The organism is Pseudomonas sp. 05N432 (assembly GCF_056396945.1).
Genome location: NZ_JBFTMM010000001.1, coordinates 281,481 through 338,064 on the forward strand (window position 1 = coordinate 281,481; position 56,584 = coordinate 338,064).

At 60.1% G+C, this 56,584-nt stretch carries 52 protein-coding genes and 1 riboswitch (2 of these 53 only partly in view); of the genes, 26 read left to right on the plus strand and 26 right to left on the minus strand.

What is annotated here, in order from left to right:
* On the minus strand, window positions 1–298 hold the 5' end (the start) of the coding sequence (locus AC1DHT_RS01355) for a YggS family pyridoxal phosphate-dependent enzyme (protein ID WP_427543885.1). The gene continues 401 nt to the left of window position 1, outside the view; 298 of the gene's 699 nt are visible here — the first part of the coding sequence; its start codon is at window positions 296–298; its stop codon lies beyond the left edge, outside the window.
* Between the two features lie 56 nt (window positions 299–354).
* Here AC1DHT_RS01355 and AC1DHT_RS01360 point away from each other — a divergent pair, with 56 nt between their 5' ends.
* On the plus strand, window positions 355–1,389 hold the full coding sequence (locus AC1DHT_RS01360; RefSeq protein ID WP_427543882.1) for a type IV pilus twitching motility protein PilT: 1,035 nt from the start codon (window positions 355–357) through the stop codon (window positions 1,387–1,389).
* A gap of 131 nt (window positions 1,390–1,520) precedes the next feature.
* Here AC1DHT_RS01360 and AC1DHT_RS01365 read toward each other — a convergent pair whose 3' ends face one another.
* A complete protein-coding gene (locus tag AC1DHT_RS01365) occupies window positions 1,521–2,144 on the minus strand; it encodes a C40 family peptidase (RefSeq protein ID WP_054594458.1) in 624 nt (207 codons plus the stop codon).
* A 251-nt stretch (window positions 2,145–2,395) separates the two neighbouring features.
* Here AC1DHT_RS01365 and AC1DHT_RS01370 point away from each other — a divergent pair, with 251 nt between their 5' ends.
* Window positions 2,396–2,827 (plus strand): NINE protein, encoded by a 432-nt coding sequence (locus AC1DHT_RS01370; protein ID WP_427543879.1) that lies wholly within the window; start codon window positions 2,396–2,398, stop codon window positions 2,825–2,827.
* An 82-nt stretch (window positions 2,828–2,909) separates the two neighbouring features.
* Here the strand turns inward: AC1DHT_RS01370 and AC1DHT_RS01375 are convergent, their stop codons facing one another.
* The 7 genes from AC1DHT_RS01375 to gshB all read right to left on the minus strand — a co-directional run bounded on the left by AC1DHT_RS01375 (window position 2,910) and on the right by gshB (window position 8,927).
* Window positions 2,910–4,181: a dihydroorotase gene (locus tag AC1DHT_RS01375; RefSeq protein ID WP_427543876.1), complete on the minus strand. Its 1,272-nt coding sequence runs from the start codon at window positions 4,179–4,181 to the stop codon at window positions 2,910–2,912.
* Window positions 4,178–5,182 carry an aspartate carbamoyltransferase catalytic subunit gene (locus AC1DHT_RS01380; RefSeq protein WP_019694074.1) on the minus strand — a complete coding sequence of 335 codons (1,005 nt, stop codon included), beginning with the start codon at window positions 5,180–5,182 and terminating at the stop codon, window positions 4,178–4,180. Before AC1DHT_RS01380 ends, AC1DHT_RS01375 begins: the two co-directional genes overlap by 4 nt.
* A gap of 26 nt (window positions 5,183–5,208) precedes the next feature.
* Window positions 5,209–5,715 carry a bifunctional pyr operon transcriptional regulator/uracil phosphoribosyltransferase PyrR gene (pyrR, locus tag AC1DHT_RS01385; protein WP_145014320.1) on the minus strand — a complete coding sequence of 169 codons (507 nt, stop codon included), beginning with the start codon at window positions 5,713–5,715 and terminating at the stop codon, window positions 5,209–5,211.
* Window positions 5,716–5,810: 95 nt separating this feature from the next.
* Window positions 5,811–6,248 carry a Holliday junction resolvase RuvX gene (ruvX, locus tag AC1DHT_RS01390; protein ID WP_054594455.1) on the minus strand — a complete coding sequence of 146 codons (438 nt, stop codon included), beginning with the start codon at window positions 6,246–6,248 and terminating at the stop codon, window positions 5,811–5,813.
* Complete coding sequence (locus AC1DHT_RS01395) at window positions 6,248–6,817, minus strand: YqgE/AlgH family protein (RefSeq protein WP_145014321.1); 570 nt, start codon at window positions 6,815–6,817, stop codon at window positions 6,248–6,250. Before AC1DHT_RS01395 ends, ruvX begins: the two co-directional genes overlap by 1 nt.
* A gap of 179 nt (window positions 6,818–6,996) precedes the next feature.
* Window positions 6,997–7,896, minus strand: coding sequence for an energy transducer TonB (locus AC1DHT_RS01400; protein WP_427531936.1), 900 nt, complete (start codon window positions 7,894–7,896; stop codon window positions 6,997–6,999).
* Between the two features lie 77 nt (window positions 7,897–7,973).
* Complete coding sequence (gene gshB / locus AC1DHT_RS01405) at window positions 7,974–8,927, minus strand: glutathione synthase (protein WP_427543873.1); 954 nt, start codon at window positions 8,925–8,927, stop codon at window positions 7,974–7,976.
* 233 nt (window positions 8,928–9,160) lie between these two features.
* Here gshB and pilG point away from each other — a divergent pair, with 233 nt between their 5' ends.
* From pilG to trhA, 7 genes are all read left to right on the plus strand, one after another.
* Window positions 9,161–9,565: a twitching motility response regulator PilG gene (gene pilG / locus AC1DHT_RS01410; protein ID WP_427543870.1), complete on the plus strand. Its 405-nt coding sequence runs from the start codon at window positions 9,161–9,163 to the stop codon at window positions 9,563–9,565.
* Between the two features lie 57 nt (window positions 9,566–9,622).
* A complete protein-coding gene (gene pilH / locus AC1DHT_RS01415) occupies window positions 9,623–9,988 on the plus strand; it encodes a twitching motility response regulator PilH (RefSeq protein WP_019694067.1) in 366 nt (121 codons plus the stop codon).
* Window positions 9,989–9,998: 10 nt separating this feature from the next.
* Window positions 9,999–10,535 carry a chemotaxis protein CheW gene (locus AC1DHT_RS01420; protein WP_427543866.1) on the plus strand — a complete coding sequence of 179 codons (537 nt, stop codon included), beginning with the start codon at window positions 9,999–10,001 and terminating at the stop codon, window positions 10,533–10,535.
* A gap of 157 nt (window positions 10,536–10,692) precedes the next feature.
* Complete coding sequence (locus AC1DHT_RS01425) at window positions 10,693–12,753, plus strand: methyl-accepting chemotaxis protein (protein WP_427543863.1); 2,061 nt, start codon at window positions 10,693–10,695, stop codon at window positions 12,751–12,753.
* Window positions 12,754–12,791: 38 nt separating this feature from the next.
* Window positions 12,792–18,722, plus strand: coding sequence for a hybrid sensor histidine kinase/response regulator (locus AC1DHT_RS01430; protein ID WP_427543860.1), 5,931 nt, complete (start codon window positions 12,792–12,794; stop codon window positions 18,720–18,722).
* Window positions 18,715–19,176: a chemotaxis protein CheW gene (locus AC1DHT_RS01435; protein WP_427531946.1), complete on the plus strand. Its 462-nt coding sequence runs from the start codon at window positions 18,715–18,717 to the stop codon at window positions 19,174–19,176. Before AC1DHT_RS01430 ends, AC1DHT_RS01435 begins: the two co-directional genes overlap by 8 nt.
* A 142-nt stretch (window positions 19,177–19,318) precedes the next feature.
* Entirely contained in the window at window positions 19,319–19,936 is a 618-nt protein-coding gene (gene trhA / locus AC1DHT_RS01440; RefSeq protein ID WP_123581315.1) for a PAQR family membrane homeostasis protein TrhA, read from the plus strand.
* Between the two features lie 90 nt (window positions 19,937–20,026).
* Here the strand turns inward: trhA and AC1DHT_RS01445 are convergent, their stop codons facing one another.
* A complete protein-coding gene (locus AC1DHT_RS01445; RefSeq protein WP_427543857.1) occupies window positions 20,027–20,938 on the minus strand; it encodes a LysR family transcriptional regulator in 912 nt (303 codons plus the stop codon).
* 107 nt (window positions 20,939–21,045) lie between these two features.
* On the opposite strand from AC1DHT_RS01445, the gene AC1DHT_RS01450 reads away from it, so the two are divergent.
* From AC1DHT_RS01450 to AC1DHT_RS01460, 3 genes are read left to right on the plus strand one after another with little or no spacing between them, the layout of a single operon-like run.
* Entirely contained in the window at window positions 21,046–22,287 is a 1,242-nt protein-coding gene (locus AC1DHT_RS01450; protein WP_427543854.1) for a D-amino acid dehydrogenase, read from the plus strand.
* A 27-nt stretch (window positions 22,288–22,314) separates the two neighbouring features.
* The gene (locus tag AC1DHT_RS01455; RefSeq protein WP_103316745.1) at window positions 22,315–22,665 is read left to right on the plus strand and encodes a RidA family protein; all 351 of its coding nucleotides are present in this window, start codon (window positions 22,315–22,317) and stop codon (window positions 22,663–22,665) included.
* A 29-nt stretch (window positions 22,666–22,694) separates the two neighbouring features.
* Window positions 22,695–23,597: a transporter substrate-binding domain-containing protein gene (locus AC1DHT_RS01460; RefSeq protein WP_427543851.1), complete on the plus strand. Its 903-nt coding sequence runs from the start codon at window positions 22,695–22,697 to the stop codon at window positions 23,595–23,597.
* Window positions 23,598–23,707: 110 nt separating this feature from the next.
* On the opposite strand, the gene AC1DHT_RS01465 is transcribed toward AC1DHT_RS01460, so the two are convergent.
* Together AC1DHT_RS01465 and AC1DHT_RS01470 are read right to left on the minus strand one after the other, a co-directional pair.
* Window positions 23,708–24,427, minus strand: a complete 720-nt coding sequence (locus tag AC1DHT_RS01465) for a 16S rRNA (uracil(1498)-N(3))-methyltransferase (RefSeq protein ID WP_054594441.1) — start codon at window positions 24,425–24,427, stop codon at window positions 23,708–23,710.
* Window positions 24,428–24,616: 189 nt separating this feature from the next.
* The gene (locus AC1DHT_RS01470; protein WP_216744041.1) at window positions 24,617–26,023 is read right to left on the minus strand and encodes an adenosylmethionine--8-amino-7-oxononanoate transaminase; all 1,407 of its coding nucleotides are present in this window, start codon (window positions 26,021–26,023) and stop codon (window positions 24,617–24,619) included.
* 309 nt (window positions 26,024–26,332) lie between these two features.
* Between AC1DHT_RS01470 and AC1DHT_RS01475 the strand changes: the two genes are divergently transcribed.
* Both AC1DHT_RS01475 and AC1DHT_RS01480 read left to right on the plus strand, forming a co-directional pair.
* Window positions 26,333–26,884 carry a cytochrome b gene (locus AC1DHT_RS01475; RefSeq protein ID WP_427543847.1) on the plus strand — a complete coding sequence of 184 codons (552 nt, stop codon included), beginning with the start codon at window positions 26,333–26,335 and terminating at the stop codon, window positions 26,882–26,884.
* 31 nt (window positions 26,885–26,915) lie between these two features.
* Window positions 26,916–27,494: a YceI family protein gene (locus AC1DHT_RS01480; RefSeq protein WP_427543844.1), complete on the plus strand. Its 579-nt coding sequence runs from the start codon at window positions 26,916–26,918 to the stop codon at window positions 27,492–27,494.
* Between the two features lie 66 nt (window positions 27,495–27,560).
* On the opposite strand, the gene AC1DHT_RS01485 is transcribed toward AC1DHT_RS01480, so the two are convergent.
* The 5 genes from AC1DHT_RS01485 to ahcY form a co-directional block, all read right to left on the minus strand.
* Window positions 27,561–29,417, minus strand: a complete 1,857-nt coding sequence (locus AC1DHT_RS01485; RefSeq protein WP_427543841.1) for an RNA helicase RhlE2 — start codon at window positions 29,415–29,417, stop codon at window positions 27,561–27,563.
* Between the two features lie 227 nt (window positions 29,418–29,644).
* Complete coding sequence (locus tag AC1DHT_RS01490; RefSeq protein WP_427543838.1) at window positions 29,645–30,460, minus strand: substrate-binding periplasmic protein; 816 nt, start codon at window positions 30,458–30,460, stop codon at window positions 29,645–29,647.
* 57 nt (window positions 30,461–30,517) lie between these two features.
* On the minus strand, window positions 30,518–31,600 hold the full coding sequence (locus tag AC1DHT_RS01495) for a hypothetical protein (protein WP_216744046.1): 1,083 nt from the start codon (window positions 31,598–31,600) through the stop codon (window positions 30,518–30,520).
* 87 nt (window positions 31,601–31,687) lie between these two features.
* Window positions 31,688–32,533, minus strand: a complete 846-nt coding sequence (gene metF, locus AC1DHT_RS01500; RefSeq protein WP_427543835.1) for a methylenetetrahydrofolate reductase [NAD(P)H] — start codon at window positions 32,531–32,533, stop codon at window positions 31,688–31,690.
* A 160-nt stretch (window positions 32,534–32,693) separates the two neighbouring features.
* Complete coding sequence (gene ahcY, locus AC1DHT_RS01505) at window positions 32,694–34,103, minus strand: adenosylhomocysteinase (protein ID WP_054594433.1); 1,410 nt, start codon at window positions 34,101–34,103, stop codon at window positions 32,694–32,696.
* A gap of 23 nt (window positions 34,104–34,126) precedes the next feature.
* Window positions 34,127–34,229, minus strand: a riboswitch (S-adenosyl-L-homocysteine riboswitch).
* A 197-nt stretch (window positions 34,230–34,426) separates the two neighbouring features.
* Here ahcY and AC1DHT_RS01510 point away from each other — a divergent pair.
* A complete protein-coding gene (locus AC1DHT_RS01510) occupies window positions 34,427–34,831 on the plus strand; it encodes an acyl-CoA thioesterase (protein WP_103316724.1) in 405 nt (134 codons plus the stop codon).
* Window positions 34,832–35,009: 178 nt separating this feature from the next.
* Here AC1DHT_RS01510 and AC1DHT_RS01515 read toward each other — a convergent pair whose 3' ends face one another.
* Window positions 35,010–36,179 (minus strand): MFS transporter, encoded by a 1,170-nt coding sequence (locus AC1DHT_RS01515; RefSeq protein ID WP_427547178.1) that lies wholly within the window; start codon window positions 36,177–36,179, stop codon window positions 35,010–35,012.
* Between the two features lie 198 nt (window positions 36,180–36,377).
* Between AC1DHT_RS01515 and AC1DHT_RS01520 the strand changes: the two genes are divergently transcribed.
* Together AC1DHT_RS01520 and AC1DHT_RS01525 are read left to right on the plus strand one after the other, a co-directional pair.
* Complete coding sequence (locus AC1DHT_RS01520; protein ID WP_347928217.1) at window positions 36,378–37,211, plus strand: EamA family transporter; 834 nt, start codon at window positions 36,378–36,380, stop codon at window positions 37,209–37,211.
* A 35-nt stretch (window positions 37,212–37,246) separates the two neighbouring features.
* On the plus strand, window positions 37,247–37,630 hold the full coding sequence (locus tag AC1DHT_RS01525; RefSeq protein ID WP_145014392.1) for an MAPEG family protein: 384 nt from the start codon (window positions 37,247–37,249) through the stop codon (window positions 37,628–37,630).
* 124 nt (window positions 37,631–37,754) lie between these two features.
* On the opposite strand, the gene mltA is transcribed toward AC1DHT_RS01525, so the two are convergent.
* Window positions 37,755–38,939 (minus strand): murein transglycosylase A, encoded by a 1,185-nt coding sequence (mltA, locus tag AC1DHT_RS01530; protein WP_427547175.1) that lies wholly within the window; start codon window positions 38,937–38,939, stop codon window positions 37,755–37,757.
* Between the two features lie 128 nt (window positions 38,940–39,067).
* On the opposite strand from mltA, the gene AC1DHT_RS01535 reads away from it, so the two are divergent.
* The gene (locus tag AC1DHT_RS01535) at window positions 39,068–39,517 is read left to right on the plus strand and encodes a c-type cytochrome (protein WP_427547172.1); all 450 of its coding nucleotides are present in this window, start codon (window positions 39,068–39,070) and stop codon (window positions 39,515–39,517) included.
* 182 nt (window positions 39,518–39,699) lie between these two features.
* On the opposite strand, the gene AC1DHT_RS01540 is transcribed toward AC1DHT_RS01535, so the two are convergent.
* The 4 genes from AC1DHT_RS01540 to AC1DHT_RS01555 all read right to left on the minus strand — a co-directional run bounded on the left by AC1DHT_RS01540 (window position 39,700) and on the right by AC1DHT_RS01555 (window position 44,236).
* Entirely contained in the window at window positions 39,700–40,095 is a 396-nt protein-coding gene (locus tag AC1DHT_RS01540) for a DUF1090 domain-containing protein (RefSeq protein WP_427547169.1), read from the minus strand.
* A gap of 96 nt (window positions 40,096–40,191) precedes the next feature.
* Entirely contained in the window at window positions 40,192–41,874 is a 1,683-nt protein-coding gene (gene ligB / locus AC1DHT_RS01545; protein WP_427547166.1) for an NAD-dependent DNA ligase LigB, read from the minus strand.
* 157 nt (window positions 41,875–42,031) lie between these two features.
* On the minus strand, window positions 42,032–43,222 hold the full coding sequence (gene metK / locus AC1DHT_RS01550; protein ID WP_007937912.1) for a methionine adenosyltransferase: 1,191 nt from the start codon (window positions 43,220–43,222) through the stop codon (window positions 42,032–42,034).
* Between the two features lie 18 nt (window positions 43,223–43,240).
* Entirely contained in the window at window positions 43,241–44,236 is a 996-nt protein-coding gene (locus tag AC1DHT_RS01555) for an ArsR/SmtB family transcription factor (RefSeq protein WP_477761219.1), read from the minus strand.
* Between the two features lie 273 nt (window positions 44,237–44,509).
* Between AC1DHT_RS01555 and tkt the strand changes: the two genes are divergently transcribed.
* From tkt to fba, 6 genes are all read left to right on the plus strand, one after another.
* Window positions 44,510–46,507 carry a transketolase gene (gene tkt / locus AC1DHT_RS01560; RefSeq protein WP_054594422.1) on the plus strand — a complete coding sequence of 666 codons (1,998 nt, stop codon included), beginning with the start codon at window positions 44,510–44,512 and terminating at the stop codon, window positions 46,505–46,507.
* Window positions 46,508–46,658: 151 nt separating this feature from the next.
* Window positions 46,659–47,744, plus strand: coding sequence for an erythrose-4-phosphate dehydrogenase (gene epd / locus AC1DHT_RS01565; RefSeq protein WP_427545155.1), 1,086 nt, complete (start codon window positions 46,659–46,661; stop codon window positions 47,742–47,744).
* Window positions 47,745–47,769: 25 nt separating this feature from the next.
* Window positions 47,770–48,933: a phosphoglycerate kinase gene (locus tag AC1DHT_RS01570; protein ID WP_427545153.1), complete on the plus strand. Its 1,164-nt coding sequence runs from the start codon at window positions 47,770–47,772 to the stop codon at window positions 48,931–48,933.
* A gap of 34 nt (window positions 48,934–48,967) precedes the next feature.
* Entirely contained in the window at window positions 48,968–49,189 is a 222-nt protein-coding gene (locus tag AC1DHT_RS01575; protein WP_427533408.1) for a hypothetical protein, read from the plus strand.
* Between the two features lie 59 nt (window positions 49,190–49,248).
* Window positions 49,249–49,581 carry an MliC family protein gene (locus AC1DHT_RS01580; protein WP_442114412.1) on the plus strand — a complete coding sequence of 111 codons (333 nt, stop codon included), beginning with the start codon at window positions 49,249–49,251 and terminating at the stop codon, window positions 49,579–49,581.
* Between the two features lie 253 nt (window positions 49,582–49,834).
* On the plus strand, window positions 49,835–50,899 hold the full coding sequence (fba, locus tag AC1DHT_RS01585; RefSeq protein ID WP_019694035.1) for a class II fructose-bisphosphate aldolase: 1,065 nt from the start codon (window positions 49,835–49,837) through the stop codon (window positions 50,897–50,899).
* Between the two features lie 96 nt (window positions 50,900–50,995).
* Here fba and AC1DHT_RS01590 read toward each other — a convergent pair whose 3' ends face one another.
* From AC1DHT_RS01590 to AC1DHT_RS01600, 3 genes are all read right to left on the minus strand, one after another.
* A complete protein-coding gene (locus AC1DHT_RS01590) occupies window positions 50,996–51,820 on the minus strand; it encodes an aspartyl/asparaginyl beta-hydroxylase domain-containing protein (protein ID WP_427545148.1) in 825 nt (274 codons plus the stop codon).
* A gap of 244 nt (window positions 51,821–52,064) precedes the next feature.
* Window positions 52,065–52,358 (minus strand): fructose-bisphosphate aldolase, encoded by a 294-nt coding sequence (locus tag AC1DHT_RS01595; protein ID WP_427545146.1) that lies wholly within the window; start codon window positions 52,356–52,358, stop codon window positions 52,065–52,067.
* A 667-nt stretch (window positions 52,359–53,025) separates the two neighbouring features.
* Window positions 53,026–53,697: a polysaccharide lyase family 7 protein gene (locus AC1DHT_RS01600; RefSeq protein ID WP_427545144.1), complete on the minus strand. Its 672-nt coding sequence runs from the start codon at window positions 53,695–53,697 to the stop codon at window positions 53,026–53,028.
* Window positions 53,698–54,009: 312 nt separating this feature from the next.
* On the opposite strand from AC1DHT_RS01600, the gene AC1DHT_RS01605 reads away from it, so the two are divergent.
* A complete protein-coding gene (locus tag AC1DHT_RS01605; protein WP_427545142.1) occupies window positions 54,010–56,133 on the plus strand; it encodes a putative bifunctional diguanylate cyclase/phosphodiesterase in 2,124 nt (707 codons plus the stop codon).
* Window positions 56,134–56,175: 42 nt separating this feature from the next.
* Window positions 56,176–56,584: the 5' portion of a M48 metallopeptidase family protein gene (locus AC1DHT_RS01610; RefSeq protein WP_427545140.1), read on the plus strand. 83 nt of this gene lie beyond the right edge of the window; the window shows 409 of its 492 coding nt (coding positions 1–409); the start codon lies at window positions 56,176–56,178; its stop codon lies off the right edge, out of view.

Sequence of the window (56,584 nt, forward strand, 5' to 3'; positions counted from 1 at the left end):
CGGAATGCACCCAGGCGAAGTTCTCGGCGATAGCACGCGTCTTGTTCGATTGAATGGGGCCGATGAAGTGCCAGATCAAGGGCAGGTCGGCCAACTCAAGCTGTTTGCCCAAGGCCTCCTGCAGATAGTTCTCGCCAAAGTCGTGCACGCCGGCGGCGTAGGCTTCACGCACGGCATCGCTGGGCTTGGTCTTGCTCACGGCCAGCAGGCGGACGCTGTGCTCGGCACGTTGCGCGGCTTGCTCCGCTGCGCGGATGCGTATCTGAACCAAGGCTATGTTGTCTGCTATCGTGGACATTCAAGGGACGCCGGCAGTCTGAGGTTCGCGGCATTCTACTGGAATTGGGGAGTGCTATGGATATCACTGAACTGCTGACGTTCAGCGCCAAACAAGGGGCTTCCGACTTGCACCTGTCGGCGGGGCTGCCGCCGATGATCCGGGTCGATGGCGATGTACGGCGGATCAACCTGCCGGCGCTGGATGACAAGCAGGTGCGCGAGCTGATCTACGCGATCATGAACGACAAGCAGCGGGTGGAGTTCGAGCAGGCGCTGGAGACCGACTTTTCCTTCGAAGCGCCGGGTGTGGCACGTTTTCGGGTCAATGCGTTCAATCAATATCGCGGTCCGGGGGCGGTGTTCCGGACCATCCCCTCGAAAATCCAGAGCATGGAAGATCTGGGCATGGGGAATGTGTTTCGCCGTATTGCCGAGGTCTCGCGCGGGCTGGTGCTGGTCACCGGGCCGACAGGTTCCGGTAAGTCGACCACCCAGGCGGCAATGATCGATTACCTGAATAACCACCGGCATCACCATATCCTCACCATCGAAGACCCTATCGAGTTCCTCCATGAATCACGCAAATGCCTGATCAATCAGCGTGAAGTGCACCGCGATACGCGTAGTTTCGCTACGGCGTTGCGTTCGGCATTGCGCGAGGACCCGGATGTGATTCTGGTAGGGGAAATGCGTGATCTGGAGACTATCCGCCTGGCGCTGACGGCGGCCGAGACCGGGCATCTGGTCTTCGGCACCTTGCACACCAACTCGGCGGCGAAAACCATTGACCGGGTGGTGGACGTGTTTCCAGGCGATGAGAAGTCGATGGTGCGTTCGATGCTCTCGGAGTCGTTGCAGGCGGTGATTTCCCAAGCGCTGATCAAGAAAATCGGTGGTGGCCGGGTGGCGGCCCACGAAATCATGCTGGGCACCTCGGCGATCCGTAACCTGATCCGCGAAGACAAGATTGCGCAGATGTACTCGTCGATTCAGACCGGGGGTTCGTTGGGGATGCAGACGCTGGATATGAGCTTGAAGGAACTGGTGAGCAAAGGCCTGATCACTCGCGAGCATGCGCGGGAGAGGGCGCGGTCACCGGATAATTTCTGAGGGGGGGCTGGAATGCGGGCCTGTGGCGAGGGAGCTTGCTCCCGTTCGAGTGGGCAGCGCTCGCAGGTTTTTGGGGCCGCTTCGCGACCCAGCGGGAGCAAGCTCCCTCGCCACAATGAGCTTGCTTCGGATCAGCGCTGAGCGAGGCGCAGGGTTTTCGATTCTTTCGTTTCAACCCGCTTGGCAACCACGTAATGGCTTTCCCAGTACGGTTTCTTCAGGGTGTCGATGGTCACCGACTTGCCACGACGCGGTGCGTGGATGAAGCGGTCGTTGCCCAGGTAAATGGCGACGTGGTTGACCTTGCGGCTCTTGATATTGAAGAAAATCAGGTCGCCCGGCTTCAAGTCCTTGCGATCGACTTTCTGTCCGTGACCGGCAGCCATGGCGTTGGAGGTGCGTGGCAGATCAGCAGCACCCACGCCATTGAAGGCGTATTTCACCAGCCCGCTGCAATCGAAGCCTTTACTTGGGCTACTGCCGCCCCAACGATAAGGAGTGCCGAGCACGTTTACTGCACGGCTCAGTACATTGCTGCTTTGTTTGGCTCCCATTGGCGGGACCGGTTTGCTGTCGGCCTTGCTCAGGTGAGTCAGACCTTTTACAGCGTGTTTGTTTTTGCTGGTGACGGCAGAAACATGAGATTTTGGGGTGTAACCATTAACGTTCGGAAGACGTTGCTCACGATTGGTGGCGTGGGCGGCCAGTGGCATTAATAGGCAAATGGTTAGCCATGTCTTGAAAAATGGACGCATTAGGCAAGGCTCTATGTGGGTAAGCGCGCAACTTTATAACAGCTTTTTTGTCCTTTCCGAGGCCGTTGGTCGATTCAACCCGGGGGTCAACTGCAGCAAAGAAGCGGCAAATGGACTCAATTGTCGGACAGAAGTCAGGTGTTACAAGGCTTTGACGGGAGACAAGGTAGCATTTGCCACACGTCGGTCGCCTGTAAAAAAGTCACAAAGAATTCAAGAATATTTATCTATCGAGGCAAATGAGGGAACCCATGAACACCTATCGTCAGGATGTTTCACACCAGGACACCCACAGCAAGGTGATCGGTTACCTGCTGTGGATTTTCGGTTTTACCGGCTCTCACCGCTTCTATTACGGTAGGCCTGTCACCGGTACGATCTGGTTTTTCACCTTCGGGTTGCTGGGCATTGGCTGGCTGATCGACCTGTTCCTGATCCCGGCCATGGACCGTGAAGCGGACCTGCGTTTTACCGCTGGCCCTATCGAGTACAACGTTGCCTGGATCCTGCTGACCTTCCTGGGGGTGTTCGGTCTGCACCGCATGTACCAAGGCAAGTGGCTGACGGGCCTGCTGTACCTGGTGACCGGCGGGTTGTTCTTTGTGGGCGTGCTGTATGACTTCTGGACATTGAATGACCAGATATCCGTGCGCAATGCTCAGAACAGAGGCGCCTTCCAATAAGCCTTCGCGAGCAAGCCCGCTCCCACAAGGACCGCATCAATCCTGTGGGAGCGAGCCTGCTCGCGATGGGGGTAACGCGGTTTTACGCCTGGTGGGTGATCCGTCCGTCCACCAGGGTGTAGCGCACCACGCCCGGCAGGCTATGGCCGAGGAACGGGCAGTTTTCGCCCTTCGACAGCCAGTGCTCACCGGCTACGGTGGAGGCGGCTGGATCGAACACCACCAGATCGGCCGGAGCGCCGACCGCCAGCTTGCCTACCGGCAGACGCAGGGCATCGGCCGGACCGGCACTCAAGCGTGCCAGCAGCGTCGGCAGGTCGAGCAAACCGTCTTCCACCAGCGTCAGGGCCAGCGGCAGTAGCAGTTCAACGCTGCTGATGCCCGGCTCGGTCGCGCCGAACGGTGCCAGCTTGGCGTCGCGTTCGTGCGGCTGGTGATGGCTGGAGATGGCTTGAACCACCCCCGACTTCACCGCAGCGCGCAGGCCATCGCGGTCAGCACGGGTGCGTAGCGGCGGCTGGACGTGGTACAGGCTGTTGAAGTCGATCAGCGCCTCGTCGGTGAGGATCAGCTGATACAACGCCACATCGGCCGTCACTTTCATGCCACGAGCCTGAGCCTGAGCAATCAATGCCACGCCACGGGCGCTGGTGAGCTGACTGAAGTGCGCACGCACGCCGGTTTGTTCGACCAGCAGCAGATCGCGGGCCAGGGCCACGGTTTCAGCGGTTTCGGGAATTCCCGGCAAGCCGAGGAAACTTGCGGTCGGACCTTCGTGAGCCAGCCCGCCTTCGGCCAGATCATGATCCTGCGAATGGAAGATCACCGTCAGGTCGAACGTCGCTGCGTATTCCAGCGCCCGGCACAGGGTCCGGGTGTTGCGGAAACTCTCCAGGCCATTGCCGAATGCAATGCAGCCGGCATCGCGCAGGGCAATCAGTTCCGCCAGCTGTTCGCCGTCCAGACCTTTGCTCAGGGCGCCAATCGGGAAGACCTTGGCATTACCGGCCTCGCGGGCGCGGTCGAGGATCAGTTCGGCCACGGCGGAGGTGTCCAGCACCGGTTTGGTCCGTGGCGGGCAGCACAGGCTGGTGACGCCGCCAGCCGCAGCAGCACGGGTTTCACTGGCAATCGTGCCTTTGCGGCTGTAACCCGGTTCGCGCAGGGCGACGTTCAGGTCGACGAGGCCGGGAGCGACCACCAGGCCTTTGGCCTCAATGGTCTCGACAGCGACGAAGCCGGCTGGAGCGGCGCCTATGGCGATGATCTTGCAGGCTTCGATGTGAATATCGGTGACTTGATCCAGGCCGCTGCTTGGATCGATGACGCGGGCGCCGAGAATGCTGAGCTTCACTGGGCCTTCTCCTGCTCGAATTGGCGCTGGGCAGTCTGCCCGCTCATGGCCATGGACAACACGGCCATACGAATGGCGATCCCGTAGGTCACCTGATTGAGAATCACCGAGTGCGGACCGTCGGCCACCGCCGATTCGATCTCCACGCCCCGGTTGATCGGGCCTGGGTGCATGACGATGGCATCCGGTTTGGCACCGGCCAGGCGCGCAGTGGTCAAGCCGAACAGGCGATAGAACTCGCCCTCGCTCGGCAGCAGGCCGCCGGTCATGCGTTCACGCTGCAAGCGCAGCATGATCACCACGTCGACGTCCTTCAGGCCTTCGGTCATGTCGGTGTAGACCTTCACGCCGTACTGCTCGATGCCGATCGGCAGCAGGGTTTTCGGCGCGATCACGCGGATGTCCGGGCAGCCGAGGGTTTTCAGCGCGAGCATGTTCGAGCGTGCAACCCGCGAGTGCAGGATGTCGCCGACGATGGCCACCGACAGGTTTTCAAAGCTGCCTTTGTGCCGACGGATGGTCAGCATGTCGAGCATGCCTTGCGTCGGGTGGGCGTGACGGCCGTCGCCGCCGTTGATGATCGCCACCTGTGGGCAAACATGTTCGGCAATGAAGTGCGCGGCGCCAGAATCGCCGTGGCGCACAACGAACATGTCGGCGGCCATGGCTTCAAGGTTGCGCAGGGTGTCGAGCAGGGTTTCGCCCTTGCTCGCCGACGACGTGGACACGTTCAGGGTGATCACGTCCGCCGACAGCCGCTGGGCCGCCAATTCGAAGGTGGTACGGGTGCGGGTAGAGTTTTCGAAGAACACGTTGCACACGGTCTTGCCGCGCAGCAGCGGGACTTTCTTTACCGCTCGGGCGCCGACTTCAAGGAACGAGTCGGCGGTGTCGAGGATTTCCGTCAGCAGCTCGCGGCGCAGACCGTCGAGCGAGAGGAAGTGGCGCAGCTGGCCCTGATCATTGAGCTGCAGCGGGCGCTTGGTGTCTAAAGGCGTCATCGCAATGGACTCTTTAAAAGGGCGAATTAAAGGGCGAGGTCTTGCAGTTCGAGTTGCAGCGGGTCAGGGCCGGTCAGCTTGACCCGTTCATGGGCCGCCAGCGACAGGGTGGCACCCACCACGTTCGGGCGGATTGGCAGTTCGCCGGCATCCAGGTCGAGCAAGCACACCAGGGTGATGCTGGCCGGACGACCGTAATCGAAGAGTTCGTTCATGGCGGCGCGGATCGTCCGACCGCTCATCAGCACGTCGTCGATCAGCACCAGGTGCTGGCCTTCGATTTCGAACGGCAGCGCCGAAGGACGAACCTGCGGATGCAGGCCGCTCTGGCTGAAGTCGTCGCGGTAGAAGGAAACGTCCAGCGTGCCCAGTGGCGCGTCGCTGCCCAGCTCTTCGAGCAAGGCCTGGGCGACCCACACGCCACCGGTGCGAATGCCGATGTAGCGCGGTTCGCTGATGCCACGGTGTTCAAGATGGGCCTTGAGACGGACCGCCATTTGGCTGATCAGTTCGGCGGGATTGGGCAGGCTCATGGTTGCTCCTTCATGGGCCCGAGCACGCTGCGTGCACACTGCGGCTCGGGTTGTAGCGAAGAGAGGCACTGTGGCGCCTCTTCAGGATTCGGCTTTCAGGATTCGAACAGTGCAGTGTTTTCGTCGAGCCAGCCTTGCAGCAGCAGGGCGGCGGCGATGGCGTCGACCGGGTTGTCGCGGTAACTGCCTTTCTGTCCGCCCTGTGCCCGCCGTTCACCTTTGGCTTCAAAGGTGGTCAGGCGTTCATCGTGGGTATAGAAGGGCAGGTTGTAGCGGCCATTCAGGCGGCGGGCGAACTTCTCGGCGCGCAAGCACATGTCACTGGGCGTGCCGTCCATGTTCAGCGGGAGGCCGACCACCACAGCATCGGGTTTCCATTCCTTGATCAGGGCTTCGACCTGATTCCAGTCAGGAATGCCGTTTTGCGCCTTCAAGGTGCAGAGCTCGCGGGCCTGGCCGGTAATCACCTGGCCGACCGCGACGCCGATCTGTTTGGTGCCGTAGTCAAAACCCAGAATCAGACGCAGGGCCATCAGGCGTGTCCTGCCTGGCTGGTCAGCAGGCTGAGGTTGATGCCCAGGCGCTTGGCGGCTGCTTCCAGGCGCAATTCGCTGCTGGTGTTGAACAGGATGTCGGCATCGAACGGGCAGGTCAGCCAGGCATTGTCGGCCAGTTCGGTCTCCAGCTGCCCGGGTTCCCAACCGGCGTAGCCGAGGGCGATCAGGCTTTTGCTCGGGCCAACGCCATCCGCAATGGCAAACAGCACGTCCTGGGAGGTGGACAGCGCCAGGCCATCCAGTTCGACCGTTGCCTGATACGTCGAGCCGATCGGGTGCAGGACAAAACCGCGATCGGTCTGTACCGGGCCGCCAGTGAAAATCGGCACGTGCTGGCACAGCGGTGACGGCTCTACGTCTGGGCGCAATTGCTCGAGAATGTCCGCCAGGCTGAGGTCTTGTGGGCGGTTGATGATCAACCCCATGGCACCATTGGCCGTGTGCTCGACGATGTAGGTCAAGGTGTGCGCAAAGTTCGGGTCGGCCATGTGAGGCATGGCGATCAGGAAGTGATGCTTGAGGTAGCTGGGGCTGACGTTCTTCATAGGCGCTAGTGTGGCGTTGGAGGGGCAAACTGACAAGCTGGGGATGCCGCAATTTGGCAGTCGACAGCGATCAAATGTGGGAGCGAGCCTGCTCGCGATAGCGGTCTGTCTGACACTTCAACTTTGAATCTACCGCCGTCATCGCGAGCAGGCTCGCTCCCACAAGGGATTTGTGGTGGTCAGTTACTGGAGAGCTTGTCTCCGCGCGCAAACTTCCATGTGCGAATGATTTCCAGTCGGTCGATATCCGACAGATCGCCGGTAAACGGCGCAAACGGTGCAGCCAGGCGCACGATACGTTGCGCGGCTTGATCCAGCAGCGGCTGGCCGGAGGATTCCAGCACCAGCACTTCATACAGCGAACCGTCGTGGTTGATCGAGACCATCAGTCGCAGGTTGCCATAGATCTGCTTGCGCCGGGCTTCTTCGGGGTAGTTCAAATTGCCGATACGCTCGACCTTCTTGCGCCATTCGTCCTTGTACCAGGCGCCCTTGTCGCGCATGGTCGAAGCGGCGCTCAGGCGGTGGATACGCGGGCGCTTGGCATACAGCTGTTGTTCGTTGGCCAGTTCCGCTTCCAGGCTGGCGATGTCGCTGGACAGCTGCGAGCTGTCGAACGTCGGTGTCGTGGCCTTGGGTGTCGGCTCGGCCTTGACCTCTTGTTTCTTGGCCACGGCTTTCTTTGGCGCAGGTGCGATGGTGGTCACGGCGGCTTTCGGCGCGGCTTCCTCTACCTGGGGTTTGACTGAAGGTGGGGGGGAGACCTTTTGTACCTTGTTGTCCTGGAATGGCGCGATCTCGGTGGTCTTGGGAATCGCCTTTTTATCCAGGGTGCCGCTGCCTTGCTGGTTTTCCTGGGCGAGAAAATCGGCTTTTACAGGCTTTTTTTCGCTTTTGAAGGTGGCGAGGGTGATTTCCAGGGTTTTGCTGATCTGCTTGGGTTCGACAAAGGTGAACCCGACGCCCAACAGCAAGGCCAGGTGAATCAACGCCGCAAGAAACAGGGTAAAACCGAGGCGATCGGCCGGGCGCACGCCACGGTGGGCGAGTTCGGGAGGCAGATCGGACGGAAGTGTCATAACAAGAAAACCAACATCGCGTTTTTCACAGGCCGGGCATGATAACGCAATGTTGGTCGTAACTTGGGTGTTCTATATCAACGAGCTTTAAGCTTCTGATCGATGGCAGCCATCAGCATTTCGCCGATGTTCGTGCCAAAAGCATTGTCGATCTCGCGGATGCAGGTCGGACTGGTGACGTTGATTTCGGTCAGGTGCTCGCCGATTACGTCGAGGCCGACGAACAGCAAACCCTTTTCGCGCAGGGTCGGGCCGACCTGTGCGGCGATCCAGCGGTCCTTGTCGGTCAGCGGGCGTGCTTCGCCACGACCACCGGCGGCCAGGTTGCCACGGGTTTCGCCCGCGGCGGGAATCCGTGCCAGGCAGTAATCCACCGGTTCGCCATCGATCATCAGGATGCGCTTGTCGCCGTCCTTGATCGCCGGCAGGTAGCCCTGCGCCATGATCTGCTGCTTGCCGTGGTGGGTCAGGGTTTCGAGGATGACCGAGAGATTCGGGTGACCAGCGGTATGACGGAAGATCGAAGCGCCGCCCATGCCGTCCAGCGGCTTGAGAATCACATCGCCATGATGATCGGCGAATTCGCGCAGTACATCGGGACGGCGGCTGACCACGGTCGGAGGGGTGCACTGCGGAAACAGCGTGGCGAACAGCTTTTCATTGCAGTCGCGCAGGCTCTGCGGCTTGTTGACCACCAGCACGCCCGCGCGCTCGGCTTGCTCCAGCAGGTAAGTGGAGTAGACGAATTCCATGTCGAACGGCGGATCCTTGCGCATCAGGATCACGTCCAGATCGCTCAGCAGCGCGTCGGTTTCGGCTCCCAGCTCAAACCATTTTTCCGGGTTGGCGAAAACTTTCAAAGGACGCATGCGGGCCCGGGCTTTACCTTCAGCCTGGTACAGGTCGTGCTGTTCCATGTAGAACAGCGTCCAGCCGCGCGCCTGGGCGGCCAACAGCATGGCCAGCGAGCTATCCTTTTTGTAGGAAATGCTGGCGATAGGGTCCATGACAATCCCGACGCGAACGCTCATGGGTTTTTCCTCGAAATTTGGGTGGTCGAAGCGACATGAAAAAGTGGCGTCAGAGTGGCGCCCAGTGTGTTCCCGGTCAAGGAAAAACCACCTCGAAGGTTGCTCGATAGATTGGATTTGGAGACTGTGCTAAAAAGACTCCCATGTCGCGCTGGCCCTTGAACATCAAGGGTTTCAGCCCTTGGTAAGCCGCAAACGACAAATTGATTCGCAAAGGCGACGGTAGAGCAGATATGGAACAGCATTCCAGCGCCTTGAAGGTCATGGTGATCGATGATTCGAAAACGATTCGCCGTACCGCCGAAACGTTGTTGAAAAACGTGGGCTGTGAGGTCATCACGGCCATTGATGGTTTTGATGCCCTGGCCAAGATTGCCGACAATCACCCCGGCATCATCTTTGTCGACATCATGATGCCGCGTCTGGATGGCTATCAGACCTGCGCCTTGATCAAGAACAACAGTGCGTTCAAGTCCACGCCGGTGATTATGCTGTCGTCCAAGGATGGGTTGTTCGACAAGGCCAAGGGGCGCATCGTCGGCTCCGACCAGTTTTTGACCAAACCTTTCAGCAAGGAAGAACTGCTGAGCGCGATCCAGGCCCATGTACCGGGCTTTGCCGTTGTTACGCCGCAGTAAGACACGCACAGTGACGCTCGGCCAGCGGGCCCGGCGTCTACAAGAATGGGGAAGACCATGGCACGTATTCTGATCGTCGATGATTCGCCGACCGAAATGTACAAACTGACCGGCATGCTGGAAAAGCACGGTCATGAAGTGTTGAAAGCCGAAAACGGCGCAGATGGTGTGGCACTGGCCCGTCAGGAAAAACCCGACGCGGTGCTGATGGACATCGTCATGCCTGGCCTCAACGGTTTCCAGGCCACCCGCCAGCTGACCAAGGACCCGGAAACCGGGCACATCCCGGTGATCATCATCACCACCAAGGATCAGGAAACCGACAAGGTCTGGGGCACCCGCCAGGGCGCCAGGGACTACCTCACCAAGCCGGTGGAAGAAGACACCCTGATCAAGACCCTGAACAACGTGCTGGCGGGTTGACGGCCGACCCATGGCCGAGTCGCTGACTGCCTTCGAACTGCTGCTGCAGATCGATCAGCGCTGCCGCCTGCTGGCGGCGGACTTGCCTTCGCAGCAAACCCGCAACCACGGCTGGAGCGGGATCGGCTTTCGCCTCGGCGAGCACTGGTACGTGGCGCCGATGGGCGAGGTCAGCGAGGTGTTGCACGAGCCGCGCCTGACTCTGTTGCCGGGGGTCAAGTCGTGGGTCAGGGGCGTGGGTAACCTGCGTGGACGACTGTTGCCGGTCATGGACCTGTGCGGTTTCCTCGGGGTTGAGCTGTCTACGCAGCGCAAACAGCGGCGCGTACTGGTCGTTGAATATAAAGAGGTGTTCGTCGGGTTGATGGTCGATGAGGTGCTCGGCATGCAGCACTTTGACCAGGCCAGTTTCGAGCCGGCGTCATTGGACGCTCAGGGTGGAATGGCGGCGTTCATAAAGGGACAGTTCGAGCGCGAGCAACGGTGGCAGGTCTTCAGCCCGTTTGCCCTGGTGCAGTCCCCACGGTTCATGGATGTGGCCATCTAACCGGTACGACACGGATCCCGTGTGGGAGCGAGCCTGCTCGCGAATGAACGATAACGCGGTACATCAGCAAGACCACGGCGCCTGAATCGCGAGCAGGCTCGCTCCCACAGGTTCTTCGGCCAGGCATGGCAGGGCGTTGGTTAACAGGCGAGGATCGATGATAAAAGCAAATACAGGCAAGGCTACGGAAGGGTCGCGCAGTCGTGCGCAGATCATCGTGCTGTTCATGGCGCTGATCGTGTTCATCGTGTTGCTGTTCGCCAACTTCGCTTACCTCAATACCCAGGCCTCCTACGACAAGCAGTACATCGGTCACGCCGGAGAGCTGCGTGTGCTGTCCCAGCGCATCGCCAAGAACGCCACTGAAGCGGCGGCCGGCAAAGCGGCAGCGTTCAAGCTGCTGAGCGATTCGCGCAACGACTTCGCCCAACGCTGGGGTTACCTGAAGAAAGGTGACCCGACCACCGGTCTGCCACCAGCACCCCACGCGGTACACGCGGAAATGCGCGCGGTGCAACTGGACTGGGAGCGCCTGCTGAAAAATACCGATGCGATCCTTTCCAGCGAACAGACTGTGCTGTCGCTGCATCAGGTCGCCGCGACCCTGGCCGAGACCGTGCCGCAGTTGCAGGTCGAGTACGAAAAAGTCGTCGAAATCCTGCTCCAGCGCGGCGCACCTGCTGCTCAGGTCGCCATGGCTCAGCGCCAGTCGTTGCTGGCCGAACGGATCCTGGGCGCGGTCAACACGGTGCTCGTCGGCGACGAAAATGCCCAACAGGCTGCCGACGCCTTTGGCCGTGATGCGGCGCGCTTCGGTCAGGTGCTCAACGGCATGCTCCAGGGCAATCCGACCCTGAAGATCAGCCAGGTCGAGGACCATGACGCGCGTGCCCGGCTGACCGAAATTTCCGAGCTGTTCGAGTTTGTTTCGGGCTCTGTCGACGAGATCCTCGAAACCTCGCCTGAACTGTTCAAGGTCCGTGAGTCGGCAGGCAACATCTTCAACCTGTCGCAGACCTTGCTCGATGAAGCCTCGCACCTGGCCAACGGCTTCGAAAACATGGTGGGCGGGCGTTCGACCGATACCATCGGCGGCTACGTGCTGGGCTTGCTGGCACTGATGTCAATCATCCTGATCGGCCTGGTGATGGTCCGTGAAACCAATCGCCAGTTGCGGGAAACTGCCGAGAAGAACGAACGTAACCAGAACGCGATCATGCGCTTGCTCGACGAGATCGAAGACCTCGCCGATGGCGACCTGACGGTCACGGCATCGGTGACCGAAGACTTCACCGGGACCATTGCCGACTCGATCAATTACTCGGTCGATCAGCTGCGCGATCTGGTCGCGACCATCAACCTGACGGCCGGCCAGGTCGCTGCCGCAGTGCAGGAAACCCAGGCGACCGCGATGCACCTGGCCCAGGCCTCGGAGCATCAGGCCCAGCAGATTTCCGAAGCCTCGACGGCGATCAACGAGATGGCCCAGTCCATCGATCAGGTTTCGGCCAATGCCGCCGAGTCGTCCGCCGTTGCCGAGCGCTCGGTGGAGATCGCCAACAAGGGCAACGAGGTGGTGCACAACACCATTCACGGCATGGACAATATCCGCGAGCAGATTCAGGACACGGCCAAGCGGATCAAGCGTCTGGGCGAATCTTCCCAGGAAATCGGCGACATCGTCAGCCTGATTGACGACATTGCCGACCAGACCAATATTCTTGCGCTGAACGCAGCGATCCAGGCCTCCATGGCCGGTGATGCCGGGCGCGGTTTTGCGGTGGTTGCCGATGAAGTCCAGCGGCTGGCGGAACGTTCGTCGGCGGCCACCCGGCAAATTGAAACCCTGGTGCGGGCGATCCAGACTGACACCAATGAAGCGGTGATTTCCATGGAGCAGACCACCACCGAAGTGGTGCGCGGCGCGCGACTGGCGCAGGATGCGGGGGTGGCCCTGGAAGAAATCGAAGGCGTATCGAAAACGCTCGCAGCGTTGATCCAGAGTATTTCCAACGCGGCGCAGCAACAGACGTCTTCGGCGGGTCAGATATCCTTGACGATGAACGTGATCCAGCAGATCACCACGCAGACCTCGTCGGGCTCCACGGCCACTGCCGAGAGCATCGGCAACCTGGCGAAGATGGCCAGCCAGCTGCGGCGTTCGGTGTCTGGTTTCACCTTGCCGGCGGTGCCTGAGCGCAGCGCCGACAAGGCTTGAACGGTGCCTGCTGGAAAAGCATTTTGATGGGAGTGGTTATGGGTGATCGGCACGACTATGTGGCCCTCGAATGGGTCAAGGGCGAAATTGCCGAAACGTTGAAGCAGGCGTTTATTGCCCTTGAAAGCATGGCCCTCGACAACCGGGTCGAAGAACCACTGACGGCGCACGCGATCGAGGAGTGCCTGGCGGGGATTCACCAGGTTCACGGCAGTTTGCAGATGGTCGAATTCTACGGCGCGGCGCTGCTCGCCGAAGAGATGGAGCAGCTCGCGGCAGCGTTGCAGCAAAACCGCGTCAGCCACCGCGATGAAGCCATTCGCCTGCTGCAACAAGCCCTCGGCCAACTGCCGATTTACCTCGACCGCGTGCACAGTGCCCGCCGTGACTTGCCGTTGGTGGTCTTGCCGTTGATCAACGACCTGCGCAGCGCCCGTGGCGAAAGCCTGTTGTCGGAAACCAGCCTGTTCAGCCCGCAGTGGCAAGCGCTTCCCGAATTGGATGACGACACGCTGGCAATGCTTGAGCCGGCCGAGCTGCCGAATGTGCTGCGCAAATTACGGCAAATGTTGCAGATGGGGCTGGTTGGGTTGCTTCGCGAACAGGACGACACCGCCAATCTCGGCTATCTGGCCAAGGTCTTTGCACATCTCGAAACGCTGTGCGACGGCGCACCCTTGGGGCCGTTGTGGCAGATCGCTTCGGCGCTGGTCGAAGGCATGCTCAGCGGCAGTGTCGCCAATAGTCCGGCGCTGCGCAGCCTGTTCAAGGACTCTGACAAGGAACTCAAGCGCCTGCTTGAACACGGCATCTCGGAAATCAATCAGCCGGCACCGCCTGAGCTGCTCAAAAGCCTGCTGTTCTACATTGCCAAGGCACAACATCCCACTGCGCAGATGCAAGCCATGAAAGAGCGTTATGCCCTGGACGACGCGTTGCCCGACAGTGCAATGGTCGATGAAGAACGCGCCCGTCTGGCCGGCCCGGCCCGCGACGCGATGCGCTCGGTGCTGGCCGCGCTTTGCGAAGAGCTGGTGCGGGTCAAGGAGCGCCTGGACCTGTTCGTGCGCAGCGACCGTCAACATGTCTCGGACCTCGACAGCCTGCTGGCGCCACTGCGGCAAATCGCCGACACCCTGGCGGTACTCGGCTTCGGTCAACCGCGCAAGGTGATCATCGATCAACTGGCGGTGGTCCTGAGCCTTGCCCAAGGCCAGCGCGAGCCGAACGATGCGACCCTGATGGATGTCGCCGGTGCCCTGCTTTACGTCGAGGCGACCCTGGCTGGAATGGTTGGCACCGTCGAGGAAAACCGCGAAGAGAGCCGGTTGCCGACCACCGACCTGACGCAAATCCACCAGATTGTCATCAAGGAAGCGCGAATCTGCCTGCAACAGGCCAAGGACATGATTGTCGACTACATCGACAGCGATTGGGATCGTCAGCTCTTGCAGCCGCTTCCAGCTGTGCTGACCCAGGTGCGTGGCGCGTTGGCGATGATTCCGTTGAGCCGTGCGGCGAGCCTGCTGGAAGCCTGCAAAGGTTTCATTCGCGAGCATCTGCTGGCAGACCGGACGCGTCCCGATTGGCCGCAACTCGACAGTCTGGCCGACGCCATTACCAGCATCGAGTATTACCTGGAGCGTTTGAGCGAAGACCCCGAGGCGCCCGGCGAAAAGATCCTCGATGTCGCCGAGCAAAGCCTGGCGGCTCTGGGGTATTTCCCCGGCGAGGTGCCTGTGCCGTTGCCCGAAGACGTGCTGAGCCCAGGCTTGGCATTGGTGATGCCGGATCTGCCGGCGCTGGATAACCCGCAGATTGCCCAGTCGCTGGCCGAGGTGTTGGCCAGCCCGGCCCGTGCCGTCAATCCGCCCGCGCTGATCACTCCGGGCAGTCTGTTGCCGCCACCGGCCGATGAAGAACCGGTGGATACCGAGCTGCGCGAAGTCTTTCTCGAGGAGACCGATGAAGTCCTGGATATCCTGCGCGAATACTTGCCGCGCTGGGTGGCCAGCCCCGACAGCGCCTCGGTCCTGAGCGAGTTGCGTCGCGCTTTCCATACGTTGAAAGGCAGCGGGCGAATGGTCCGCGCACTGGTGTTGGGCGAGTTGGCGTGGGCGCTGGAGAATCTGCTCAACCGGGTGCTGGAGCACAGTGTCGAACCGGGTCCGCCGGTTTATCAACTGCTGGATGAAGTGCTGCAACTGCTCCCTGAACTGATTGCTGAGTTCGCCGCCAACACCCAGCGTCAGCGTGTAGATGTCGACCGCCTGGCCGCTCGCGCCCATGCCCTGGCGAAGGGTGATGAAACCCTGCCGGGCACTGCGCTGCAGGACGGCGAGATACTTGATCCGCAGTTGCTGGAGATCTTTCGCAACGAAGCTGAAACTCACCTCCAGAGCCTCGACCGTTTTCTCGACCGGGCCGCCGAGCACGTGCCGTTGCAGGCCAGCGATGAGTTGCAGCGCGCGTTGCACACCCTCAAGGGCAGCGCTTCGATGGCAGGTGTGTTGCCGATTGCCGAACTGGCGGCGCCGTTCGATCATCTGGCCCGCGAGTACAAGGCGCACCAGATTGCGTTGGACCTGGACGAAGTCGAGCTGCTGCTCGAAGCCGGCGATCTGTTTCGGTGCGGGCTGAAGCAATTGAACAGTGATCCGCTGACGCCGATCAGGGGCGCCGAAGACTTGATCGGGCGCACTCAGGCACTGCTTGCCGAGCGTCTGGACGCCATCCTCAATGCGCCGAACACGGGGCTGCGGATCAAGCGTGATCCGCAACTGATCAACAAATTCCTGGCCCAGGGCATGGACATCCTGCTGGACGCCGAAACCCTGTTGCAGCGCTGGCAGCAACACCCCGGCGAGCGCCAGGAACTCAGCGCGCTGCTGGATGAATTGACGACCCTGGGCGAGAACGCGCACTTGGCCGATCTGCATCCGGTGGACGAGCTGTGCGAAGCCTTGCTCGATCTCTATGGTGCGGTGGAAGAAAGCAGCCTGGTGGTCAACGAACGGTTCTTCCACGAGGCGCAAAGCGCTCACGAAGCGCTGATCAACATGCTCGACGAACTGGCTGCCGGCCAGGAAGTCGGCTCGCAACCGGCGCGGGTGCGGGCCTTGCGTGATCTGCTCAATGAGGGTCTTGATCCGTCGGCCATGGGCCTGATTCGCAGCGATGGCAGCCGCACGCTGAGCATTACCGAACTGGGCAGTGCCACCAGCGAGCTGGCGCAGGCGCAGGCGTTGACGATTGACGATGAAATCGTTTCGATCTTTCTCGAAGAAGCGGTGGATATCCTCGAAAGCGCCGGACAAGCCTTGCAGCGTTGGCTCAATGATCCGGAGAGCGCTGCGCCGCTGTCGTCGTTGCAGCGCGACTTGCACACCCTCAAGGGGGGCGCGCGGATGGCCGAGGTTGGGCCGGTCGGCGATCTGGCCCACGAACTTGAAAGCCTTTATGAAGGACTGGTCGACCGGCGCTTCAGTCATTCGCCAGCGCTCGGGGTGTTACTGCAACAGAGCCACGACCGCCTCGCGATGTTGCTCGAGCAGTTGCAGAACCATCAGCCACTGAGCGATCCGGGTACGCTGATCGAGGAGATCCAGCAATTTCGACAAAGCACTGGCAGTACGGCCGATGTGGTCGAGACTGCGGCTGCGAATGATGCGGCGAGCCACGATCCGGAACTGTTGGAGATCTTCCTCGAGGAAGGTTTCGACATCATCGACAGTTCGGGCGCGGCGCTGTCGCGCTGGCAGGCAGACCCACAGAACCGTCAGGAAATGGAAACCCTGCTGCGCGACCTGCACACCCTCAAGGGCGGCGCGCGAATGGTCGAAATCGCCCCGATTGGCGACCTGGCCCATGAGCTGGAATTTCTTTACGAAGGGTTGTCGACCGGCTTGCTGCACGCCATACCGGCGCTGTTCGATCTGTTGCAACGCAGCCATGACCGGTTGGCGCAGATGCTCGATGCGACCCGCGCCGGTCAGCCGGTGCTGCCGGCTGACAGCCTGATCGACGCGATCAAGGCCTTCACTCACCCATCGGCTGACAAGCCCTCGACGCCGGCTCCGGTGGTTGAAGTCGCACCGGTGGCCAAGCCTGAGGCCACAGCGCTGCAACCGGATGCTGGCGCCGATATGGTCAAGGTCTCGGCCGAGCTGCTGGACGATCTGGTCAACCTGGCCGGGGAGACCTCGATCTTTCGGGGGCGTATCGAGCAGCAAGTCAACGATGCCCACGTTGCCCTGAGCGAGATGGAAACCACCATCGAGCGCATGCGCGATCAACTGCGCAGGCTCGATACCGAAACCCAGGGCCGGATTCTCAGTCGGCAGCAGGTTGAGGCTGAGCGCCTGGGCTACGAAGAGTTCGATCCGCTGGAAATGGACCGTCACTCGCAGTTGCAGCAGTTGTCGCGGGCGTTGTTCGAGTCGGCTTCCGACTTGCTCGACCTCAAGGAAACCCTCGACCGCTGCAACCACGACGCCGAGAACCTGCTGCAACAACAAGGCCGGATCAACACCGAACTGCAAGAAGGCTTGATGCGCTCGCGCATGGTGCCGTTCGAACGGATGCTGCCGCGCTTGAAGCGTATCGTTCGTCAAGTCTCCAGCGAGTTGGGCAAGGACGTCGAGTTCATTGTCGGGAACGCCGAAGGCGAGATGGACCGCAATGTGCTGGAACGTATGGCGGCACCGCTTGAGCACATGCTGCGCAATGCTGTCGACCACGGCCTGGAGTCTGCCGAAGTACGCCGGGCAGCCGGGAAACCCGAGCAAGGCCGCATCACCCTGGACCTGTCCCGTGAGGGCGGCGACATCATTTTCGACATCCGCGACGACGGTGCCGGCGTGCCGCTGGATGCCGTGCGGCGCAAGGCGATCAAGCGCGGGTTGCTCGACCCCGGTAGCGACATGAGCGATCGCGACGTGTTGCAGTTCATTCTGCAACCAGGATTTTCCACGGCGGAGAAAATCACCCAGATCTCCGGGCGTGGCGTCGGCATGGACGTGGTTCACGAAGAAGTGCGGCAACTCGGTGGCTCGATGGTCATCGACTCGACACCGGGACAGGGCGTGCACTTTCGCATTCGGCTGCCGTTCACCGTGTCGGTCAACCGTGCGCTGATGGTGCAGTGTGCCGAGGATCAATACGCGATCCCGCTGAACACCATCGAAGGCATCGTGTGCGTGCTGCCCTTTGAGCTGGAGGGCTATTACCAGCTCGATCCACCGCTATATGAATACGCCGGGCAACGCTATGAACTGTGTTACCTCGGCGAGCTGCTGAAGACCAGCGTCCGCCCGAAACTGCTGGGCCAGAGCCTGCCGTTGCCGGTGTTGCTGGTGCAGTGCAACGAGCGGCGCATCGCGGTGCAGGTCGATGCGACGACCGGTACCCGGGAAATCGTGGTGAAAAGTCTCGGCCCGCAGTTCGCGGCGGTGCAAGGTTTGTCCGGCGCGACCATTCTTGGCGATGGCCGGGTGGTGCTGATTCTCGACCTGCTGACGCATATCCGCGCCATGCAGGCGCACGTGTCGCCGCAGCGGGTCATTCAGGAGCCGGTCACCGAGGCCGAGCCGCAGCGTTCGATGCTGGTCCTGGTGGTCGACGACTCGGTTACGGTGCGCAAGGTCACCAGCCGCCTGCTCGAACGCCACGGCATGAACGTGCTGACTGCCAAGGACGGTGTCGACGCCATGCTGTTGCTCGAAGAGCACATGCCTGACCTGATGCTGCTGGACATTGAAATGCCGCGCATGGATGGTTTTGAAGTGGCCATGCAGGTGCGCAACGATCCACGGTTGCAGCACCTGCCGATCATCATGATCACCTCGCGCACCGGCCAGAAACACCGCGACCGGGCGATGGCTATCGGCGTCAACGACTACCTCGGCAAGCCGTACCAGGAATCGGTGTTGCTCGACAGCATCGCCTTGTGGAGCAAAACCCATGCTTGAGCACCGCACCAGCAACCTTACCGGGCTGCTGTTGCCCTTGGCCGATCGCAACCTGATCCTGCCCAATGTCGCCGTCGCCGAGCTGATCGACTATCAGCCCGGTGCCTTTGACCTCGACTCACCGCCCTGGTACCTGGGCCTGGTGACCTGGCGTGATCGGAAAATCCCGCTGTTGAGTTTCGAATCGGCTTGCGGCAACAAAACCGTGATCGGCGACCGCGCGCGCATCGTCGTCCTCAACGCCCTCGGCGGGCGCCCGCACCTCAAATTCATCGCCTTGCTGGTGCAAGGCATTCCACGCTCCTACAAGCTCGACAGCCAGTTGAGCTACGTCGACGTGCCGCTGTGCTCGCTGGAACACGCTGCGGTACAGGTCGCCGAACACGTGGCGAAAGTCCCGGACCTGCTGGCGCTGGAAGAGTTGTTGGTGGGGGCGGGGTTGGTTGCGCAGTGAGTTGAACGCTCCCTTTTGGGGAACGATAAGTCCCACAAAGGGACCGATTTCGTCCACGACATTTGATTTGAAACATTGCGCTCTCAGGCTGCAAGCCTGAGGCTTGTGCGATGTTGCAGTGATTTTTTGAGGTTGGAGACACATGTATCACGGAGAAAAATTCAACGCCTGGAGCCATTTGTTCGGGGCGGTTGCGGCGTGTGTCGGGGCGGTCTGGTTGTTGGTGATTGCCAGTCTGGACGGCAGCCCCTGGAAGATTGTCAGCGTGGCGATTTACGGGTTTACCTTGCTGGTGCTGTACAGCGTTTCGACGGTTTATCACAGCGTGCGCGGGCGGGCGAAGGTGATCATGCAGAAGGTCGATCACCTGTCGATCTACCTGCTGATCGCTGGCAGTTACACGCCATTTTGTCTGGTGACTTTGCGCGGACCGTGGGGCTGGACGCTGTTCGGGATTGTCTGGGGGCTGGCGGTGATCGGCATGCTGCAAGAGATCAAACCGCGCTCCGAGGCGCGGATTCTGTCGATCGTGATCTATGCGGTGATGGGCTGGATCGTGCTGGTGGCGGTCAAGCCGCTGCTGGCGGCGTTGGGCACTATCGGGTTTGCCTGGCTGGCGGCGGGCGGGGTGTTCTATACCGTCGGCATCATCTTCTTCGCCCTCGACAGCCGACTGCGCCACGCCCACGGCATCTGGCACCTGTTCGTCATCGCCGGCAGCTTGCTGCACTTTGTGGCGATTCTGTTTTACGTCTTGTGAAGCAAAAGATCGCAGCCTTCGGCAGCTCCTGCGCCGAACGCGTTGCTCTGTAGGAGCTGTCGCGGGCTGCGATCTTTTAGCTGGTGCTCATCAACGATCCACCAACCGATCCAGTTGCTCCTGCGCGCGCGTGCTGAAGATCGTCAGCAAATCGCTCAGGGTGTGCGGCGGTGGCTCGTCAACGCGGGTCACGGCGTACAAAGTGATCGGCAACGGCGGCGCCAATGGCCGGATGGTCGTAGTCCTCGGTGAGGCACCGAGGGCTGTGAACGGGTCGATGACCGCCAGCCCGGCACCGGATTCGACCATGGCCCGCGCCAATGAATAGGTCTGCACGGAGATGCTGACCCGTGGCGGTGGCTCGACGGCTTTCAGGTAACTGTCGAGCCTGGCGGACAACGGATCGGCGCTGGACAGACCAATCAAAGGCGCATCGGCCAAGGCCATCAATGGCAGTGGCTTGCCTTGGTCTACCTCAGGCCAGTAACCGCTCGGCGCCAACGCTACCAGCACCCCACAGGCCAACGCCTGGGCCTTGAGCCCTGGGTGGTCGGGTTGTTGCAGGGTCAGCGCGACATCGATTTCACGCATCAGCAGGTTCTGCATCAATTCGCGGCTGTGGGCGCTGGACAGTTCGCAGACGATGTCCGGGTAACGCCGGGTCCACTCGTTGACCGCCGGCGGCAGTAGCGACAGGGCCAGCGCCGGTGTCGCGCCGATCCGCAGGCTGTGGCCCGGCTCGCGGCGCAAGCTCTGGGCCAGGCGTCGCACTCCTTGCAGGCTTTCAGTGACCTTGTCGACCTCGCGCTCCAGTTCCAGTGCTTCAGGCGTAGCCTGCAATTTACCACGCACCCGCAAAAACAGCGGGAAGCCCAGTTGTTGCTCGGCGTGCTGCAACACCTTGGTCACCGCAGGCTGCGAGACGTGCAGTAATTGCGCGGCGCCGCTGACCGAACCGGTCTGGCGGATGGCCTGGAAAATCTCGATGTGTCGAAGGCGCATGGCGATTCCATAACCTTTGCTTATGGGTCAGGCATCTTTATTCATTGTTCGGCGCCTGTCACCTGGCTCTAACCTCAGGCCCGTCTCAACAATGACTAAGGACTGACATGGCTCAGCGAGTTTGCATCATCGGCGGTGGGGTGATTGGCCTGACAACGGCTTACGCGCTGGTTCGCGATGGCTTTGAGGTGACGGTGGTCGAGGCCCGTGACTCGCTGGGCAGCGAAACCAGTTTTGCCAACGGCGGCCAATTGTCCTATCGCTATGTTGCGCCGCTGGCCGATGCCGGCGTGCCGTTACAGGCCATCGGCTGGATGCTGCGAGGGGATTCGCCGCTGAAGCTGCGCATGCGTTTCGACCCGGCGCAGTGGCGCTGGATGGCGTCCTTCCTTGGTGCTTGCCGGACCTCGGTGAATCGCCAGAATGCGGCCCATTTGCTACGTCTGGCGCTATTGAGCCAGACCACCCTGCAAGGCTGGCGCGAAGAGGACTCGCTGGACGGCTTCAATTGGCGGCGCAACGGCAAACTGGTGACCTTTCGCCAGGCTGCGAGCTTCGAGCATGCCCGCAACAGCCTCGTCGATCCACAGCAACAGCAAGTGTTGTCGCCAGCTGAAAGCGCGCGTCTTGAGCCAGCGCTGGCTGATGCTGCGTTTGTCGGGGCGATTTATACCCCGGACGAAGAGGTGGGCGACTGCCACGCCTTCTGCCAGCAACTGATGAAGCGGCTGAAAGCCTCGGGCCGATGCGAGTTTCGGCTGGGGCGGGCGGTGATCGGGATTCGTCATGTCGACGGTGCGGTAAGCGCCATTGAATTGGCTGATGAGGTGTTGCCGGTCGAACAACTGGTCATCGCCGCCGGCCACCGTAGCCCGTTGCTGGCACTGCCCGGTGTGCACCTGCCGCTGTATCCGCTCAAAGGTTATAGCCTGACGGTACCGATTGGTGCGGAGCATCGTGCCCCGGACCTGAGCATCACCGACTACGACCGCAAGATCGTCTATGCGCGGATCGGTGAGCAATTGCGGGTGGCGGCGATGGTCGACATCGTTGGCTTCGATCCGGCGCCGGATCCCAAGCGCCTGGCACTGATCAAGCGCCAGGCTTGCGACACGTTTCCGAATGCCGGCACCTACGACGCGGCTGTCGAATGGGCTGGTATGCGCCCGGCTACTCCCAGCGGCGTGCCGCTGTTGGGGGCGACGGCTTACCGCAACCTGTGGCTCAACCTCGGCCATGGCGCGTTGGGTTTCACCCTGGCGTGCGGCAGTGCCCGGGTGCTCAGCGAACTGATCGGCCAACGCAACCCTTCCATCGACCTGCAGGGTTTTACGCATCGTGCTGCCTGACCTCTCATCCATGCAAAGGAACGTTTCATGACCATCACTCGTATCAACAGCAACAGTCGTTTATCCGGCGCCGTGACCTTTGGCGAGTTGGTGTTTCTCTCCGGTCAGGTGCCGGGCGACAGCACCGATGTCTCAGGGCAGACCCGCGAGGTGCTGGAGAAGATCGACGCGTTGCTGGCCGAGGCGGGCAGCGACAAGGACCATCTGCTGAGCGCGACCATTTACCTGAAGGACATCGGGCAGGATTTTGCGGCGATGAATGACGTCTGGTCGGCCTGGCTGTCGCCGGGACACGCACCGAGTCGCACCACCTTGCAGGCTGAACTCGCACGCCCGCAGGTGCTGGTGGAAATTACCGTTATCGCTGCTCGCCGCTAAATAAACACCATCCACAACGGAGAATAACAATGCAAAAAATCACGTTGATCGGCTGCACCCTGGGCCTGCTGCTCGGGACTCAAGTCCAGGCGGCCGAGGCGCCGCTGACCGGCACCTTGAGCAAAATTGCCAGCGCCAACAGCATCACGCTGGGCTACCGCGATGCGTCGGTGCCGTTCTCTTATGTGGGTGATCAGTCGGGCCAGCCCATGGGTTACTCGGTGGACCTGGCGAACAAGATCGTTGAGCGTATCCAGCAGAAACTCGCGTTGCCGCAGCTCAAGGTGAAGTACAACCTCGTGACCTCGCAGACGCGGATCCCGCTGGTGCAGAACGGCACCGTAGACCTTGAATGCGGTTCTACCGGGGTGACCGCCGAGCGGCAAAAACAGGTGGCGTTTTCCTACGGGTTTATTTACGTCAAAGGCCAGTTACTCACGGCCAGCGACAGCGGCATCAAGAGCTTCGCTGACCTGCGCGGCAAGAACGTGGTGACCACCGCCGGCACCACTAACGAGCGCTTTCTCAAAAGCTACAACGCCGACCACAAGATCGACATGTTCGTGATCAGTGCCAAGGATCACGGTGAAGCCTTCCAGATGTTGCAATCGGGCCGGGCAGCGGCGTTTTACATGGACGATGCACTGCTTTACGGCGAGCGCGCCAAGGCCCGTGATCCGCACAAGTGGGTGGTAGTTGGAGAAGAGCAGTCGCGGGAAATCTACAGCTGCATGGTGCGCAAGGATGATCCGCAATTCCTCGCGCTGGTCAACGGAGCCCTGGCGGACCTGTACAGCTCGGGTGAAATCAACGGCATCTACCAACGCTGGTTCGAACAGCCGATCCCGCCCAAAGGGCTGAACCTGGAGTTTCCGATGACCAGCGAGCTGAAAGCCATCATCGCCAAACCGGTAAGTGATCCGGTGGAATAAACGGCAAAAAGATCGCAGGCTTCGCCAGCTCCTACGGGGATCGCGTTCGTCCGTAGGAGCTGCCGCAGGCTGCGATCTTTTCCAATCACCGCAAATCAAAAAAAGTGCGGTTAGAAATCCCCCCACAACTGCTGGGCCACGGCCAATGCCACCACCGGTGCGGTTTCGGTACGCAGCACTCGCGGGCCGAGGCGGGCGGAATGGAAGCCGGCACTTTGAGCCTGATCGACTTCCACGTCCGACAACCCGCCTTCCGGGCCGATCAGGAACGCCAGTGTCGAAGGTTTTGCATGGCTGACCAGCGGCTCGGCCACCGGATGCAGCACCAGCTTCAGTTCGGCCTCGGATTGTTTGAGCCAGTCGGCCAGCAACAGGGGCGGGTGGATCACCGGCACTCGCGAACGACCGCATTGTTCGCACGCGCTGATAGCGACCTGGCGCCAGTGCTGCAAGCGTTTATCGGCGCGTTCGTCCTTGAGCCGGACTTCACAGCGGTCACTGAATATCGGGGTGATTTCAGTGACGCCCAGTTCAGTGGCTTTCTGAATCGCCCAGTCCATCCGCTCGCCCCGGGACAAGCCCTGGCCCAGATGAATCTGCAACGGCGACTCGATTTGCCCGGCGAAGCTTTCCGTTAACGCCACGCGCACGCGTTTCTTGCCGACCTCCGCCAGCGTGCCGCGAAATTCCTGGCCTGAACCGTCGAATACTTGCAGCGCATCGCCCTCGGCCATGCGCAGCACGCGACTGATGTAGTGCGCCTGGGCCTCAGGCAATTCATGCTCGCCGAGGCTCAAGGGGGCGTCGATGAAGAAGCGGGACAGTCTCATTCTGGGTCTCTGAAAAGGGTGCTGGTGATCCGAGTCGGTGTCGACATCTTTGCGGGCGGCCCGCCTGTGTGGGAGCGAGCCTGCTCGCGATAGCATCACAGAGGTCTGGCAGAACGACTTCGGTGTCCGCATCGCGAGCAGACGGAACGCCGCCCGGCTGCTCCCACATTGACCGCATAGTGCGATCCATCAGCCCGGATCGCGGAAGCCCGGGTGGAAGTCCTTCGGTACCGCCACGCTGACCTTGTTGCTGGTGGCGATATCGATCCCTTCGCTGGCAACGGTGGCAAGGAAGTCGATCTGCTCGGGGGTGATCACGTACGGTGGCAGGAAATACACTACGCTGCCCAACGGCCGCAACAGCGCACCACGTTCCAGTGCGTGCTGGAACACCTTCAGCCCGCGGCGTTCCTGCCAGGGATAAGCGGTTTTGCTCGCCTTGTCCTGAACCATCTCGATGGCCAGCACCATGCCGGTCTGACGCACTTCCGAAACATGCGGGTGGTCAGCCAGGTGCGCGGTCGAGCTGGCCATACGCTGGGCGAGGGCCTTGTTGTTCTCGATGACGTTGTCTTCTTCGAAGATATCCAGCGTCGCCAACGCCGCCGCACAGGCCAGCGGATTGCCGGTGTAGCTGTGGGAATGCAGGAAGGCGCGCAGGGTCGGATAGTCGTCGTAGAAAGCGCTGTAGACCTCATCTGTGGTGACGCACGCAGCCAGCGGCAGATAACCACCGGTCAGGGCTTTGGACAGGCACAGGAAGTCCGGACGGATGCCGGCCTGTTCGCAGGCGAACATCGTCCCGGTGCGGCCGAAGCCGACGGCGATTTCATCGTGGATCAGGTGCACGCCGTAACGGTCACAGGCTTCGCGCAGCAGTTTCAGGTACACCGGGTGATACATGCGCATCCCGCCAGCACCCTGGATCAGCGGCTCGACGATTACCGCAGCGACGGTTTCGTGGTTTTCAGCGAGGGTCTGTTCCATCGCGGCGAACATGTTGCGCGAGTGTTCTTCCCAGCTCATGCCTTCGGGACGCAGGTAGCAGTCCGGGCTTGGCACCTTGATGGTGTCCAGCAACAGCGCTTTATAGGTCTCAGTGAACAGCGGCACGTCGCCGACCGACATCGCGGCCATGGTTTCGCCGTGGTAGCTGTTGGTCAGCGTGACGAAGCGCTTCTTGTTCGACTGACCGCGGTTGAGCCAGTAGTGAAAGCTCATCTTCAGCGCCACTTCGATGCAGGACGAACCGTTATCGGCGTAGAAGCACCGCGTCAGGCCTTCCGGCGTCATCTTCACCAGGCGTTCGGACAACTCGATCACCGGCTGATGGCTGAAACCGGCGAGGATCACGTGTTCCAGTTGATCGACCTGGTCTTTGATCCGCTGGTTGATCCGCGGGTTGGCGTGGCCGAACACGTTGACCCACCAGGAGCTGACCGCGTCGAGGTAGCGTTTGCCTTCGAAGTCTTCGAGCCATACGCCTTCGCCGCGCTTGATCGGGATCAGCGGCAGCTGTTCGTGGTCTTTCATCTGGGTGCAGGGATGCCACAGAACCGCGAGATCGCGCTGCATCCACTGATTATTCAGGCCCATTTTCACTCTCCTCGAGGCGATCCGTGACGTGCGCGGACATGCAATCGCGCAAGCCTATGCAATGCCGGGCGAGCGGACAACCTATTGTGGTGTTTGCGCATGGAAACGGAGTGCGCTACGTGGTTGTATTGACGTGCATATACGCTGACAGGGCACGCTAGAGCGTCTTATGTTGGGAGGTTAATCTTTCCTTAACACAGCTCTTTCAGACTCTTGATCGTATTTCTCGATATTTCAAAGCGAAATTTTCGGCTTTAAATCGATAGATAACTCGATAGTCTTGGTCGCAGTTCTTACAGGATTTGGGCAATGCAGCTACGTAACTCTTCCTCCCGCTACGGCTGGGTCAGCATCCTCCTGCACTGGGGCGTGGCGCTGGCAGTCTTCGGTCTGTTTGCTCTGGGCTTGTGGATGGTCGGTCTCGACTACTACAGCAGCTGGCGCAAAGAAGCGCCGGACTTGCACAAAAGCATCGGCTTGACGCTGTTCGCGTTCTTTTTGTTGCGGGTGTTGTGGCGCTTTATCAGCCCACCGCCGCCGACGCTGCAAAGCTATAGCCGCATGACGCGCCTCGGCGCCAAGCTCGGCCACTCCTTCCTCTATCTCAGCCTGTTCGCGGTGATGATTGCCGGTTACCTGATTTCCACCGCAGACGGTGTCGGGATTCCGGTGTTTGGTCTGTTTGAAATTCCTGCGCTGATTTCCGGTCTACCGGACCAGGCAGACACCGCCGGTGCGATTCATCTGTATCTGGCCTGGGCGCTGGTAGTTTTTTCCGGTCTCCATGCGTTGGCAGCACTGAAGCACCACTTTATCGACCGTGATGCGACCCTGGCGCGAATGCTGGGACGCAAAGCCTGATGTTCAACCTCGACTCCAAGGAATAGAAAGCATGTTGAAAAAGACTCTCGCCGCTCTGGCAATCGGTACCGCGCTGTTGTCGGCAGGGCAAGCGATGGCCGCAGAATACAAGATCGATAAAGAAGGCAATCACGCCTTCATCGACTTCAAGATCAGCCACCTGGGTTACAGCTTCATCAGCGGTACTTTCAAGGACTGGGACGGTAAGTTCAGCTTCGACGCCAAGGCTCCGGAAGCCAGCAAAATCGATGTTGTCCTGAAAACCGCCAGCGTTGATACCAATCACGCTGAACGTGACAAGCACATCCGTACCCCGGACTTCCTGGACGCAGCGAAATTCCCTGAAGCCAAGTTCGTTTCCACCAGTGTCAAATCCACTGGCGAAAAAACCGCTGACGTGACCGGCGACCTGACCCTGCACGGCGTGACCAAGCCAGTCGTGATCAAGGCAACCTTCAACGGCGAAGGCAAGGACCCATGGGGTGGCTACCGTGCCGGTTTCAACGGCACGACTACCCTGCAGTTGAGCGAGTTCGGCATCAAAGGCCCAGGTCCTACCTCCCAAACCCTGGACCTGGACATCTCGTTTGAAGGTGTTCAAGCGAAATAACTTTCGCTGCTGACACAAAAACGCCCCCGATCTTGCGATCGGGGGCGTTTTTGTTAGCGGGAGAAATCAGCGGTTGCGGGTCAGCAAAGCCGGTTTCTCGCCACGTGGACGGCTTGGCAGTTGATCGAGCTGCTCAGGTGTCGGGAAGCGATCGGCCTTTGACTCCTTGTGCATGATCTTCGGCTGGGTACCGCGCGGGTTCTGCACTGCAGGTTCCTGACGCGGCTGGTCGTCACGGGCCGGGCGGCGGTTGCGCGACTCTTCGCGACGGGCCTGGCCGTCACGTGGAGCGCCGTTGCGTGGACCGCTGCGTTTGGCAGGCGGGGTGCCAGTGCTGGCGCCGCTGCTGTTACGCGGACCGTTCTGGCGACCTTGTGGCTGGCCGGTGCGTGGAGCACCTGCACCAGCGCCTTGCGCCGGAGCACCCGGACGGCGGCCACGACCTTGAGGGGCCTTTTGCTGCGGAACGTAGTCGACGCGGTTACCGAAGTTATCGATATCGTCGTCGAGGAACTCGTCCGGTGCACGGTCAGCGGCGGCGCGAGGTGCCGGACGCTGCTGTTCGCGGGCCGGGGTGCCTTCACGCGGCTTTTGAGCCGGGCGTTCGCCACGGCTGGCAGCCGGTTTTTCCTTGCCGCCCTTGTCCTTGCCTTTGTCCTTACGACCGCCGCCACCGCCGCTGCCGTTTGGACCGTCGCCGCGTGGGCCACGTGGATTGCGTGGGTTACGCACATCCGGACGCTCGCGAACTTCTGGTTTCTCGGCTTCTACAGCGCTGGAATCAAAGCCCATCAGGTCGCCATCGGCGATTTTCTGCTTGGTCATGCGCTCGATGCTTTTCAGCAGTTTTTCTTCATCCGGGGCAACCAGCGAGATCGCCTCACCCGAACGACCGGCACGGCCGGTACGGCCGATACGGTGCACATAGTCTTCGTCGACGTTTGGCAGTTCGAAGTTGACCACGTGTGGCAGTTGGTCGATATCCAGGCCGCGAGCAGCGATATCGGTGGCTACCAGGATACGCACTTCGCCGGCCTTGAAGTCGGCCAGGGCTTTGGTGCGGGCGTTCTGGCTCTTGTTGCCGTGGATCGCGACAGCGCTCAGGCCGTGTTTGTCCAGGTACTCGGCCAGGCGGTTGGCGCCGTGCTTGGTACGGGTGAACACCAGAACCTGTTCCCAGGCGCCGGCAGTAATCAGGTGTGCCAGCAGCGAGCGCTTGTGGCTGGCGGCCAGACGGAACACCCGTTGCTCGATGCGCTCGACCGTGGTGTTCGGTGGCGTGACTTCGATGCGTTCCGGGTTATGCAGCAACTTGCCGGCAAGGTCAGTGATGTCCTTGGAGAAGGTTGCCGAGAACAGCAGGTTCTGACGTTTGGCCGGCAGGCGGGCGAGGACTTTTTTCACGTCATGGACGAAGCCCATGTCGAGCATCCGGTCCGCTTCGTCCAGTACCAGGATTTCCACGTGGGACAGGTCGACACTGCCTTGGCCTGCCAGGTCGAGCAAACGGCCCGGGCAAGCCACCAGCACATCAACGCCACGGGACATGGCCTGAACCTGTGGGTTCATGCCAACGCCGCCGAAAATGCAGGCACTGACGAATTTCAGGTCACGGGCGTAGACCTTGAAGCTCTCGTGCACCTGCGCGGCCAGTTCGCGAGTCGGGGTCAGGACCAGGACGCGTGGTTGGCGCGGGCCATGACGCTGGGATTTGTCCGGGTGACCGTTGGGGAACAAACGCTCCAGAATCGGCAAAGCGAAACCGCCGGTTTTACCCGTACCTGTCTGCGCCGCAACCATCAAGTCGCGACCTTGCAACACGGCGGGAATGGCCCGCTGTTGCACCGGGGTAGGCTGGGTGTAGCCCGCTGCCTCGATGGCGCGGACTAAAGCCTCGGAGAGACCGAGGGAAGCAAAGGACATGAGTAATCCTGTTTTAGTTAGGGCTTGGCCCAATGGGATAGTCTTGCCTGGCGCGAATGGCGTTTATGGAGAAGCGCAATCGCGTCCGGTCCTGCTGGGGCTTGAAGGCTCATCTTCGAGTACTCGCGCGGGCTGAAAAGCTGCGCTGTAGCAGTGTCGGGATGCCTTAAACAAGACCGAGCGTCCGGGCGTAAGCCTGGCGGGAAGGCCGGAGTATAACAGAGCAATCACGGAGCGCTGCTTTCCTGCTGCTCAACGGTTTTCCCGTTGTTGGCTTGCGGCGTGATCTGTATAGCGTCAGGTACCGGGCCGGCGCCATAACGCGCACTCAATTGAGCGTAGGCCGGTTCGCGTTTGAATCGCTTGAGCTCGGCGCCGAAACGCTGCACCAGCAGGTCCATGCCGGCATTGCGGCGCAGGGCCAGGAACTGGCTTTGGTGACTGATGACCGTGGGGCTTTCGCTGATCTGGTCGCGCAGTTTCAAAGTTTCGAGCAGGGTTTGGCCAACCCGATGGTCGGTGATCAGCAAGTCGATGCGGCCGCGTTGCAGCTTGCCAAAGTTGGCTTCATGGGTCGGCGCAGGCTCGCGGGTGAACAGGGTCGATTCCCTGAAGTCCTGGCTGTACAGGTAGCCGGGCGAAGTGCCGATGGTCAGGCCGCGCAGGTCTTCAAGGGTGCGGAAGGGGTGAGGGCGATCATTGGCATAGAACAGCACGAACTCGACTTCCGAGAGCGGTTCGCTGGGATAGAGCAGGGTGGCGTCGCGTTCGCTGCTGTGGAAGATATCCAGCGCGCCGTCGGCCAACCCTTGATCAAGCATGGCCAGGCAGCGTTTCCATGGCAGGAACTGCCACTCCACCTCAATCCCCAGGCGCTGGAAGACGATCGCGGTGGTTTCGTAGTCCAGCCCGAGGGCCTGGCCGTTTTCCTCGTAGACGTAGGGCGCCCAAGGCTCGGTGACAATGCGCAGTTTCTCGCCCCGAGCGGTAAAGCTCAGGCAAGCAAAAAGCACGGCTGTCAGCAATTGGGCAATGACGGGCATCGCTGGAGATTACGACGAGAGCCGGTGAAATAGCTAGAGGGCGGTCTAGCCCGAGGGTTAGTCGCCCTTTGTCTGAACCAGGTGCAAGTAGATGGCCTTGCGGCGTTCACCCAGTACCAGGCGAATCATCGGGTGGTTGAACCAGTGCTCGAGTTGGTGGTTTTCAAGGGGGTTGTCGAGGCGCCGCTCGACGTTGTCACGAGCCTTTTCCCACCAGACCGGCGTGCAGGCCTGATCGAACGGGTTGGTGTGCTGGTAGCAGCCATAGAGGATTTCACGCATGAACTGGCGCTGATGCCTGGGTAGCGCCAGGGTCACGATTTTATAGGCCAGACGTTGGAGCGTCGGTGGTCGCGGCAGTGTYGCGGTCACCAGGCGGGTTTCATCCAGCGCGAAGGTGCTGATCGGGTCGGCACCATGCTTGTCCAGCCATGCTTTGATCTTGGCGCGAAACAGCTGCTTGCGGCTCCAGTAATGATGGATCAGGTCCGGACACTCGCGCACCTGCGTTGTGCGGTAGGCTGCTACCGACAGGCAGAATTCTTCAAGGGTATAGGCGCCTTGCGCCAGAGGGTACAGCTCATCCATCAAGGCGATCGAATGATCGAGAACGCCGGCATCGACGCGATCAAGGCCGATGACTCCCGAGTTCAGCAGCGGCATCTGGTCATCTGCCAGCTGTCTTTGCTGCAGTACGCCAGCCAGTGTCCGATACAACCCCGCCTCTTTGTTGCTGCCGTATTGCAATCCAAAGGCATTGCACAGCAGGGTGCCCGGCTCGACGCGACGGAACAGTTCCAGTGGTGAGCAGTGGAAGAATGTATCCGTGTCGATCAGCAGCGCACGCTCGGACTCGCGCAACACCTGCTGCATCACCACGTGCTTGGCGCGAAAGTGATAACCATGCGGGGCGATCCACGCCTGACGGGTGCTTTCATCCAGCTCTCGAACCCGAACCGGCAAGTCGCGGTAAGGCGCCGGGTTGTCGGTGAAAACCTGGATGTCCAAGCTTTCGCCCGGTGTTTCGCGCAACCCTGCCAAGGCACTGGCGATACTGAACACTGCTTCCTGGTGGTAGGTGTTGGCACCGTAAACCAGATAAATCAGTTGAGGGTTTGTGGCTGGGGTAATGGTGGACATCTACTGCGATCATCCCTGGCGAATTGGGAGAATGAAAAAAAAGGCCCTGGGTTTTGCCAGGGCCTTGTTCTGAATGCTACGCCTGTTTCAGCGTGGCAGTTTCAGATTGTTCCAGACGGCCAGGCTAGGTTCGGCCTGGTTCAGGGTATAGAAATGCAGCCCTGGTGCACCGCCTTGCAACAAGCGTTCACACATTTCGGTGATCACCTGCTCGCCGAAACCCTGAATGCTCTGGGTGTCGTCACCGTAGGCCTCCAGCTGTTTGCGGATCCAGCGCGGGATTTCCGCACCGCAGGCGTCGGAGAAGCGTGCCAGCTTGCTGTAGTTGGTGATCGGCATGATGCCCGGAACAACCGGGATGTTCACGCCCATCGCCTGTACACGCTCGACGAAGTAGAAGTAGCTGTCGGCGTTGAAGAAGTACTGGGTAATCGCACTGTTGGCGCCGGCGTTGGCCTTGCGCACGAAGTTGTTGAGATCGTCTTCGAAGTTGCGGGCTTGCGGGTGCATTTCCGGGTAAGCGGCGATTTCGATGTGGAAGTGGTCGCCGGTCTCTTCACGAATGAAGCTCACCAGGTCATTGGCATGGCGCAATTCGCCGCTGGCCATGCCCATGCCTGAAGGCAGGTCACCGCGCAAAGCAACGATCCGCTTGATGCCGGCCGCCTTGTATTGAGCCAGCAGGCCGCGCAAGTCAGCCTTGCTGTCGCCAACGCAAGACAAATGCGGTGCAGCAGGGACTTTGACTTCGCTTTCGAGCTGCAACACGGTATTGAGGGTGCGATCACGAGTCGAACCACCAGCGCCATAGGTGCAGGAGAAGAAATCGGGGTTGTACGTGGCCAGCTGACGGGCAGTGGCGATGAGCTTTTCATGCCCGGCATCGGTCTTCGTCGGGAAGAACTCGAAGCTGTAGCGGCGGTCTTGGGACATAGGAATACCCTTGCAAACGCATAAGCCTGTGGGGCTTGCACATCCCGTGTGGGAGCGGGCTTGCTCGCGAAAACGGTGGGTCAGTCAACATCAATGTTGAATGATAAATCGCCTTCGCGAGCAAGCCCGCTCCCACAGGGAGAGCAGGCAGCAGGACTGATCAGTAGCGGTAAGCGTGCGGCTTGAACGGGCCTTCGACGGTCACGCCGATGTATTCAGCCTGTTGCTTGGTCAGTTGAGTGACCACGCCACCGAAACCGCGGACCATTTCCAGGGCCACTTCTTCGTCGAGTTTCTTCGGCAGTACTTCAACGGTCAGGCGCTCGGCTTTCTGGGCTGGCGACAGGTCGGCGTACTTCTGGCCGAACAGGAAGATCTGCGCCAGGACCTGGTTGGCGAACGAACCGTCCATGATGCGGCTTGGGTGGCCAGTGGCGTTGCCCAGGTTAACCAGACGGCCTTCGGCCAGCAGGATCAGGTAGTCGTCGTTCTGTGGGTCGAAATCGCCCGCGCCAGTACGGTGAACCTTGTGAACCTGTGGCTTCACTTCTTCCCATGCCCAGTTCTTGCGCATGAAAGCGGTGTCGATTTCGTTGTCGAAGTGACCGATGTTGCAGACAACAGCGCGCTTCTTCAGGGCTTTGAGCATGTTTGCATCGCAAACATTGACGTTACCGGTGGTGGTCACGATCAGGTCGATCTTGCCCAGCAGGGCCTTGTCGATGCTTGCTTCAGTGCCGTTGTTGATACCGTCGATGAACGGCGAAACCAGTTCGAAACCGTCCATGCAGGCTTGCATGGCGCAGATCGGGTCAACTTCGGAGACTTTGACGATCATGCCTTCCTGACGCAGGGACTGGGCCGAGCCCTTGCCCACGTCACCGTAACCGATGACCAGCGCTTGCTTGCCGGACAGCAGGTGGTCGGTACCACGCTTGATCGCGTCGTTCAGGCTGTGACGGCAGCCGTACTTGTTGTCGTTCTTGCTCTTGGTGACCGAGTCGTTGACGTTGATGGCCGGGATTTTCAGCTCGCCCTTGGCCAGCATGTCCAGCAGACGGTGTACGCCGGTGGTGGTTTCTTCGGTGACGCCGTGAACGCGGTCCAGTACTTGTGGGTACTTCTTGTGCAGCAGCTCGGTCAGGTCGCCGCCATCGTCAAGGATCATGTTGGCATCCCAAGGTTGGCCATCCTTGAGGATGGTTTGCTCCAGGCACCACTCGTACTCTTGTTCAGTCTCGCCCTTCCAGGCAAATACCGGGATGCCGGCAGCGGCGATCGAAGCGGCGGCCTGATCCTGCGTCGAGAAAATGTTGCAGGACGACCAGCGTACTTCGGCACCCAGGGCAACCAGGGTTTCGATCAGCACGGCAGTCTGAATGGTCATGTGGATGCAGCCGAGAATCTTCGCGCCCTTGAGCGGTTGCTCAACGGAGTACTTGCGACGCAGACCCATCAGGGCCGGCATTTCCGATTCGGCGATGATGGTTTCGCGACGGCCCCAGGCAGCCAGGGACATGTCGGCAACTTTGTAGTCGTTAAAATCTGCAGGCGTGATAACAGCGCTCATGAAGAGCCTCCATTCGTAATGTATGCGAATGGGCGCCGTTGTGCGTTTAGTGTCCAGCCGATCATGGCCGGGCAACGCCCCATCCGAGCCTGACAGGTTGAACCTGCTGCAGCGCCCCTCGGACAGGTGGCGGGAAAACGGTATCAATCGAAGATGACCGTTTTGAAACGGGGGCGATTATAGCCGTCTGGGCCAGACTTCCAAAGGGTTTCTGTCGGCCAAATGAAGATCGCTAATGGCGGCCATAGTCGAAGCCTCATGGAGCATGACTGCATGGTCTGCCATGATGCGGGCATCAATCGGCAAGACGGTCAGGAGCGAGCATGAATTTCCACACCCGCAAATGGGTAAAACCCGAAGACCTCAACCCCAACGGCACGTTGTTCGGCGGTAGCCTGCTGCGCTGGATCGACGAAGAGGCCGCCATTTACGCGATCGTCCAGTTGGGCAATCAGCGCGTAGTCACCAAGTACATTTCCGAAATCAACTTCGTCAGTGCCTCGCGCCAGGGCGACATCATCGAGCTGGGTATCACGGCCACCGAGTTCGGTCGTACCTCGATCACCCTGACGTGCGAGGTGCGCAACAAGATCACCCGCAAAAGCATCCTGACGGTCGAGAAGATGGTCTTCGTCAACCTGGGCGAAGACGGCTTGCCTACGCCCCATGGCCGGACCGAGATCAAGTACGTCAAGGACCAGTTCCAGGATGACCCCGCCGTCGAATGACCGCGGCCCTTGTGCCGAGGGAGCTTGCTCCCGCTCGGCCGCGAAGCGGTCGCAGATCGATTAATGCGTTGTGTCTGACAAAACTCGATTGCAGGTTTTAGGGCGCGCTGCGCGCCCCAGCGGGAGCAAGCTCCCTCGCCACAAGGGTTTGTATCGTTGCACAGTCCCATCTAAAAACTTAGCCGGGCACGTTGGCTGTCACAGCGCTGCGGCGTTGCAGGTAGATAAAGAACAGTGCCGTCAGCACGGTCAAACCGCTGACCAGTGCGCCGGTCCACGGCAGGTCTGCAAGGTCGGCACCGCTGGCCACCACCAGCCCGCCGATCCATGCACCGGCTGCGTTGCCCAGGTTGAAGGCGCTTTGGTTCAGGGTTGAACCGAGATTTGGCGCTTCAAAGGCCTGGTCGATGATCAGCAGTTGCAGGATCGGGCACAGTGCGAAGGCGAACACACCCCACAGTACCAGGGTGATGGCTGCCGGGATCACCGAGTGGCTGGTCTGGCTGAACGCGGCCAGCACCAGCACCACCGCGAGAGCCATGCCGACCAATGACGGCAGCAAACGGCTGTCGGCCAGACGTCCGCCGAGCATGCTGCCAGCGGTCAAGCCCACACCGAACAACAACAGCATGATGGTTACACCGTGCGGGCTGACGCCGGTGATGTCCTGCAGGATCGGTGCGATGTAGGTGAAGACACTGAACAGGCTGGTCGATGCCAGCACGCTCATGCCCAACGCCAGCAGCACATTGGTTTTGCCCAGCACCTTGAATTCGCTGGCCAGGTTGGCCTTGTTCATGGCGATCTCTTTCGGCAGCCAGACCCATTGGGCGATGGCCGCGATCACGCCGATCACCGACACCGCCCAGAAGGTCGAGCGCCAGCCGGCGTATTGCCCGAGCGCGGTGCCCAGCGGTACGCCGAGTACGTTGGCCAGGGTCAGGCCGGTGAACATCATCGCAATTGCCTGGGCGCGTTTGTTCGGCGCCACTAGACCTGCCGCGACCACCGAGCCGATGCCGAAGAACGCGCCGTGGCACAACGCAGTAATCACCCGCGCGGCCATCAACGTGGCGTAGTTCGGGGCGAGTGCGCAGAGCATGTTGCCAAGGATGAACATCAGCGTCATGCCCAGCAGCGTGGCTTTGCGTGGCATGTTGGCGGTGCCGATCGCGAGGATCGGCGCGCCGAACACCACGCCCAGGGCGTATCCGGTAATCAGCAGGCCGGCCTCGGGGATGCTCACGGCGAGGTCGCGGGCGACATCGGGCAGCAAGCCCATGATGACGAATTCAGTGGTGCCGATGCCGAAGGCGGCAACAGCCAGTGCAAGCAAGGCGAGTGGCATGCGCAAGGTCTCTGTCGGTAGTCTTGACGCTCTGATCAGGCATACGCATGCGAGCTCCCGGTTCCGTGAGAATCGGGTAGCAGCAGAAATTTATTGGAATAAGTATGTGCGCAACTGAGTGCGGCGTGGTCGGTTGCAGTATAAACAGCTGCTGACATATGGCGAATCAATTCGGTTGATGCGGGCAAGGAGAGCAGGGTGCTTGCGACGATTCTGGTGTTGGTGGCGGCGTTGTTGCACGCAGCCTGGAATACCCTGATCAAGTTCAGTGCTGAGCGGTTATTGGTCGTGGCCTGCATGGACAGTGTAGCGATGCTGTTTGTCGCGCTGATGCTGGGTTTCGTCGCGCTGCCGCCGATGGACATCTGGCCGTGGATACTCGCTTCGGCCGCCTTCGAGTTGCTCTATCGCTATCTGCTGATCCAGGCCTATCGGGTCGGCGATCTTGGGCTGGTCTATCCGCTGATGCGCGGTTTGTCGCCGTTGGTGGTTCTGGCGTTGACACTGATTTTTGCTGGCGAAGTGCTGACGACCCAGCAGATCCTCGGCATTTTGCTGATCCCGTTCGGCATGCTGTGCCTGCTTTGGCAGGGCGGTGGCGGGGAGCGTTTGCCGTGGTCGATGTTGCCGGTAGTGGTGCTGATCGGCTTGTGCATCGGCGGCTACACCTTTATCGATGGGCAGGCGTTGCGGCGCTGGTCGCACCCACTCGATTACCTGGTCTGGGTCACGCTGCTCAGTGCCTGGCCGTTTCCGCTGTTGGCACTGGTGCGCAAGCGTCCGGCTTTTATGCTGTTCTGGCGTGAGCAGTGGCGACTGGGCTTGGGTGTCGGGTTCTGCGTGTTGTTCAGCTACGCTTTGGTGCTCTGGGCCATGCAGTTGGGGTCGATTGCCGAAGCGGCGGCGTTGCGCGAGATCAGTGTGATTCTGGTGGTGCTGTTCGGCATGCGTTACCTCAAGGAACCTTTCGGCCGGCCCAGGCTCTTGGCTTGTGGGCTGGTATTGGCCGGCATGCTCGTGATGAAGTTCTGAGCGAGTGTTTACGAAACTCTAAAAAGGAATCTGCAATGAACGTTGCCCTGTGGTGTGTATTGATCGCGATTTTCTTGCCGTACGTTTGCACCGCCATTGCCAAGATCGGCGGCAAGTTCGGGCTTCGGGATAATCATGATCCGCGAGATTTTCTTGAGTCCCTCGAAGGGTTCGCCAGGCGTGCCCACTGGGCCCAGTTGAACAGCTTTGAAGTCACCCCGGCGTTTGCCGCCGCGGTCATCGTCGCGCACCTGGTCGGCAATGCCGAACTGGTGACGATCAACGTGCTGTCGGTGCTGTTCATCACCAGCCGCCTGCTTTACATCATCTGCTACCTGGCAGACTGGGCAATCCTGCGTTCGCTGGTGTGGTTTGTCGGCATGGGGCTGATTGCCGCCTTCTTTTTTGTGTCGATCTGAAGTTCAGTAGCCGGAATTTTCGGTGTTTCGACTGGCCTCTTCGCGAGCAGGCTCGCTCCCACAGGAGAATGCATTCCAATGTGGGAGCCTGCTCGCAATAGCAATAGCCCAGTCGACACAATACCTAGGGGGTAGTCTTTACCGCATCGGTCACCTGCGGCAATTGCGGCAGCGCTGCGCCTTTTGGCCAGAGCATCCAGATTTGCCCTTGCTGTTTCATGTCGCCGGCCAGTTGCCCGGCGGCATCGCCGGTGCCCCAGAACAGGTCGGCGCGAACTTCGCCGGTGATCGCGCCACCGGTGTCCTGTGCGGCGACGGGGCGTACCAGTGCGCTGCCATCAGGGCGGGTCGTGGATAACCACAGCAGACTGCCCAGCGGAATAACCTTGCGATCCACCGCCACGCTGTAACCCGAGGTCAGCGGCACGTTCAGCGAGCCGCGCGGGCCTTCGTTGCTGTCAGGATTGCGGCTGAAGAACACGTAGCTCGGGTTACTGCCGAGCAGTTCAGGGATGCGCGTCGGGTGGGCCTTGGCCCAGGCACTGATGGCGCCCATGGTCACGTCCTCCTTTTTCAGCTCACCCTGATCCACCAGCCAGCGGCCAATTGGGCGGTACGGGTGGCCGTTCTGGTCGGCATAACCGATGCGCAGTTGGCGGCCATCTTCCAGTTGAATGCGGCCGGAGCCCTGGATTTGCAGAAACTGCAGGTCCATCGGGTCGGTCAGCCACGCCAGCACAGGCGCCTTGACCCCTTTGGTTTCAATGGCGGCGGCATCGTCGTAAGGCTTGAGCACCCGGCCTTCAAGGCGACCGCGCAGGCGCTTGCCTTTGAGTTCGGGGTAAATGCTCTCAAGCGAGACGATGATCATGTCGTCCGGTACACCGTAAACCGGCACATTGGCCACCGGGTTCTGCGTCAGGCTGCCCGGATAGACCGGCTCGTAATAGCCGGTGATCAAGCCATTGGCATTGCCGCTGGAGGAACGCAGGCCGTAGACCGCCAGCTGTTCCTTGAGAAATCCACGGATGGCGTCTGCGGTTTGCGGCACGTTGGCGGCTGCTGCGCAGGTCGCGCCCCAGACCGGGTCGGACTTCAGGCGAGTACAGGCGCTGCGCCAGGAACCGAAGCCGGCCAGCAAGTCATTATCAGAGACTGCCGGCAAGGCTTCCCAGGTCGCGCTGGAATAGGTGGCGATGGCATGGGTTTGTGGTTTTGCAGTGTCGCCACTGTTGCAGCCGGCGAGCAGGGCGACCATCGGTACGGTCCAGAGCAACGTGTTGCGCCAGGCCTTGAAACGGCTGTTCATGCGGTATTTCCTGTGCAGGTTGTCCGAGCGCTTCCAGCGTTCAAGCAACCCTTATTGTTAATAGGGCTATTGGTCTTTGCCGACGACGCGAGGATACTGGCCGCCGTTTCCCGTGACCTGAAGCCACCATGACTCTTAAAAGACTTTCTGTTGTATTGCTGGCCTGCCTGACGCTGTCCGCCTGTGGCGGTGTCGATCCGAACTCGCCGCTGGGTCAGCGCAAGGCTATTTTCAAGCAAATGCTCAAGACTGGCGAAGACCTGGGCGGCATGTTGCGGGGACGTATCCCGTTCGATGGCCCGCGTTTTACTGAAGGCGCGGTCAAACTCGACGCCTTGTCCCATGAGCCGTGGAAGCATTTCCCACAGGTTCGTGAGGACAGCAACACCAGCGCCAAAGACGGTGTCTGGCAGCAGCAGGCACGTTTCCAGGAAATGGCCCGCACACTTGAAGCCGCCACCGGTGAATTGGTGATTGCCAGCCAGGTTCAGCCGTACAAGGCCAGTAACCTGGGCCCGGCCGTGCAGAAAGTCGAAGACGCCTGTAGTGCGTGCCATAAACAGTTTCGTGATCACTGATTTCACGGAGTTGTAGATAACCTGTGGCGAGGGAGCTTGCACCCGCTGGGTGGCGAAGCCGCCCCAAAATCGGCTATCGCGATTATCCCGGGAAATCGCGATAGCCGGGCTGCGAACGCTACGCGTCCGAGAGGGGGCAAGCTCCCTCGCCACAAAAGCTGCTGCACTCATCGATCTCGGATTTACTTATCCAGCTCATCCAGCGCTCGCTGCAATTCCTTGCGGGACTCGGCGAGTTTGTCTTTGCGTTTGTTTATTTTCTCGGCGTCGCCCTGTTTCATGGCCTTGTCGAGGTCGGCCTGACGGCGGCTGACTTCGTGCTTGGCGTCGAGCACCTTGTTCTCGCGCTCTTTCTTCAAGGAGGCGTCGTTGCAGTGCTCGGTGGCTTCGCTCAGGGCTTTTTCCAGGCCCGCCTGTTGCCCGGCGTTGGCATGGGCCCTGGCCTGTTCGATCTGGTTGCTGATGGACTGGCGCTTGGCGGCGCAGCCAGTGAGTTGCGGAGTTTCTTCGGCAGCCATCAGCGGTGCCGTCATGACGCCACAAAGGGTCAGCATGACGAGCGGTGAAAGAAATTTCATAAAGGCTCCGTTTAAAAAATCATCAGGTCGGCAGCAGATGGGCTGTTGGAGCGCATCGATACTCATTGGGTTCAAAACTGCCGGCTCTCTGCATAGCTAGAAGCCGTCTATTCCGGCAGCGTGTAATTGTTCGCTCAAGGCCAGCACCTGCGGGTCGCGGAAAAATGCGCTCAACTGCGCCGCGCGCCCCGGGCCGATTCCGGTTTCGGTCTGCCATTGCTCAGTGTCTCGTTGCGCCAGTAAATGCCATGAGTCTGCAAGTCTGGCCTCGCCCGTGGGCGGCAGCCCCAAAGCTTTCAGCCAGCGTGAAAAGGGCTGTTGCCGGGCGCTTTGCAGGCTGTTCAGCAAGCGGACAGTGCTGCGCTCGCCGAAGCCGTCAATGTTAGCAAGCTCTTGGGCGTCGAGGGTCAACCAATCGAGCAAACCCTTGAGGCGTCCGGCGCTGATCAGTTTTTCCCAGGTGCCGGGGCCGATATGGCGCAGCGCGAGGCCTTGCTTGCCACTGAGCCAGATCAGTCGTGCGAGAAACTGGCTTTCGCAGCCCGGTGTCGGTTGCCAACAGCTGAGGTGATGGAAGTCTTCTGCACGCGGTACGCTCACCTCAGGCCGCTCAGTGCTGCGCAACACGACACTGTCGAGTCGTGGGATGGTCAGCCCGGCAAGGCTGATGGCGACCTGATCGCCGGGGCGGATATCCATGGCCTGCCAGCGCTGCAGCGAACTGACGCTGACACGTTTGATCTGTCGGTCATCAAGCATGACCGGAGCGAGTTCGAGCACCGGGGTGATGCGCCCGGTGCGCCCGATCTTGAAGTTGACCTTGCGCACTTCAGCCAACGCCTGGGCGAAAGGGTACTTCCAGGCCACGCTCCAGAACGGTGTTTTCACCTCCCAGCGCTCTGCCGCCGGACGTTGGCTCTGACGCAAGACAATACCGTCGCTGGCAAACGGCAGGGGTGTGCGATACCAGTGATCGCGCCAACGCTCAGCATCGGCAAATGCGCTGACGGGCTGGCTGTAGAACTCACTGTCAGGGAAGCCCAGTGCTTTCAGGGCGACCAGGCGCTCCGGCAAGCTGGCCGGACCTTGCGGCCAGTCCCAGACGAATAGCCCGATCCCGTTGGCGTCCATGGGGCTCAGTTCTTTACGGGCCATCAACCCGGCCACGGTGCTACGGGCGTTCAGGCTGCCGCGTTGGGCTTGCACATGATCCGTCAGGCGCCAATAGAGTTCGCCTTGCAGCAGCAAATCCAGTGGCTGCGGCAGTTGCTGAGGGATCGCGGCGATCTTGCGCGCCGAGGCTGTCCAGTCCTGGCCGTTGATACCGTCTCCGCGACTGATCGCCTGCTGGAACTGACCCTCACGGTAAATCAGCGTGACTGCAACGCCATCGACTTTGGGTTGAGCCCAGATATCGTCGCGTGTCTTGAGCCAGGCTTCGACGGCACGACCGTCGATGAGCTTTTCGAGGCCGGTGTGGGGAATCGGATGGGTCACCGTGCCGCGGGCGGCACGCAACGGATTCTCGGGTGTTGTGGTCCCGCCAAAGCATTCTCGCCAAGCGTTGAGGTGGGCACGGGATTGGTCGTAGATTTCGTCGGCGACCAGTGAATGTCCTTGCCGGTGATAGCTGTCGTCCCAGTGCTCGATTTGCTCTTGCAGTGCGGTGATTTCGGCCTGGGCTCGGCTGGGGAGCCAGTCGGGACAGCTATTGGCGTTGGCGTTCAGGCAGGCAACGATCAACCAGAAACCCATCAACAGGCGAAGCGTGGGCGGCATCATGAGCATCCTTGCTCGAGGGGGATGCCTGAAGGCTAGATCAGCAGGGAGGCTTGCGAGCACAGGTAGTTTTCAGGGTGTGTCCAGGCCGGATCAGCGCCCATGAAAAAGCCCCGCACGGCGAACCGTGCGGGGCTTTTTGTGTCGCCAGGAAGTCTTACAGACCAGCCGCAGAGCGCAAGGCGTCAGCGCGGTCGGTTTTTTCCCAGGTGAAGGTGGTGAACGTGTCGTCACCCACAGTCTTGGTTTCCGGGGTGCGACCGAAGTGGCCGTACGCAGCGGTGTCCTGGTACATCGGGTGCAGCAGGTCGAGCATGGTGGTGATTGCGTATGGACGCAGGTCGAACACTTCGCGGACCAGTTTGACGATCTTGTCGTCGCTGATCTTGCCGGTGCCGAAGGTGTTCAACGAAATCGAAGTCGGCTGAGCGACGCCGATGGCGTAGGAAACCTGAATCTCGCAACGCTCGGCCAGGCCGGCAGCCACGATGTTCTTGGCCACATAACGACCGGCGTAGGCAGCCGAACGGTCAACCTTCGATGGATCTTTACCGGAGAACGCGCCGCCGCCGTGACGGGCCATGCCGCCGTAGCTGTCAACGATGATCTTGCGACCGGTCAGGCCGCAGTCGCCCACGGGGCCACCGATAATGAACTGGCCAGTCGGGTTGATGTGGAACTGGGTGTCCTTGGACAGCAGCTCGGCAGGCAGCACGTGCTTGACGATCAGTTCCATTACGCCTTCGCGCAGGTCTTTGTAGGATACTTCCGGGTTGTGCTGGGTCGACAGTACAACGGCGTCGATACCGACAACCTTGCCGTTTTCGTAGCGGCAGGTCACTTGCGACTTGGCGTCTGGACGCAGCCAAGGCAGCAGGCCGGACTTGCGGGCTTCGGCCTGGCGCTGAACCAGTTGGTGCGAGAAGGTGATCGGTGCTGGCATCAGCACGTCGGTTTCGTTGCTGGCGTAGCCGAACATCAGGCCCTGGTCGCCGGCGCCCTGGTCTTCAGGCTTGGCACGATCAACGCCCTGGTTGATGTCGGGGGATTGCTTGCCGATGATGTTCATCACGCCGCAGGTCGCGCCGTCGAAGCCGACATTCGAGCTGTTATAGCCGATGTCGAGGATCACGTTACGGACGATGTCTTCCAGATCGACCCAGGCCGAGGTGGTGACTTCGCCAGCGATGATCGCCACGCCCGTTTTCACCAGAGTCTCGCACGCCACACGGGCGAACTTGTCTTCAGCAATGATGGCGTCCAGCACCGCATCAGAAATCTGGTCGGCGATTTTGTCCGGATGCCCTTCAGACACGGACTCGGAGGTGAAGAGGGAGTATTCGCTCATCTCGATGTTTTCCTGAATTTACCGATGGTGAGTGTCGCCAGCCGGTCGCTGAAAGTGGCGGACCTGGATCTGGAAACCATTACGTAAGCCTACATAGAGGCTTTCCCCGGGAACGAGTCCCGCAGCGGTGGCCCAACGGGCCAAATCGTCCTGTTCAAACMCCAACCAAAGATCACCGCAGGCCTCCCTGGCCCAACTTTGGTTGTGGCTACATAACTCTGTCACTAACAGGCTACCGCCTGGTTGCAGCAAACCGGCCATGTGCTTGAGTGCATCGGCTGGCGCGGCGAAATGGTGCAAGACCATGTTCAGTACAACGCAATCGGCCTCAAGGCTTACGCCATCCAATGCATCGGCCAATTGCAGGCTGACGTTAGCCAGCTTTTCACGTTCGCAGACCTGACGCGCCAGTTCGAGCATCGCCGGGCTGTTGTCGAGCGCCGTGACCTGACTGAATCGGCGCGCCAGTTCCGGCAAAAAACTGCCGTCGCCGGGACCGACTTCAATCGCAGTGGCGCCTTCGCTGAAGCTCAGCTTGTCGAGCAGGGCCAGCACGCTTTCGCGGTACTGCGCCAAGCCGGCGATCAAGTCTTGCTGGGCGCGAAACTTTTCCGCAACCCGTGAGAAAAAGTCCTGGCTGGCAGCGGCTCGTTGCCCATGGACCTGGCTGATCCGCGCCTGCACGTCGCTGGGCAGGGTCAGGTTGTCCACTTCGTCGAGCAGTGCCGCGTGCAGCTTGCCGCCCAGCAATTCGGTGTGGGGCAGGGCGCGACGGTAAAAAATCGCGTTGCCTTCACGGCGGGTTGCTACCAGATCGGCCTGGGCCAGCACCTTCAAGTGGTGGCTCATGCCCGATTGGCCGGTGGCGAAGATTTGCGCCAACTCCAGCACGCCGAATGAATCGTTGGCCAGTGCGCGTAAAACGTTCAGCCGCAACGGATCGCCGCCGGCCTTGCACAAGGCCGCCAGCTCATCGCAATCGTCGTGGCGAATGGAAGGCACGCGTAAATTCATAAGGCCAGCAGTCTAGTGATCCGCCGAAATACCCGCAAGGTCAATATCAAAAAGTTTTGATATTGCTCGATGGGTGGCACTTCTTGGGCTGCGCTTTACTCTACAAACGAAGCGCGGAAAGGTTTCACCAGACGAATCCGCATTTATCCACAGGAAAAACGCCCCGGATCGACTATCTGTCATTGCCCCGAGGCGTCCGGGTGAGGGAAAATGCTCGCCTTTTTTCCGTTTCATTCTATTCACTCTCGATTCAGAATCCGCAGGAGAACAGCGATGCCCAGCCGTCGTGAGCGTGCCAACGCCATTCGTGCCCTCAGCATGGATGCCGTGCAAAAAGCCAACAGCGGCCATCCCGGTGCCCCTATGGGTATGGCGGATATCGCCGAAGTGCTTTGGCGTGACTACCTCAAGCACAACCCGAGCAATCCATCGTTTGCCGACCGCGACCGGTTCATCCTGTCCAACGGTCACGGCTCGATGTTGCTTTATTCGTTGCTGCACCTGACCGGCTACGACCTGTCGATCGATGACCTGAAAAACTTCCGCCAACTGCACAGCCGCACCCCCGGCCACCCGGAACTCGGCTACACCCCGGGTGTTGAAACCACCACTGGCCCATTGGGTCAGGGCCTGGCCAACGCCGTGGGTTTTGCCCTGGCAGAAAAAGTCCTGGCAGCGCAGTTCAACCGTCCAGGTCACAACGTTGTCGATCACCACACCTACGTGTTCCTGGGTGATGGCTGCATGATGGAAGGCATTTCCCACGAAGTCAGTTCCCTGGCCGGTACCCTGGGCCTGGGCAAGCTGATCGCCTTCTACGATGACAACGGCATCTCCATCGACGGCGAAGTCGAAGGCTGGTTCACCGATGACACTCCAAAGCGTTTCGAAGCCTACAACTGGCAAGTGATCCGCAACGTTGACGGTCACGACCCGGAAGAGATCAAGATCGCGATCGAGACTGCACGCAAAAGCGCGCAACCGACGCTGATCTGCTGCAAAACCACCATCGGCTTCGGTTCGCCGAACAAGCAAGGCAAGGAAGATTGCCACGGTGCCCCACTGGGTGACGCGGAAATCGCCTTGACCCGCACTGCGCTGAAGTGGAACTACGGCCCTTTCGAAATCCCGGCCGACATTTATGCCGAGTGGGATGCCAAGGAAGCCGGTCGCGCTGTCGAAGCCGAGTGGGATCAGCGTTTTGCTGCCTACTCCGCGGAATTCCCGGAGCTGGCCAACGAGCTGGTCCGCCGTCTGAGCGGTGAGCTGCCAGAAGACTTCGCTGAAAAAGCCTCGGCCTACATCGCTGAAGTCGCAGCCAAGGGCGAAACCATCGCCAGCCGTAAAGCCAGCCAGAACGCCCTGAACGCGTTCGGCCCGTTGCTGCCGGAAATGCTCGGCGGTTCGGCTGACCTGGCCGGTTCCAACCTGACCCTGTGGAAAGGTTGCAAAGGTGTCAGCGCTGAAGACGCCAGCGGCAACTACATGTACTACGGCGTTCGCGAGTTCGGCATGACTGCCATCATGAACGGCGTTGCCCTGCACGGTGGCCTGGTGCCTTACGGCGCAACTTTCCTGATGTTCATGGAATACGCCCGCAACGCAGTGCGCATGTCCGCCCTGATGAAGCAGCGTGTGATCCACGTCTACACCCACGACTCCATCGGTCTGGGCGAAGACGGTCCGACTCACCAGCCAATCGAACAACTGGCCAGCCTGCGCTGCACGCCGAACCTCGACACCTGGCGTCCAGCCGATGCCGTTGAATCGGCAGTGGCCTGGAAGAACGCCCTGGAGCGTAAAGACGGTCCTACGGCACTGATCTTCTCGCGTCAGAACCTGCAGCACCAAACCCGTGACGCGGTGCAGATCGAACTGATCAACCGTGGTGGTTATGTGCTCAAGGATTGCGCGGGTGAGCCTGAGCTGATCCTGATCTCCACCGGTTCGGAAGTCGGCCTGGCCGTTCAGGCCTACGACAAACTGACTGAGCAGGGCCGCAAGGTGCGCGTGGTTTCCATGCCATGCACCAGCGTGTTCGATGCTCAGGATGCCGGCTACAAGCAAGCGGTTCTGCCGTTGCAGGTCAGCGCCCGTATCGCCATCGAAGCCGCACACGCGGACTACTGGTACAAGTACGTGGGCCTGGAAGGCCGCGTCATCGGCATGACCACCTACGGCGAGTCGGCGCCTGCGCCTGCCTTGTTCGAAGAGTTCGGCTTCACCCTGGAAAACATCCTGGGTCAGGCTGAAGAGCTGCTGGAAGACTGATCCAGAAAATGTGTCGTCTGATCTGACGTCATCGCGAGCAGGCTCGCTCCCACAGGGTCGGTGAAGATCCTTGTGGGAGCGAGCCTGCTCGCGATAGCGTTGGTTCAGGCAACACCGGATTGAAGGATTCACCACGGTAATCGAGAACCCCATGCCTCAACCGCGTCCTTACAAAGTTGCACTCAACGGCTACGGCCGGATTGGTCGTTGCGTCTTGCGTGCCTTGTTCGAGCGAGGGGCGGCTGCCGGGTTTGAAATTGTGGCAATCAACGATCTGGCTGACATGGCCAGCGTCGAATACCTGACACGCTTCGACTCCACCCACGGGCGTTTTCCCGGTGAGGTGAGGGTTGACGGCGATTGTCTGCATATTAATGGCAACTGCGTGAAGGTCCTGCGCAGTGCCACCCCCGAAGGCATCGATTGGGCGTCTCTGGGTGTCGATCTGGTGCTTGAATGCTCCGGTGCTTACCACACGCGCGCAGACGGCCAGCGTTTCCTCGACGCGGGCGCCCCGCGGGTGCTGTTTTCCCAGCCGATGGCCAGCGAAGCGGATGTCGACGCCACCATCGTCTACGGTGTCAATCAGGAGTGCCTGACCGGCGATGAACTGCTGGTGTCCAACGCGTCCTGCACCACCAACTGCGGCGTGCCGCTGTTGCGGCTGCTGGATCAGGCCTTTGGCCTGGACTACGTGTCGATCACCACGATTCACTCGGCGATGAACGATCAGCCGGTCATCGACGCCTACCACCACGAAGACTTGCGCCGCACCCGTTCGGCGTTCCAGTCGGTGATTCCGGTGTCCACCGGCCTGGCGCGTGGTATCGAACGCTTGCTGCCGGAACTTGCCGGGCGAATTCAGGCCAAAGCTGTACGCGTGCCGACGGTCAACGTGTCGTGCCTCGACATCACGATGCAAACCGTCACTGACACCGATGCGACTGAAGTCAACCGGATCCTGCGCGAGGCTGCCACCTATGGCCCGCTCAAGGGGCTTTTGGCTTATACCGAGTTGCCTCATGCCAGTTGTGATTTCAACCATGACCCGCATTCGGCGATCGTCGATGCCAGTCAGACCCGCGTTTCCGGCCCAAGGCTGGTGAACGTGCTGGCCTGGTTCGACAACGAATGGGGTTTTGCCAACCGAATGCTCGATGTTGCAGGACACTATCTGCAAACCGCTATCAAGCTCTCTGTTTCTGAACTCTCTGCTTCTAAAAAAACTGCTCTCTAAAACAGCTATCCAGGAAATGCGACCCATGACCGTGTTGAAGATGACCGACCTCGATCTGCAAGGTAAGCGCGTATTGATCCGCGAAGACCTCAACGTCCCAGTCAAGGACGGTGTTGTCACCAGCGATGCGCGAATCCTGGCCTCGCTGCCGACCATCAAGCTGGCCTTGGAAAAAGGCGCGGCGGTGATGGTCTGCTCGCACCTGGGCCGTCCGACCGAAGGTGAATTCTCGGCCGAGAACAGCCTCAAGCCAGTCGCTGACTACCTGAGCAAGGCCTTGGGCCGTGAAGTGCCGCTGGTCTCCGACTATCTGGGCGGCGTTGACGTCAAGGCCGGCGACATCGTGCTGTTCGAGAACGTGCGCTTCAACAAGGGCGAGAAAAAGAACGCTGACGAACTGGCGAAGCAATACGCCGCCCTGTGCGACGTGTTCGTGATGGACGCCTTCGGCACCGCTCACCGTGCCGAGGGTTCGACCCACGGCGTGGCCAAGTTCGCCAAAGTCGCTGCGGCTGGCCCGTTGCTGGCTGCCGAACTGGACGCCCTGGGCAAAGCCCTGGGCGCCCCGGCCAAGCCAATGGCGGCCATCGTCGCCGGCTCCAAGGTCTCGACCAAACTCGACGTGCTGAACAGCCTGAGCCAGATCTGCGACCAACTGATCGTCGGTGGCGGTATCGCCAACACCTTCCTGGCCGCTGCCGGTCACCCGGTCGGCAAATCGCTGTACGAGCCAGACCTGCTGGACACCGCCCGTGCCATCGCTGCCAAAGTCAGCGTGCCGTTACCAGTCGATGTGGTGGTTGCCAAGGAATTCGCTGAAAGCGCGACCGCGACCGTCAAGCTGATCGCCGACGTAGCAGCAGACGACATGATCCTCGACATCGGCCCACAGACTGCGGCGCACTTCGCTGAACTGCTGAAGTCGTCGAAAACCATCCTGTGGAACGGCCCGGTCGGCGTATTCGAATTCGACCAGTTCGGTAACGGCACCAAAGTCCTGGCTCAGGCCATCGCAGACAGCTCGGCATTCTCCATCGCGGGCGGCGGCGACACCCTGGCAGCCATTGATAAGTATGGTGTTGCCGAGCAGATCTCCTACATTTCTACCGGCGGTGGCGCGTTCCTCGAGTTCGTCGAAGGCAAAGTGCTGCCGGCCGTTGAAGTCCTGGAAAGCCGGGCAAAGGCCTAAGGGTCATCCATTGGCCAGGCAAAGGAGTGTTTACATGGTCAAGATGTTAGCGACATTGTTCGCAGCGGGTGTACTGGCCGGCTGCGGGAGCACCCCGAAAGCCGCGCAGGAATCGGATACCGGCGCGCCGGACAAAGGCTGTTACCAGGCCGACTGGCAAGCCGAAACCAACCCGGTGCTCAACAAGCGTTCCGGGCCGGATGGCCTGGATAAATACGAGACACGGACCCCGGCCAAGGAACATGGTTGCCCTTGACCGGTCTGACTCACTGATACCCAGCGCAGTTGGCGTGTGCCGACTGCCGAGGAAAATGGATGAAAGGCTTGATAGCCGTGGGGTCGCTGGCGCTACTTGCCGGTTGCGCCACTATGAACCCGTTCGCGTCGTCGCCCGCGCCTGATGCGTGGACGACCTGGGTTTGCGACAGCCAGGCTCAAGTGCTCTGGCACTACACTGACAACAGCCACAAAGCTGTTGACGTGCGCCTGGGTGGTGACGATCAGGTGCACCGCTTGAAGCTGGAACCGGCAGGCAGTGGTTCGCTGTACAGCGATGACAAACTGGCGTTTCACGTCAAAGGTGAGGAAGGCCTGGTGTACTGGGTCGCCACCAACGATTTGATCGGCCGGGGCTGTAAAGCCAAGTAATTGATACACCACGGACCTAATGTGGGAGCGAGCCTGCTCGCGATGAGGGCGGCACATTTAACGATGATGTGACTGAGCTACCGCTATCGCGAGCAGGCTCGCTCCCACAAGTGGGTCTGTGCAAGTACTCGAGATTGATGCAACACCGAATTCGCAGGCCGGCCTAACCCCCGATCTGCATTAACTTGAATAGCAGCCGCCGCTACGGCAGGCTTGCACGATTAACGACCCTCAACCGGGAGAGACACACACCATGGCACTTATCAGCATGCGCCAGATGCTGGACCACGCAGCCGAGTTCGGCTACGGCGTTCCAGCCTTCAACGTCAACAACCTTGAGCAGATGCGCGCCATCATGGAAGCCGCTGACAAGACTGACTCCCCGGTGATCGTCCAGGCTTCGGCCGGCGCCCGTAAATACGCTGGCGCGCCATTCCTGCGTCACCTGATTCTGGCGGCGATCGAAGAATTCCCGCACATCCCGGTGTGCATGCACCAGGACCACGGCACCAGCCCTGACGTCTGCCAGCGTTCGATCCAACTGGGCTTCAGCTCGGTGATGATGGACGGCTCCCTCGGCGAAGACGGCAAGACCCCGACCGACTACGACTACAACGTCCGTGTCACCCAACAAACCGTAGCCATGGCTCACGCCTGCGGCGTATCGGTAGAAGGCGAGTTGGGCTGCCTGGGTTCGCTGGAAACCGGCATGGCCGGTGAAGAAGACGGTATCGGTGCAGAAGGCGTGCTCGATCACAGCCAAATGCTCACCGACCCGGAAGAAGCCGCTGACTTCGTCAAGCGCACCCAGGTCGACGCCCTGGCCATCGCCATCGGCACCAGCCACGGCGCTTACAAGTTCACCAAGCCACCCACCGGCGACGTACTGGCCATCGACCGCATCAAGGAAATCCACAAACGCATCCCGAACACCCACCTGGTGATGCACGGCTCTTCTTCGGTACCGCAAGAGTGGCTGGCGATCATCAACCAGTACGGCGGCGATATCAAAGAAACCTACGGCGTACCGGTTGAAGAAATCGTCGAAGGCATCAAGCACGGCGTGCGCAAGGTCAACATCGACACCGACCTGCGTCTGGCCTCCACCGGCGCAATGCGTCGCCTGATGGCCACCAACCCGAGCGAGTTCGATCCACGTAAATTCTTCGGCGCTACCGTAACAGCCATGCGCGACGTGTGCATTGCACGTTATGAAGCGTTCGGGACTGCCGGTAATGCTTCGAAGATCAAGCCGATCTCGTTGGAAGCGATGTTCCAGCGTTATTTGAAAGGTGAGTTGAACGCCAAGGTTAACTAAGACCTGAACGTTTAATTGCACGAATAAAAAACCCGCCGAGAGGCGGGTTTTTTATTGGGTGATCGCCATGGAGTAAGCCGGCTTTTTCCGTTGCTCTTACTGAATAAGTTTCCAGTTTTTGTAAAAGAATCGGCGCAAGGCGAACGCCACTCCTGCAAATGACGCGACGATGCCGTTCAGGATAAAAGAAGCCCAGGACGGGCGCAGTATGTCGAGAAACAGGCAGTAGCGCTTGGCGTCGTTCTTATTGAAGGAGGCGTGCAGCAGCGTGTCATCAAAGATGAACAGCGGATCATCGTGCCAGTAGTGTTTTTTCTTCCTGACTTGAATGTACACACCGTCATGATGAGCGGCGGGCATGATGTTGTAGAGCACGCGGTACATCATGCGCAATGGCCCGAAGTGAAAGGATGTCGACTGGTTTTCATTGAAAACCGATACGCCGATAGTCTTGATATAAGGCAGTTTCTTCTGAAGTGCGGGGATATTGAGTTCGGTATCGATCTTGCGGCCATACCATTGGAAGAACAACATGCCACGCTTTTTCTGGGCCATGCGCGCATCGAGGAACGCAATGATCTCTTCCTTGTGAGCCATCGCGGTTTCAATCACGTAGTTGATGTCTTGCTGATGGCTTTCGGGAAGCTCGCGCAACTTGTAAACATAACGGCTTGGCTTGGACAGCAGATCGAAAATGGTATTCAGGGGCGCGAGCAACCATGTATTGCGGCCGCCACCTATAAAATACTTTTTGATGATCTCGGTATCGAAGATGCCATTGCGCAGGAAGTCATAGATGCCGCAAACACAGAGCACAATAACAAACCAAAGAGCGGCTACCGGAAAGCAATAAATAATGGCAGCAATAGCGAGAATAGTGATTGCCGAGACTGCTTTTTTGCGGATGACTCGAGTGTTCATGGAACTCAGTTCCCCTGAGGTGGTGCGGGTATTTGGATGTGAAAAATACCTATAGGACAGACATTATATTCGCCATCATAAGGACTCATTCTGTAATAAATGTTTCTTGTTTGTAAAGATTTCTCAGATGTGCTGACGTGTTTTTTTCTTCGGCGTCAGTAAAAAAGCGGCGGGGCGGGTTTTATTAAGTGAAAAGGGAGCAGGTTTATTCAAACTGCTCCCTTTTTTCGTGTGCGCCGAATGCTCAGCGATTCGCTGGCGCGTCAAACCCTCGCTGCTCGATCACTCCGAACACATCGGTAATGTCCTGAACCATCAAGCGCGCCACGTTGGTGACGGTGTTGATGTCGCGCTCGGCGTAGTCGGGCAGGCTGGTGCAGGCCATGAGGGTCAGGTAGCTGAGGACTGCGTGCAGGCGTTCGCTGACGCAGGCGTGGAGTTCGCGTAGCGGGGCGTGGCTGTCGATGAGCAGGACGGGGTAGTCGGTGGCGATTTGGGTGAAGGGGGTGAAGCGGCGGGGCGGGTGGTTCATGGTCATGAGTAAATCTTCCTTGTACTTAAAAGAAGAGCTACAGCCGTTCGCTGCGAAACGAATTGGGTGGTAGCTATGTGCGGGTTCGCAGACCGAGGTACAAGGAAACCCGGCAGACTCGAAGGTCTCCCACACACAGCCACCATAAAACGGACTCCGGGCGCTGATGCGACCGTCGTTAGGCTTTGTATGGTGCTAGGTTACTACTTGTACCTCAGGGCTGCGAAACCCCGTAGCCGATTGATGTCAGCCACGGGAGAACTTTAGGTGTCGATGTTGGCGGCTGCAACCGGGGTGTAGGACGGTGCTGCGACCTTTGTGGCGAGGGAGCTTGCTCCCGCTCGGCGGCGTAGCCGTCGTAAACCGGGCGGTGCGGTGTGTCTGAGGAAATGCGGTGGCAGGGTTTGGGGCTGCTTCGCAACCCAGCGGGAGCAAGCTCCCTCGCCACAGTGGGAGCAATCCTACGGGATTTGCGGACGCTCAGATCGTTCCCATGCCCGTAGCAGCTGTCGAGCCTGCGAGGCTGCGTTCGGCCGCAAGGCGGTCGTAATCCGGCAAATGCGGTTTGCCTGAAGAAACCCGGCGTCAGGTTTTACGACTGCTCCGCAGCCGAACGCAGCCTCGACAGCTGCTACGGGGGAGCGAGTCGTCCTCAAGGGTTGAGATCAAGTTGTCAGCTCGGGTTGTGATCAATATTCAGCTTGCTGAACGTCACTTTCCCACCCTCGCTGGTGTATCCGGTGTTGTCCTGCACGTACACCCCGGCCTTGAAGTACAGCGGTTTGTCGCGCCAGGTGGCGCTGATCTGGGTGTCCCATGAGTAGCCCGCGGCGCTGATGCCCAGGGCGCCGCCGGGGCTGAGGTGGATCAGGTAGGAAAAACTCTGGTCCAGCTTCACTCCCGTGGCGACGGTGATCACCCGAGCAACATCGTCGTCCGGGTGCATGCGTACCTTGGCGACGATGTTGCCGGTCGAGGTGCTGGTCTTGTACTGGTACTCGACTTTCACCAAGGGTTTTTGGCTGTTGAAGGCGTGGATCTGGCCGATGACGATCTTGCCCGAACTCGGCACCTGGTTCACCGCGAGGGTCGCGTGCAGCAAGTTATCGGCCTCGGGGTAGAGCCAGTTGCGCAAGGTGCCGTTGCTGTAGGTTTCGCGCAGTTCGGTGCGCGGGTAAATTGCGTTTTCCGTGCGGGAGCCGGTCACCGGTGCCCAGAAGAACAGCGTACCGGTGTCGGAATTGAAGTATTGATCCTTGAAACCGTCCACCAGTTTGGCGGTATCAACGGTGTACGGGGGGCTGCCGACAGGAACACTGAGGTTCCAGGTTGCGAGATCGATCATGGTCAAAGCATCCGCGAATTCTAGCTGAACGCGCGTACCAGAAGCTCTAGCCCGCGCGTTAGAGGGCAGTCTTTATAAGCGTAGAAGGGATGCTTGTTAATGCCCGTCCGGCGGATAACTGGCGTCAATGCTCTGTCGAATGGCCACCTTTTCCGGTCTCGCAGTCTCTGGCGCTTACCGTTAGTCGGAGTCTGGGGCTTTGCCATCGGTGATGGCGTGATGACACCTACTGCTTTCGCAGATCCCGGTCTAGAGTGGAGTTGTCCGGTTTTTTCGACGGTACCGGCCTGACGTCACTACAAGAGAAGCAGCATGGAATGCGCGCAACCCAAGCCAGTTGAAGGCAGCTCAGTTCTTCTAATCGTGGATGATTACCCTGAAAACCTGATCAGTATGCGTGCGTTGTTACAGCGCCAGGACTGGCAGGTGATGACCGCGGCTTCCGGCTTTGAAGCCTTGAGCCTGTTACTCGAACATGAAGTCGACCTGGTGCTGCTCGATGTGCAGATGCCAGGGATGGACGGTTTTGAAGTGGCGCGTTTGATGCGCGGCAGCCAGCGTACCCGTTTGACCCCGATCATTTTCCTGACCGCCAACGAACAGTCCCAGGATGCGGTGATCAAGGGTTATGCCAGTGGCGCGGTGGATTACCTGTTCAAACCGTTTGACCCGCAAATCCTCAAACCCAAAGTCCAGGCCCTGCTAGAACACCAGCGCAATCGCCGGGCCTTGCAGCGCTTGAGCCAGGATCTGGAAGCCGCACGCGCCTTCAATGCCTCGGTGCTGGATAACGCCGCCGAAGGGATTCTGGTGGTGGGCGATGACGGCCTGATCCGCTTCGCCAACCCGGCCATGTCCCGCTTGCTCAATGCGACGGTCACCGAATTGCAAGGCGCGGAGTTCGTGGACTTCCTGCAAAAACCGCACGTGCCGGTGTGGGCTGATTCTGACATTTATGCCGGTTATCAACGGGGTGAGACCTGGCGCGTGCACGATGCAATCCTGCGCACCGCGCCGGGTCAGCAAGTGCCGGTGGCGCTGTCCTGCGCGCCATTGCCGTCCGAACAGCGGGCCATGGTGGTGACCGTGCTCGACATGTCGGTGGTGCGCCATCTGCATCAACAGCTGGAGTTTCAGGCTGTCACAGACCCGCTGACCGGGCTGCTCAATCGCCGTGGCTTCTACCAGACTGCGGAAAACCTGCTATTGCGCGGTGAGCGTTCCGACAGCGCGTGGGTGTTGTTGTACCTGGACCTGGATGGCTTCAAACGGGTCAACGATTCCCTGGGCCACGATGCCGGTGACCGGGTGCTGCGTTGGGTGTCCGAGCAGTTGAAGGCCTGTCTTCGGCCGTTCGATATTCTGGCGCGCATGGGCGGTGATGAGTTCACGGCGTTGCTCGATCTGGAGTTTCCTGAGCAAGCGGCGAAGATTGCCGAGAAGCTCATCGAGCGAATCTCGATCTGTCAGCAAATTGAAGGACTGGATGTGGTGCTTGGTGCGAGCATCGGCATTGCGACCTATCCCGATTGCGGTTCCAACCTTGACGGTTTGTTGCGCGCCTCAGACATCGCGATGTACGAGGCCAAGCGTGCCGGGCGCCAGCAATATCGCTTCTACGACCATGAAATGAACGGTCGCGCGCGCTCGCGGCTGATGCTCGAAGAAAGCGTGCGCACGGCCATCGAAAATCAGGATTTCAACCTGGTGTATCAACCCCAGGTGGCGATTGCCGACGGTCGCGTACGCGGGTTTGAAGCGTTGCTGCGCTGGCAGCATCCGAGTGTCGGCGATGTACCTCCAGGGTTGTTTTTACCGCTGCTGGAAGAGGCACGGCTGATTAGCCGTCTCGGCAGCTGGATTTACCACCGCGGTGCCAGGCAGCGAAAGGCCTGGGAAAACCTGTTTGCCGAGGATCTGGTGCTCGGTGTGAGCTTGAGCAGCACCCAGTTCGGCATGCCGAATCTGGTCACCGAGTTGCGTCAGGTGCTGGAGCGTCATGAGTTGCAGCCGTCTCAGCTGGAAGTTGAAATCACCGAAGACGCCTTGATCCAGAACGTTGATGAGTCACGCAAACAGCTGCGCCTGTTGCGTCACCTTGGGGTGCGCGTGGCGCTGGATGACTTTGGTTCGGGGCCATGCTCGTTGGCGCATTTACGCGATCTGCAGTTGGACACGCTCAAGCTCGATCGGCACCTGATTGCCCGGATACCCGATTCGCCTCGGGATGCAGCGCTGGTGCGCAGTGTCATCGAGTTGTGCAGGGAATTCGGGATGTTGGTGATCGCCGAAGGCGTGGAGACCGTTGCACAGTATCGATGGCTCGAGGCCAACGGTTGCCAGTTTGTGCAAGGTTTCCTGGTGGCCAGGCCGCTGATGGCCGAGGATGCAGGTGGCTTTGCGCAGCCGTTTGACTGGAGCGCGCTGACCGCCTGAATTCGCTACACTGGCGGTCTTTCGTCACTCTGTTGTTGACCCATGACCGCGCTGAAGTACCTCCAGGCTTATCCCGCTGCCTTGCAAGACCAAGTGCGCCAGTTGATCGATCAGGATCGACTGGGCGACTACCTGAGCCAGCGTTACCCGGACAAGCACGCGGTGCAGAGTGACAAGGCGCTGTATAGCTACGCACTGGAGTTGAAGCAGGAATTCCTGCGCAATGCGCCGGCTATCGACAAAGTGCTGTTCGACAACCGCCTCGACCTGACCCATCGCGCCCTTGGCTTACACACGGCGATCTCGCGCGTGCAGGGCGGCAAGCTCAAGGCCAAGAAAGAAATTCGCATCGCCTCGTTATTCAAGGACGCTGCGCCGCAGTTTCTGAAAATGATCGTGGTGCATGAGCTCGCGCACTTCAAAGAGTCCGATCACAACAAAGCGTTCTACA

Coding starts and splice junctions, on each gene's coding strand:
- pilG (WP_427543870.1), top strand. CDS start 9,161: ATGGAACAGCATTCCAGCGCCTTGAAGGTCATGGTGATCGATGATTCG.
- AC1DHT_RS01540 (WP_427547169.1), bottom strand. CDS start 40,095: ATGAAATTTCTTTCACCGCTCGTCATGCTGACCCTTTGTGGCGTCATG.
- pilH (WP_019694067.1), top strand. CDS start 9,623: ATGGCACGTATTCTGATCGTCGATGATTCGCCGACCGAAATGTACAAA.
- AC1DHT_RS01435 (WP_427531946.1), top strand. CDS start 18,715: ATGCTTGAGCACCGCACCAGCAACCTTACCGGGCTGCTGTTGCCCTTG.
- AC1DHT_RS01470 (WP_216744041.1), bottom strand. CDS start 26,023: ATGGGCCTGAATAATCAGTGGATGCAGCGCGATCTCGCGGTTCTGTGG.
- AC1DHT_RS01465 (WP_054594441.1), bottom strand. CDS start 24,427: ATGAGACTGTCCCGCTTCTTCATCGACGCCCCCTTGAGCCTCGGCGAG.
- AC1DHT_RS01480 (WP_427543844.1), top strand. CDS start 26,916: ATGTTGAAAAAGACTCTCGCCGCTCTGGCAATCGGTACCGCGCTGTTG.
- AC1DHT_RS01475 (WP_427543847.1), top strand. CDS start 26,333: ATGCAGCTACGTAACTCTTCCTCCCGCTACGGCTGGGTCAGCATCCTC.
- AC1DHT_RS01590 (WP_427545148.1), bottom strand. CDS start 51,820: ATGAACACTCGAGTCATCCGCAAAAAAGCAGTCTCGGCAATCACTATT.
- AC1DHT_RS01360 (WP_427543882.1), top strand. CDS start 355: ATGGATATCACTGAACTGCTGACGTTCAGCGCCAAACAAGGGGCTTCC.
- metF (WP_427543835.1), bottom strand. CDS start 32,533: ATGTCCCAAGACCGCCGCTACAGCTTCGAGTTCTTCCCGACGAAGACC.
- AC1DHT_RS01600 (WP_427545144.1), bottom strand. CDS start 53,697: ATGATCGATCTCGCAACCTGGAACCTCAGTGTTCCTGTCGGCAGCCCC.
- AC1DHT_RS01430 (WP_427543860.1), top strand. CDS start 12,792: ATGGGTGATCGGCACGACTATGTGGCCCTCGAATGGGTCAAGGGCGAA.
- mltA (WP_427547175.1), bottom strand. CDS start 38,939: ATGAACAGCCGTTTCAAGGCCTGGCGCAACACGTTGCTCTGGACCGTA.
- AC1DHT_RS01605 (WP_427545142.1), top strand. CDS start 54,010: ATGGAATGCGCGCAACCCAAGCCAGTTGAAGGCAGCTCAGTTCTTCTA.
- AC1DHT_RS01425 (WP_427543863.1), top strand. CDS start 10,693: ATGATAAAAGCAAATACAGGCAAGGCTACGGAAGGGTCGCGCAGTCGT.
- AC1DHT_RS01515 (WP_427547178.1), bottom strand. CDS start 36,179: ATGCCACTCGCCTTGCTTGCACTGGCTGTTGCCGCCTTCGGCATCGGC.
- AC1DHT_RS01485 (WP_427543841.1), bottom strand. CDS start 29,417: ATGTCCTTTGCTTCCCTCGGTCTCTCCGAGGCTTTAGTCCGCGCCATC.
- ligB (WP_427547166.1), bottom strand. CDS start 41,874: ATGCCGCCCACGCTTCGCCTGTTGATGGGTTTCTGGTTGATCGTTGCC.
- ahcY (WP_054594433.1), bottom strand. CDS start 34,103: ATGAGCGCTGTTATCACGCCTGCAGATTTTAACGACTACAAAGTTGCC.
- AC1DHT_RS01595 (WP_427545146.1), bottom strand. CDS start 52,358: ATGACCATGAACCACCCGCCCCGCCGCTTCACCCCCTTCACCCAAATC.
- metK (WP_007937912.1), bottom strand. CDS start 43,222: ATGAGCGAATACTCCCTCTTCACCTCCGAGTCCGTGTCTGAAGGGCAT.
- AC1DHT_RS01455 (WP_103316745.1), top strand. CDS start 22,315: ATGACCATCACTCGTATCAACAGCAACAGTCGTTTATCCGGCGCCGTG.
- AC1DHT_RS01460 (WP_427543851.1), top strand. CDS start 22,695: ATGCAAAAAATCACGTTGATCGGCTGCACCCTGGGCCTGCTGCTCGGG.
- AC1DHT_RS01580 (WP_442114412.1), top strand. CDS start 49,249: ATGAAAGGCTTGATAGCCGTGGGGTCGCTGGCGCTACTTGCCGGTTGC.
- AC1DHT_RS01370 (WP_427543879.1), top strand. CDS start 2,396: ATGAACACCTATCGTCAGGATGTTTCACACCAGGACACCCACAGCAAG.
- AC1DHT_RS01380 (WP_019694074.1), bottom strand. CDS start 5,182: ATGACGCCTTTAGACACCAAGCGCCCGCTGCAGCTCAATGATCAGGGC.
- AC1DHT_RS01400 (WP_427531936.1), bottom strand. CDS start 7,896: ATGACACTTCCGTCCGATCTGCCTCCCGAACTCGCCCACCGTGGCGTG.
- AC1DHT_RS01510 (WP_103316724.1), top strand. CDS start 34,427: ATGAATTTCCACACCCGCAAATGGGTAAAACCCGAAGACCTCAACCCC.
- trhA (WP_123581315.1), top strand. CDS start 19,319: ATGTATCACGGAGAAAAATTCAACGCCTGGAGCCATTTGTTCGGGGCG.
- AC1DHT_RS01525 (WP_145014392.1), top strand. CDS start 37,247: ATGAACGTTGCCCTGTGGTGTGTATTGATCGCGATTTTCTTGCCGTAC.
- AC1DHT_RS01395 (WP_145014321.1), bottom strand. CDS start 6,817: ATGAAGAACGTCAGCCCCAGCTACCTCAAGCATCACTTCCTGATCGCC.
- AC1DHT_RS01445 (WP_427543857.1), bottom strand. CDS start 20,938: ATGCGCCTTCGACACATCGAGATTTTCCAGGCCATCCGCCAGACCGGT.
- AC1DHT_RS01420 (WP_427543866.1), top strand. CDS start 9,999: ATGGCCGAGTCGCTGACTGCCTTCGAACTGCTGCTGCAGATCGATCAG.
- AC1DHT_RS01365 (WP_054594458.1), bottom strand. CDS start 2,144: ATGCGTCCATTTTTCAAGACATGGCTAACCATTTGCCTATTAATGCCA.
- AC1DHT_RS01535 (WP_427547172.1), top strand. CDS start 39,068: ATGACTCTTAAAAGACTTTCTGTTGTATTGCTGGCCTGCCTGACGCTG.
- pyrR (WP_145014320.1), bottom strand. CDS start 5,715: ATGAGCCTGCCCAATCCCGCCGAACTGATCAGCCAAATGGCGGTCCGT.
- AC1DHT_RS01575 (WP_427533408.1), top strand. CDS start 48,968: ATGGTCAAGATGTTAGCGACATTGTTCGCAGCGGGTGTACTGGCCGGC.
- tkt (WP_054594422.1), top strand. CDS start 44,510: ATGCCCAGCCGTCGTGAGCGTGCCAACGCCATTCGTGCCCTCAGCATG.
- AC1DHT_RS01450 (WP_427543854.1), top strand. CDS start 21,046: ATGGCTCAGCGAGTTTGCATCATCGGCGGTGGGGTGATTGGCCTGACA.
- gshB (WP_427543873.1), bottom strand. CDS start 8,927: ATGAGCGTTCGCGTCGGGATTGTCATGGACCCTATCGCCAGCATTTCC.
- ruvX (WP_054594455.1), bottom strand. CDS start 6,248: ATGGCCCTGCGTCTGATTCTGGGTTTTGACTACGGCACCAAACAGATC.
- AC1DHT_RS01490 (WP_427543838.1), bottom strand. CDS start 30,460: ATGCCCGTCATTGCCCAATTGCTGACAGCCGTGCTTTTTGCTTGCCTG.
- epd (WP_427545155.1), top strand. CDS start 46,659: ATGCCTCAACCGCGTCCTTACAAAGTTGCACTCAACGGCTACGGCCGG.
- AC1DHT_RS01570 (WP_427545153.1), top strand. CDS start 47,770: ATGACCGTGTTGAAGATGACCGACCTCGATCTGCAAGGTAAGCGCGTA.
- fba (WP_019694035.1), top strand. CDS start 49,835: ATGGCACTTATCAGCATGCGCCAGATGCTGGACCACGCAGCCGAGTTC.